Source organism: Umezawaea sp. (assembly GCF_057122925.1).
Genome location: NZ_DBNGPQ010000043.1, coordinates 55,991 through 113,661, shown reverse-complemented (window position 1 = coordinate 113,661; position 57,671 = coordinate 55,991). Strand labels below are relative to the sequence as shown.

At 73.3% G+C, this 57,671-nt stretch carries 43 protein-coding genes (2 of these 43 running past the window's edge); 12 read left to right on the top strand and 31 right to left on the bottom strand.

Features of this window, described 5'->3' with window-relative positions:
• The 4 genes from AC156L_RS08205 to AC156L_RS08190 form a co-directional block, all read right to left on the bottom strand.
• Positions 1-356, bottom strand: the start of a protein-coding gene (locus AC156L_RS08205; protein WP_330873932.1) for a hypothetical protein. 2,047 nt of this gene lie to the left of the window's left edge; 356 of the gene's 2,403 nt are visible here — the first part of the coding sequence; its start codon is at positions 354-356; its stop codon lies beyond the left edge, outside the window.
• A gap of 232 nt (positions 357-588) precedes the next feature.
• Positions 589-1,092, bottom strand: coding sequence for a methylated-DNA--[protein]-cysteine S-methyltransferase (locus AC156L_RS08200; RefSeq protein WP_330873931.1), 504 nt, complete (start codon positions 1,090-1,092; stop codon positions 589-591).
• Positions 1,089-1,682: a methylated-DNA--[protein]-cysteine S-methyltransferase gene (locus AC156L_RS08195; RefSeq protein ID WP_330873930.1), complete on the bottom strand. Its 594-nt coding sequence runs from the start codon at positions 1,680-1,682 to the stop codon at positions 1,089-1,091. The genes AC156L_RS08200 and AC156L_RS08195 overlap by 4 nt, the downstream gene beginning before the upstream one ends.
• Positions 1,679-2,161 (bottom strand): RNA polymerase sigma factor, encoded by a 483-nt coding sequence (locus AC156L_RS08190; RefSeq protein WP_330873929.1) that lies wholly within the window; start codon positions 2,159-2,161, stop codon positions 1,679-1,681. The genes AC156L_RS08195 and AC156L_RS08190 overlap by 4 nt, the downstream gene beginning before the upstream one ends.
• A 144-nt stretch (positions 2,162-2,305) precedes the next feature.
• Here AC156L_RS08190 and AC156L_RS08185 point away from each other — a divergent pair, with 144 nt between their 5' ends.
• Positions 2,306-3,616, top strand: coding sequence for an MFS transporter (locus AC156L_RS08185; protein ID WP_330873928.1), 1,311 nt, complete (start codon positions 2,306-2,308; stop codon positions 3,614-3,616).
• Here the strand turns inward: AC156L_RS08185 and AC156L_RS08180 are convergent.
• Positions 3,613-4,848 carry an SDR family NAD(P)-dependent oxidoreductase gene (locus tag AC156L_RS08180; protein WP_330873927.1) on the bottom strand — a complete coding sequence of 412 codons (1,236 nt, stop codon included), beginning with the start codon at positions 4,846-4,848 and terminating at the stop codon, positions 3,613-3,615. The two genes, AC156L_RS08185 and AC156L_RS08180, sit on opposite strands and share 4 nt — an antisense overlap.
• 195 nt (positions 4,849-5,043) lie before the next feature.
• Between AC156L_RS08180 and AC156L_RS08175 the strand changes: the two genes are divergently transcribed.
• Entirely contained in the window at positions 5,044-5,907 is an 864-nt protein-coding gene (locus AC156L_RS08175) for an SDR family NAD(P)-dependent oxidoreductase (RefSeq protein WP_330873926.1), read from the top strand.
• Between the two features lie 15 nt (positions 5,908-5,922).
• Here the strand turns inward: AC156L_RS08175 and AC156L_RS08170 are convergent, their stop codons facing one another.
• Positions 5,923-6,129 carry a hypothetical protein gene (locus AC156L_RS08170; RefSeq protein ID WP_330873967.1) on the bottom strand — a complete coding sequence of 69 codons (207 nt, stop codon included), beginning with the start codon at positions 6,127-6,129 and terminating at the stop codon, positions 5,923-5,925.
• 113 nt (positions 6,130-6,242) lie between these two features.
• On the opposite strand from AC156L_RS08170, the gene AC156L_RS08165 reads away from it, so the two are divergent.
• Positions 6,243-6,647: a DoxX family protein gene (locus AC156L_RS08165; RefSeq protein ID WP_330873925.1), complete on the top strand. Its 405-nt coding sequence runs from the start codon at positions 6,243-6,245 to the stop codon at positions 6,645-6,647.
• Between the two features lie 52 nt (positions 6,648-6,699).
• On the opposite strand, the gene AC156L_RS08160 is transcribed toward AC156L_RS08165, so the two are convergent.
• The 12 genes from AC156L_RS08160 to AC156L_RS08105 all read right to left on the bottom strand — a co-directional run bounded on the left by AC156L_RS08160 (position 6,700) and on the right by AC156L_RS08105 (position 21,776).
• Positions 6,700-7,242 (bottom strand): hypothetical protein, encoded by a 543-nt coding sequence (locus AC156L_RS08160; protein WP_330873924.1) that lies wholly within the window; start codon positions 7,240-7,242, stop codon positions 6,700-6,702.
• Positions 7,243-7,288: 46 nt separating this feature from the next.
• Positions 7,289-7,939: an NAD(P)H-dependent oxidoreductase gene (locus AC156L_RS08155; RefSeq protein ID WP_330873923.1), complete on the bottom strand. Its 651-nt coding sequence runs from the start codon at positions 7,937-7,939 to the stop codon at positions 7,289-7,291.
• Positions 7,940-8,140: 201 nt separating this feature from the next.
• Positions 8,141-9,115 (bottom strand): hypothetical protein, encoded by a 975-nt coding sequence (locus AC156L_RS08150; RefSeq protein ID WP_330873922.1) that lies wholly within the window; start codon positions 9,113-9,115, stop codon positions 8,141-8,143.
• 24 nt (positions 9,116-9,139) lie between these two features.
• Positions 9,140-10,669, bottom strand: a complete 1,530-nt coding sequence (locus AC156L_RS08145) for an OmpL47-type beta-barrel domain-containing protein (protein WP_330873921.1) — start codon at positions 10,667-10,669, stop codon at positions 9,140-9,142.
• Between the two features lie 67 nt (positions 10,670-10,736).
• The gene (locus tag AC156L_RS08140; RefSeq protein WP_414719786.1) at positions 10,737-14,705 is read right to left on the bottom strand and encodes a ThuA domain-containing protein; all 3,969 of its coding nucleotides are present in this window, start codon (positions 14,703-14,705) and stop codon (positions 10,737-10,739) included.
• 33 nt (positions 14,706-14,738) lie between these two features.
• Positions 14,739-15,818 (bottom strand): multicopper oxidase domain-containing protein, encoded by a 1,080-nt coding sequence (locus tag AC156L_RS08135; protein ID WP_330873920.1) that lies wholly within the window; start codon positions 15,816-15,818, stop codon positions 14,739-14,741.
• A gap of 332 nt (positions 15,819-16,150) precedes the next feature.
• Complete coding sequence (locus tag AC156L_RS08130) at positions 16,151-16,867, bottom strand: hypothetical protein (protein ID WP_330873919.1); 717 nt, start codon at positions 16,865-16,867, stop codon at positions 16,151-16,153.
• Between the two features lie 138 nt (positions 16,868-17,005).
• The gene (locus AC156L_RS08125; RefSeq protein WP_414719785.1) at positions 17,006-17,920 is read right to left on the bottom strand and encodes a phosphorothioated DNA-binding restriction endonuclease; all 915 of its coding nucleotides are present in this window, start codon (positions 17,918-17,920) and stop codon (positions 17,006-17,008) included.
• Between the two features lie 20 nt (positions 17,921-17,940).
• Positions 17,941-19,155 (bottom strand): acyl-CoA dehydrogenase family protein, encoded by a 1,215-nt coding sequence (locus AC156L_RS08120; RefSeq protein ID WP_330873917.1) that lies wholly within the window; start codon positions 19,153-19,155, stop codon positions 17,941-17,943.
• Positions 19,156-19,179: 24 nt separating this feature from the next.
• Positions 19,180-19,674 (bottom strand): flavin reductase family protein, encoded by a 495-nt coding sequence (locus tag AC156L_RS08115; RefSeq protein WP_330873916.1) that lies wholly within the window; start codon positions 19,672-19,674, stop codon positions 19,180-19,182.
• Between the two features lie 109 nt (positions 19,675-19,783).
• Positions 19,784-21,106, bottom strand: coding sequence for a PucR family transcriptional regulator (locus AC156L_RS08110; protein WP_330873915.1), 1,323 nt, complete (start codon positions 21,104-21,106; stop codon positions 19,784-19,786).
• Position 21,107: 1 nt separating this feature from the next.
• Positions 21,108-21,776 (bottom strand): FMN-dependent NADH-azoreductase, encoded by a 669-nt coding sequence (locus tag AC156L_RS08105; RefSeq protein ID WP_330873914.1) that lies wholly within the window; start codon positions 21,774-21,776, stop codon positions 21,108-21,110.
• Positions 21,777-21,865: 89 nt separating this feature from the next.
• On the opposite strand from AC156L_RS08105, the gene AC156L_RS08100 reads away from it, so the two are divergent.
• The gene (locus AC156L_RS08100) at positions 21,866-22,393 is read left to right on the top strand and encodes a MarR family winged helix-turn-helix transcriptional regulator (protein WP_330873913.1); all 528 of its coding nucleotides are present in this window, start codon (positions 21,866-21,868) and stop codon (positions 22,391-22,393) included.
• Here AC156L_RS08100 and AC156L_RS08095 read toward each other — a convergent pair.
• Positions 22,372-23,259, bottom strand: coding sequence for a helix-turn-helix domain-containing protein (locus tag AC156L_RS08095; RefSeq protein ID WP_330873912.1), 888 nt, complete (start codon positions 23,257-23,259; stop codon positions 22,372-22,374). The genes AC156L_RS08100 and AC156L_RS08095 overlap by 22 nt on opposite strands.
• A gap of 195 nt (positions 23,260-23,454) precedes the next feature.
• Between AC156L_RS08095 and AC156L_RS08090 the strand changes: the two genes are divergently transcribed.
• On the top strand, positions 23,455-24,150 hold the full coding sequence (locus AC156L_RS08090) for a type 1 glutamine amidotransferase domain-containing protein (protein ID WP_330873911.1): 696 nt from the start codon (positions 23,455-23,457) through the stop codon (positions 24,148-24,150).
• A gap of 49 nt (positions 24,151-24,199) precedes the next feature.
• On the opposite strand, the gene AC156L_RS08085 is transcribed toward AC156L_RS08090, so the two are convergent.
• From AC156L_RS08085 to AC156L_RS08065, 5 genes are all read right to left on the bottom strand, one after another.
• Entirely contained in the window at positions 24,200-25,219 is a 1,020-nt protein-coding gene (locus AC156L_RS08085) for a hypothetical protein (RefSeq protein WP_330873910.1), read from the bottom strand.
• A gap of 91 nt (positions 25,220-25,310) precedes the next feature.
• Positions 25,311-28,016 carry a LuxR C-terminal-related transcriptional regulator gene (locus AC156L_RS08080; RefSeq protein ID WP_330873909.1) on the bottom strand — a complete coding sequence of 902 codons (2,706 nt, stop codon included), beginning with the start codon at positions 28,014-28,016 and terminating at the stop codon, positions 25,311-25,313.
• Positions 28,000-30,738, bottom strand: coding sequence for an AAA family ATPase (locus AC156L_RS08075; protein ID WP_330873908.1), 2,739 nt, complete (start codon positions 30,736-30,738; stop codon positions 28,000-28,002). The genes AC156L_RS08080 and AC156L_RS08075 overlap by 17 nt, the downstream gene beginning before the upstream one ends.
• Positions 30,739-30,797: 59 nt before the next feature.
• Positions 30,798-33,296 (bottom strand): LuxR C-terminal-related transcriptional regulator, encoded by a 2,499-nt coding sequence (locus tag AC156L_RS08070; protein ID WP_330873907.1) that lies wholly within the window; start codon positions 33,294-33,296, stop codon positions 30,798-30,800.
• An 843-nt stretch (positions 33,297-34,139) separates the two neighbouring features.
• Positions 34,140-35,135: a clavaminate synthase family protein gene (locus AC156L_RS08065; protein WP_330873906.1), complete on the bottom strand. Its 996-nt coding sequence runs from the start codon at positions 35,133-35,135 to the stop codon at positions 34,140-34,142.
• A 371-nt stretch (positions 35,136-35,506) separates the two neighbouring features.
• Between AC156L_RS08065 and AC156L_RS08060 the strand changes: the two genes are divergently transcribed.
• From AC156L_RS08060 to AC156L_RS08030, 7 genes are all read left to right on the top strand, one after another.
• Positions 35,507-36,895 carry a condensation domain-containing protein gene (locus AC156L_RS08060; RefSeq protein WP_330873905.1) on the top strand — a complete coding sequence of 463 codons (1,389 nt, stop codon included), beginning with the start codon at positions 35,507-35,509 and terminating at the stop codon, positions 36,893-36,895.
• A gap of 24 nt (positions 36,896-36,919) precedes the next feature.
• On the top strand, positions 36,920-37,135 hold the full coding sequence (locus AC156L_RS08055; protein WP_330873904.1) for an MbtH family protein: 216 nt from the start codon (positions 36,920-36,922) through the stop codon (positions 37,133-37,135).
• Positions 37,132-42,003 carry an amino acid adenylation domain-containing protein gene (locus AC156L_RS08050; protein ID WP_330873903.1) on the top strand — a complete coding sequence of 1,624 codons (4,872 nt, stop codon included), beginning with the start codon at positions 37,132-37,134 and terminating at the stop codon, positions 42,001-42,003. Before AC156L_RS08055 ends, AC156L_RS08050 begins: the two co-directional genes overlap by 4 nt.
• On the top strand, positions 42,000-49,211 hold the full coding sequence (locus tag AC156L_RS08045) for an amino acid adenylation domain-containing protein (RefSeq protein WP_330873902.1): 7,212 nt from the start codon (positions 42,000-42,002) through the stop codon (positions 49,209-49,211). Before AC156L_RS08050 ends, AC156L_RS08045 begins: the two co-directional genes overlap by 4 nt.
• Positions 49,208-50,164 (top strand): ornithine carbamoyltransferase, encoded by a 957-nt coding sequence (locus AC156L_RS08040; protein WP_330873901.1) that lies wholly within the window; start codon positions 49,208-49,210, stop codon positions 50,162-50,164. The genes AC156L_RS08045 and AC156L_RS08040 overlap by 4 nt, the downstream gene beginning before the upstream one ends.
• Complete coding sequence (locus AC156L_RS08035; RefSeq protein ID WP_330873900.1) at positions 50,161-51,381, top strand: MFS transporter; 1,221 nt, start codon at positions 50,161-50,163, stop codon at positions 51,379-51,381. Before AC156L_RS08040 ends, AC156L_RS08035 begins: the two co-directional genes overlap by 4 nt.
• Before the next feature lie 186 nt (positions 51,382-51,567).
• On the top strand, positions 51,568-52,170 hold the full coding sequence (locus AC156L_RS08030; RefSeq protein ID WP_330873899.1) for an MMPL family transporter: 603 nt from the start codon (positions 51,568-51,570) through the stop codon (positions 52,168-52,170).
• A gap of 140 nt (positions 52,171-52,310) precedes the next feature.
• Here the strand turns inward: AC156L_RS08030 and AC156L_RS08025 are convergent, their stop codons facing one another.
• The 7 genes in view from AC156L_RS08025 to AC156L_RS07995 are tightly spaced (at most 57 nt apart) and all read right to left on the bottom strand, a layout consistent with a single transcriptional unit that may run on beyond the window.
• Positions 52,311-52,484 (bottom strand): hypothetical protein, encoded by a 174-nt coding sequence (locus AC156L_RS08025; protein WP_330873898.1) that lies wholly within the window; start codon positions 52,482-52,484, stop codon positions 52,311-52,313.
• A 57-nt stretch (positions 52,485-52,541) separates the two neighbouring features.
• Positions 52,542-53,768, bottom strand: coding sequence for an alpha/beta hydrolase family protein (locus AC156L_RS08020; protein ID WP_330873897.1), 1,227 nt, complete (start codon positions 53,766-53,768; stop codon positions 52,542-52,544).
• Positions 53,765-54,220, bottom strand: a complete 456-nt coding sequence (locus AC156L_RS08015) for a 3-hydroxyacyl-ACP dehydratase FabZ family protein (protein WP_330873896.1) — start codon at positions 54,218-54,220, stop codon at positions 53,765-53,767. The genes AC156L_RS08020 and AC156L_RS08015 overlap by 4 nt, the downstream gene beginning before the upstream one ends.
• Positions 54,217-54,588, bottom strand: a complete 372-nt coding sequence (locus AC156L_RS08010; protein WP_330873895.1) for an ApeI family dehydratase — start codon at positions 54,586-54,588, stop codon at positions 54,217-54,219. Before AC156L_RS08010 ends, AC156L_RS08015 begins: the two co-directional genes overlap by 4 nt.
• On the bottom strand, positions 54,585-55,643 hold the full coding sequence (gene sbnB / locus AC156L_RS08005) for a 2,3-diaminopropionate biosynthesis protein SbnB (RefSeq protein ID WP_330873894.1): 1,059 nt from the start codon (positions 55,641-55,643) through the stop codon (positions 54,585-54,587). The genes AC156L_RS08010 and sbnB overlap by 4 nt, the downstream gene beginning before the upstream one ends.
• Positions 55,640-56,674, bottom strand: a complete 1,035-nt coding sequence (locus AC156L_RS08000) for a beta-ketoacyl synthase N-terminal-like domain-containing protein (protein ID WP_330873893.1) — start codon at positions 56,672-56,674, stop codon at positions 55,640-55,642. Before AC156L_RS08000 ends, sbnB begins: the two co-directional genes overlap by 4 nt.
• Positions 56,671-57,671, bottom strand: the 3' portion of a protein-coding gene (locus tag AC156L_RS07995) for a beta-ketoacyl-[acyl-carrier-protein] synthase family protein (RefSeq protein ID WP_330873892.1). The gene runs 220 nt beyond the window's last position; the window shows 1,001 of its 1,221 coding nt (coding positions 221-1,221); the start codon falls outside the window, past its right edge; its stop codon occupies positions 56,671-56,673. Before AC156L_RS07995 ends, AC156L_RS08000 begins: the two co-directional genes overlap by 4 nt.

Here is a 57,671-nt window from a genome sequence, read left to right as displayed (position 1 = left end):
AACGACAGGAGCAGGGCGAACCAGCAGGCCGGGACGCCCACCATGGCGATCATGCAGCGCCACTCGGCCGGGGTCGGCTTCCAGACCGGTGGCCACCACCTCGGCTTGGAATTCCGGTGGACGTCGATGTCCTCCTCCAGCCCGGCGACCGACTCGAACGCCCGGCGCGCGCCCGCCATCACGGGGCGCTCCTTGGACACCGCTGCCACGACGTGCGACGGCTTCAACTTCAACCGCCCGATCTCGGTGACGAACTCGTGCTCCCCCACCAACCGCTTGAGGCAGGCCTCGACCTCCCCCAGCACCATGCCGTCCTGGCGCGCCACAAGAGCCTCCTCGGTCAGGTCGGAGGGCATGTTCGCGTGGAACGGATCGTGCGGTGCGCGAAGTCCGCGGGGTTCACCCGGATGGAGCCGACCGGCGCGGAGGCGCACCCGAGAGGCACTCGACCGCGACGGTGCGGTCGCGTGCCTTCGGCTCACACCTGCCGGAACCCGTCACGACACCATCCGGAGTGGGCGATCGGCCGGGCAGGGCCGGGTGGACGGCGAGCAGCACCGCGGCAGGCGGGTGCGACCCCCGCGAGGATCAGAACAGTCGACCTTCGGCCTCGGCGGGCGGCTCCTCCAGGGTCAGCAGGAACCGCTTGCGCTCCAGCCCACCCGCGTACCCGGTCAGGCTCCCGCTCGCCCCGACCACCCGGTGGCACGGCACGACGATGCTGATCGGGTTCCAGCCGTTGGCGTTCCCGACGGCCTGCGCGGAACCGGGTTCGCCGAGTTCCACGGCCAACTGGCCGTAGGTGCGGGTCTCGCCGTGCGGGATCGTGGTGAGCAGCGCCCACACGCGGCGCTCGAACGCGGAGCCGCGCGGCGCGAGGGGGAGGTCGAACTCCGTGCGCTCGCCGTCGAAGTACTCCCCCAGCTGCCGCACCACCTCGTCGAAGCCGTCGTCGGTGCGCGGCCCGAGGTCGGTCAGCCTCGGCGTGCGCCGGTGGCCGTCGAAGTAGAGCCCGACCAGGGCGTCGCCGTCCGCCACGAGCGTCAGGTCGCCGACCGGGGACGCGGTGGTGGTGTGCCGCACGCCGGTCACGCCGCCTCCAGGGTCAGCAGGGTCCGCTTGGCGTCCTCGCCGCCGCGGTAGTTGCCGGACGAGCCGTCCGAGCGCACCACCCGGTGGCACGGGAGGACCAGCGGCAGGGGGTTGGTCGCGCACGCGGTGCCGACGGCGCGCACGGCCTTCGGGCTGCCCGCCGCGGCGGCCACCTCGGCGTAGCTCTCGGTCCGCCCGTAGGGGATCTCGGCGAGGTGCGCGAGCACGGCCCGCCGGAAGCCCTTGGCCAGCCGGAGGTCGAGCGGGACGTCGAACGCGCGGCGCCCTCCGGTGAAGTACTCGTCGAGCTGGCGCGCGACCGGGTCCAGGCGCGCCGGGGCGGCGAGGACGCGCGGGCTGACCGCGTCGGCCAGCGACGCGAGCACGGCGTCCCGGTCCTCGCGCTCGAAGGCGACCCGGACCAGTCCCTCCTCGGTGGCGGCGAGCAGCAGCGCGCCGATCGGCGAGTCGACCGTGCGGTAGGCCACGTCCAGCAGCCCGTCCCGCTCGGCCGCCGCGACGAGGCGGGCCCGCAGGCGGGCGTCCGCGGCCTCGTCGACGACGGGCAGGGTCTCGAAGACGTCCGTCATGCCGGTGCTCCTTCCAGGTAGGTGGCGCGCAGGGCCTTCATCCCGTCGGCGGCGGCGCGGCGGGCGGCGTCGGTCGAGCCGCCCACGATCTCGGCGACCTCCTGGTACGGCAGGCCCACGAGGTGGTGGTAGACGACCGCCGCCCGCTGCTTGTCCGGCAGCTTCGCCAGCGCGTTCCACAGGTCGCCGTCCCAGTCCTCCGGCCTGCCCGACCGGACGGCCGCCTCCGGCGGCTCCTCGACCGGCACCGCGCGGCGGGCTCGCGCCCGTGTGACGTCGACCGCCTTGCGGTGCGCGATCGTGACGAGCCACGCCTCCACGTTCGCGTCCGCGGGCAGGGCCGGGTAGGCCTTCAGCGCGGACAGGAACGTCTCGGACCAGGCGTCCTCCGCGTCCACCGGCCCGACGACGGCGCGGCACACCCGCAGGACCACCGGTCCGTAGGTGTCCACGACCTGTTCGAACGGCCTCACGCTCACCTCTCGTAGACGCTCGGGCTTCCGGGAACGTGAGATCCGATCCCCGACGACTTGATATCGTCCATTGCGGGACACGCTGCCTCGTATCTGGCCTGGCACGGGCCCCCGACCCGAGGCACCACCACCCCGAGGAGACCGCCACCCATGTGCGCCGCGTGCGGAGTCCCCACCCACGTCGCCGAACCGCCCGCGGGGCCGCGCAAGTTCGCCGCCCTGCGCAACCGCGACTGCCGCCCGTACCTGTTCGGCGCGGGCCTGGCGATGATGGCCGACAACATCGAGCACGTCATCACGTACTGGGTGCTGTGGGAGAAGTTCCACTCCCCCGCGCTCAGCGGCTTCCAGGTGATCAGCCACTGGCTCCCGTTCCTGTTCTTCTCGGTCTACTTCGGCTCGCTGGCCGACCGCTTCGACTGCCGCCGGATCATCCAGGCCGCGCAGGTGCTGTTCATGGCCGTGTCGGTCGCGTGGGGCGTGCTGTTCCTCACCGACACGCTCCAGGTCTGGCACGCCTGCGTGCTGCTGGTCCTGCACGGCTGCGCGGGCGCCCTGTGGGGCCCTGGCGAGCAGCTCCTGCTGCACGACTTCGTCGAGCACGACGAGCTGCCCAGCGCCATCCGCCTCAACGCCACGTTCCGCAGCCTCGGCGTCCTGTTCGGACCGGTCGTCGGCTCGGCGCTGCTGCTGCTCCTCGGGCCCACCGCGGGCATCTTCGCCAACGTCGCCTTCTACCTGCCGCTCACGCTCTTCCTGTTCCGCACCAGGTTCACCGGCCACACCCGCAACGAGGGCGTGCCCCGGCCCCGGCTGGGCGTCGTCGACTCGATCCGCGTGTTCCGCGACGTCCGGTCGAACCGGACGCTGGTCAGCATGATCGTGCTGGCGGGGCTCGGCTCGTTCTTCGTGGGCGCCTCGCTCCAGTCGGCCATGCCGATCTTCGCCCACGACCTCGGCACGGGCGGCGCGGGCCTCACCTACGGCGTGCTGCTGTTCGCCAACGGGGTCGGCGGTGTCGTCGGCGGCATCCTGCTGGAGGCCACCGGCCGGATCACACCCAACGTCAAGGCGGCCGTCCTCAGCACCGGGGTCTACGGTCTGAGCAGCCTGTTCTTCGCCTTCACCACCAGCTACCCGGTGGCGCTGCTGATGCTGCTGGTCGGCGGCGTGGCGAACATGGCGTCGATGTCGATCGGCCAGACCGTAGTGCAGCTCCTCGCCCCGCCCGCCGACCGCGGCAGGGTGATCGGCCTGTACGGCATGTCGTCCGGCGGGCTGAGGGCGGGCAGCGGCTTCACCGTGGGCCTCCTCGGGGCCGCGGTCGGCGTGCACTGGTCGCTCGGCCTCAGCGCCCTCGCCCTCTGTCTGGGCACGGCGGCGGCGGGCTTCTACGCCCTGCGCGGCGGCGGCGACCGCGCACCGACCTCCGTCCAGGGCGACCCGGCCGCGGGCGGCTAACCCAGGTCCATCCGCCGCGCGATGGCGAACAGCAGGCCCGGCGCGACCCGGTTGAGCGCGGCCAGCAACCGGGCCTCGCGCGTCGCGGGCACGAAGAACCTGTTGCGGGACACCGCGCGCAGGACCGTGGCGGCGACCTGCTCCGGTGGCGCGGCCCGCTTCCCGGCGATCTGGACCGCCTCGTCGCGCCGCCGCGCCTCCTCGGTCTCGTCGGCGCCCGCGAACCGGGCCGACGCGGCGATGTTCGTGCGGACGAACCCCGGCACGATCGCGGTCACGCCGATGCCGTGCCCGGACAGCTCCGCGCACAGGCTGCGGGCCAGCGTGACGGCACCGGCCTTCGTGGTGGCGTAGGCGGATTGCCCGCGCGTGTGGAAGAAGCTCGCCATCGAGGACGTCACCAGCAGGTGGCCGCCGGACCCGCGCTCCACCAGGTGCGGCACGAACGCGCGGAACGTGTTGATCACGCCCCACAGGTTCACGCCCACCACCCGGCGCCACTCCTGCTCGGTGACGGCCAGGAAGCCGCCGATGACGGCTATGCCCGCGTTGGCCATCACGACGTCCGGCACGCCGTGCTCGGCCACCACCCGCGCCGCCACCTCGTCGACGGCCGCCGAGTCGGAGACGTCGACGCGGTAGGCCGCCGCGGTCACGCCGTGCGCCCGCGCCAGCTCGGCGGTCCCCTCGGCGGCGGCCAGGTCGAGGTCGGCCACCAGCACGTCGGCGCCGTCCGCGGCGTACGCCAGCGCGGTGGCCCGCCCGATGCCGCTGCCGGCTCCGGTGACCAGCACGAGCTTCGCGCCCACCGCGGCCCGCCGCAGCTCGGGGCTCACCGCGTCGCCGTTCACCTCGTCGACGAACTCCCCCACCATCCTGGCGAGGACGGCCGCGTGGCTGCGCGGGACGTCCGCCCCGGCGACGACCGACCGGCGCCACTGGCGGCCCGCGCCGTCGAACGGAGTCGGGAGCACCGCGCGGCGGCGGACGGGCCTGATCCACTGCACCGGCACGTCGGAGGCGGGCCGCCTGCCGGACACGACGGTCAGCGACACCACGTCGCGGGCGCGGGCGGCGACGGCCACCGACCTCCGGCCGTGCGCCACGAGGTGCACCGGACCCCCGGTCGTCGGCGGTTCGGTCACCACGGCCACGTCGTGGCGGTCGCGCAGGCGTTCGGCGACGCCCTCCCAGGAGGAGGGGTCGTCCACGAGCAGCACCAGGCGGCTCACCGGCGTGCCCCCGGAACGGGCGGTTCAGCGGAAATCACCCCGAAAGGCTATGGCCGGAACACCATTTCCCCCGGCCCCTATTCCGCAAGACAGGGGTTCGAAATAGGGGTCGTTTAGGGGTCCCCCTGCCGAGAGGCCCGCCTCTACGCTCCGGGCATTCCCAACTATTCACCACCCAACCGCACCGGAGGGCCGATGAACAACGTCCTGATCACGGGCGGAACCGACGGTATCGGCCGCGCCGTCGCATTGGACAGCCTCCGAAAAGGCCACTCGGTCCTCGTCATCGGCAACACCCCGGAAAAGGGGAACGACTTCCTCGCGCGGGCGGCGGACCTCGGTGCCGCCGACCGCGCGGCGTTCCTGCGCGCCGACCTCCGCCTCGTGGCCGAGAACGGCCGCGTGCTGGACGAGGTGCGGTCCCGGCTCGACCGGCTGGACCGGCTCGTGCTCTGCGCGCAGCACTACCGGACCAGGCCCGTGCGCACCGCCGAGGGCGTGGAGGAGAACTTCGCCCTGTCCTACCTGAGCCGCTTCGTGCTCAGCCACGGCCTGCTCGACCTGCTCCGCGCGAGCGACGACCCGGTCGTGATGAACGTGTGCGGCACGGGCACGCCCATCGGCTCGATCAACTGGGACGACCTGGCCTTCGAGCGGACCAGGGGTGGCTTCAAGGCGTTGATGCAGGCCAGCCGGGCGAGCGACCTGCTGGGCGTCGCGTTCGCGGAGCGCGCGGAGGGCGTGCGGTGCGTGCTCTACAACCCCGACTTCGTGCGGACGAACCTCCAGCGCGGGCTGCCGCAGCCGTGGAAGGCGCTGGCGGTCACGCTCGTCACCGTGCTCGGCACGTCGCTGGAGAAGGGCGTCGTGCCGCTGCTGCACCGGCTGGAGAACCCGCCGCCCGAGCCGCTCAGCGCGTTCCGCGCGCACAAGCGCGTCGACCTGGCCTCGCGCGCGTTCGCCCGGTGCTACGACCCGGCCGACGCGCGGCGGCTGCACCTGGCCACCACCGCGGTCCTGCGCGACCTCGGTCGGGCGGACCTGTCACCCGACCGCTGACCCACGCGGCCGGGCTCACGCGTGGCGCTTGTGGCCGCCGATCCCCTCGTCGTCCGCGCCGTGCCAGAGCGCGTGGTCGTACGGGTCGTCCGGGACGAACACCACGTCCTGCTCGACCGCCCGGCGCGGCGCGGGCGCGGTCCGGTCGCCGTTCTCCAGCACGTCGATCCTGGATTTGAGCAGATCGATCGCGCGCCACATCTCGGTGATTTCCCCGTCCACAACCCACCCTCTTCCCACCGCGAATCAATCGACGTGCCGAAACTAGCGTGACGCTCGTCTCAACCCCAACCCCTAAAGACCCCGGACACCCCCTAGTGAACAAAGGAAGAATCATGGATCGCGCTCGCAACCTGACAATGCTGATCAGCCGCGTGCTCGTCGGAGCGATATTCATCCTGCACGGCCTGATCAAGGCCACCAACCTGGAGGCGAGCATCGACGGGTTCGCCACCTACGGCGTCCCGCTGCCGACCGTGTCGGTGTGGTTCGCCCTCCTGGTGGAGATCATCGGCGGCGTCGCGTTCATCGTCGGCTACGCCACCCCGGTGGTCGGCGTGCTGTTCGCGCTGGTGACCGTCGGCGCGCTGGTGTTCGTGCACGCCGAGAACGGCTTCTTCGCGGGCAAGAACGGCATCGAGTACGTGCTCGTGCTCGCGGTGGTGAGCGTCGGGATCGGCTTCAACCCCGGCACCATCGGCGTGGGCCTGTCGAAGGCGCGCGACTCCGTCCGGTCGTGACGCGCGAACGGGTGGGGCACCGGTCCCCCGGCGCCCCACCCGTTCCCCGCGGTCAGAGGACGAGCGTCCTCGCGACCACCTGCGTGCTGTCCGTCAGGCAGTAGGTGTGCCCGCCGACCCAGTTCGACATCACCACGTACCCCGGCGTGAACGTCAGGAAGCCGGGGCGGTCGGTCGCCAGCGAGCCGACACCGCCGGTGAACGGGATCGGGTTGTCCGCGGGCACCGCCTCCACGTTCGTCAGCCCGGTCACCTCGACCGAGCCGGGTGCCGTGCCCCCGACGCCCACGGTGTGGGTGAGCCGCAGGCCGTTGGCCGGGACGTCGATGTGGGCAGGCCCCAGGTCGAGCAGGGTCATGCTGACGTCCAGGTCGACGACGTCGTGCCGCCGCACCAGCCTCGGCGCCACCACGGACACCTCGAAGCGCACGTCGAAGTTGCCGACGGTGGAGTTCGGGTCGTCACCGCAGGAGTACGGGACGACCGCGGTGCCCGCACCCGTGCTCGGCGCCGCCGACGCGACGGGGGCCGTCCCGACCACCGACGTGAGCGCGAGAGCCGCGAGCAGGTGGGCACCACCACGTGACCAGTTCATGGAACACCTTCCCCAGTGGACGATCCGCCGGGAGAACCGGGACCGGTCATCCGGCGGACGCCGCGGCACGCGCCGCGGCCGCTTCGGCGAACATGTCGGCGGCGTGCACCCGCAGCGACTCCGACACCACTCCCGCCGCTTTCGCCGACAGCACGTCGGCCAACATGTTCAGCTGGATCCGGAGGAGCTTCACCGCGACCGGGTCGGTGATGCGCACGGTCCCGTCCGGCTCGGTCACGAGCACGTCGTGCGCCGCGTTGACGACGACCTCGGGAGCCGGGATCACCGTGTTGCGCAGGTGGACGAACACCTGGGTCGCCTCGGCGAGGGCGCGGAACCCGAAGGCCCGCCCGGTCGTGGCGACCAGGACGACGACGCCCTTGCCGCACAGCGGCGGATCGGCGACCGGCCGCGACGCCCAGTCCAGCGCGTTCTTCACCACGCCCGGCAGCCCGTGCAGGTACTCCGGGGTGGCGAGCACGATCCCGTCGGCGGCGCGGACGGCGTCCCTCAGCCGCGCCACGGCGGGCGGCGCGGGCTCGACGTCGAGGTCCGCGTCGTACAGCGGCAGGTCGCCGAGCCCGTCGAAGACCTCGAACTCCAGCCCCTCCGGGGCCAGCGCGGGCAGTGCGCGCAGCAGCGCGCTGTTGTACGAGCCGTCGCGCAGGGAGCCGGAAATCGCGAGAACGCGGGACACCACGTGCACCTCTCCTCCTGTTCGGAGATCCAGACAACCGCATGCCCGGTGCGCGTGACACCCCTAAAACCGTTGCTGGGGAGGGGAACAGGGGTTGATGAGGGGTTGTCCGGCGCGGACGGCACCACTAAGATAACCGACCGCGGACGAGCCGGAGGCCCGTGCGGGTCACCGCACGGGCCTCCGGTGTCGAGCGGAACCTCACAGCCGGGCGGTGCCCTTCGCGGCGACGGAGGTCCCCACCTGGGCGAGCCGGTCCTCGGCGCGCTGGCGGGCGGTGCCCCTGGTCCGCTCGGTGGCGTCGGCCTTGCCCGCCGACGGGCCGGTCCGGTCGCCGACGATCCCGTTGCGGACCCTGTTGTTGTCCGCCACCTCGGCCACCGGGTTGTTCGCGGTCAGCGTGAGCGAACCGTTGACCACGTTGTCGTCCAGCGTCGTGCGGCCCCCGGTGGTGTTGGAGATAGCGACGTCCCTGGCGAAGTAGCCGCCCGACGCGCAGGAGTCGAGCCCGCCGTTCGGGCCGAGCTGCACGCCGCCGACGTTGCCCGCGAACGTGGCCCTGCCCTGGACCGCGCTGCCGCACACCACGCTGCCGGTGGCGTTGTTGAGCACGGACAGCGTTCCGTCCACGAAGGTCCCGTGCAGGTCGGTGAAGTACGCGCCGTTGGTGCTGACGCCGCCCGTGACCTCGCTGTCGGTCACGGAGACCTCGCCGACGCCCGCGGTGACCGCGCCGTCGACCTTGGACCCCTGCTCGGCGAACAGGAAGCCCTCGACGGTGGCCGAGCCCTTCGGCTGCACCACCACCCCGCCGGTGTCGGTGTTCTTCAGGAAGACGCCGAAGCCGCCCGCCGCCAGGGTGACGGCGCCGTCGATCCGGCTGTCGGTCGCGTCGAGGTAGCCGTTGGCCGCGACGGCGACCGCGCCGTTGACCGTGCCGCCGTTGACCACGAGGTTGCCGCCCGCCGCCACGCGCACGTCACCGGTGATGGTGGTGCCCCGCAGCGAGCACGACTGGCCCTCCGGCACGAACAGGTCGTTCGGGACCGTGACGGCCCCGCCGCTGCCCACGCAGTACGTCACCAGGTCCGCGCTCGCGCTCTGGGCCGTGCACACCACCGAGGCGGTGAGGATGGCGCTCAAGATCGCGAGCGTGGGTGCGGTCCGTGTAGCCATCTGAGTTCTCCCTGCTCTGCGAAGCTACTTGCCGATGTCGGATCGCGAGGCCGCGCGCACGATGACGCCCTGCTGCCTGCGGGTCAGTGCGCTGCTCGCCACGAGGCCGTCGGTGACCTGTTCGACGTGCCGGACGAACGCCCCGTGGTCCGGGTAGTCGCGGTGCTGGTCGACGAGGTCGCTGATGGTGCAGCCGTCGCCGGTGTCGACGTTCGGGACGCCGGTGTCGTCCTGCCCGATGACCACGGTCGGTCGTTCGTCGGAGTCGGGGCAGGCGTCGCCGCCCGCCGCGACGACCGTGAAGGACACCTCCCGCGTCGCGGCCGTGTTGCCCGCCTGGTCGGTGGCCCGGTACCGCACGGTGTGCGCGCCGACCGCGGTCACGGCGACCGGGGCCGAGTACCGCGTCCAGTCGCCGCCGTCGAGCGAGTGCTCGACGAGCGCCACCCCGGACTGGGCGTCCGTCGCGGTGATCGTCACCGTCGCCCTGCCGACGTAGTGACCGCTCGGGTTCGTGGTTCCCGCGAGCGACGCGGACGTCGTCGGGGGCGTGGTGTCGACCGGTGGTGCCGCGACGACGGTGAACCCGACCATCCCCTCCGGCGACACGTTCCCCGCCCGGTCGGTCGCCCGGAAGTGCACCATGTGCGACCCGACCGCCGACACCTCCACCGGCACCGTGTACACCACCCAGGAACCGGAATCCACCTGGTACTCCGTCAACTCCACACCAGACCCGACATCGGACGCCGCCACCGTCACCGTCGCCCTGCCCACGTACGCACCGCTCGCGTCCCTCGTCCCCGACACCTCCCCCGACACCACCGGCGGAGTCGTGTCCGACGGTGGTTCGACGACGCGGAACGACACCGACCCGATCTCGGAGGTGTTGCCCGCGCGGTCGGTCGCCCGGAACCGGACGGCGTGCTCGCCGACCGCGGTGACGCGCACCGGCTCGGTGTAGGGGGTGAAACCGGCGCCGTCGACCTCGTGCTCGACGAGCCCCACGCCGGACCCGGCGTCGGAGGCGTTCACGGTGACCGTCGCGGTGCCGAGGTAGTCGCCCGCGGCGTTCTTCGGACCGGTGACCTCCGCGCCCACCGTCGGCGGGGTCGTGTCGGCGCCGCCCTCGGTGACGGTGAACTCGCCGACCATCGACCCGTGGCCGGGGATCGCGCAGAAGTAGCGGTACTTGCCGGGGGTGAGCGTGATGGTGGCCTCGTGCTTGCCGTTCTGCGTGTCGAACGGGTTGGCCAGCACGTTCAGGTCGACGTCGTGGTTGTAGCCGGGGGTCGAGGTGTCGAAGGTGAGGGTGTGCGGCATGCCCGTGGTGTTGCCGGTGGCCTCGCTGTTCTCCCAGACGATCTTCGTCACGCCCGCCACGGCCGTGGTCGGTGCCGACCTGTACCGCGTGACGTCGTTGTCCGCGGTCCAGGTCAGCACCTGCTCCTGGGCCTGAACGGGTCCGGTGGTCACCGCAGAGGCCGGGACGACGGCGATCAGCGACGCCCCCACCAGGGCGGTCGCCACACCGGCGATCAAACGTCGAAACATGCTGCACCTTTCCCGAGTGCGGTGGCCGGCCGGTGCGCCGCGGGGCGCACCGACCGGCCGTGGACCACTACAGCGACCGCACTCGGATGTTGCGGAAATCGATCACATCGTTGGTGCCGTGGTTCTGGAGCCCGAGGAAGCCCTCGGTGAACTGCCGCAGATCCGTCGGCGGGTCGCCCGCGCGGGAGGACTGCTTGCCCGGCGTGTTGTCGAACTCGTTGATCACCACGCCGTTGCGGATCATCGTGTAGTGCTGGCCGACGACCTTGATCTCGTAGTCGTTCCAGACGGCCTTCGGGGTCGCGCCCGCCTGCGGCAGCTCCCGCGGGTCGAAGTTGTAGACCGACCCGGTCTTCTGCGGCTCACCGGTCTCACCGTCGTAGATCTGGATCTCGTGGCCGCAGAAGATCGCGACCCAGGCCGGCGAGGTCCTGGCCGACCCCGTGGTCCCGCAGCTACCCGGTGGACGCTGGTCGAGCGGGATGCGCGGATCGGGGAACCTCGTGAACACACCGCTGTTGGCGCGGGTGCCCTCCGGTGACACGTCGCGGAACTGCAACCGCACCGAGAAGTCGCCGAACTGCCTACCCGTGAAGTACAGCATCCCCAGTCCGCCCGAGGACCGCAGCGAGCCGTCGGGCTGGATCGAGAACGACCCGCTCGGCGCCTGCACCCAGGGCCGCAGCGACTGCGCCGTGCCGTCGAAGATCGGCTCGTACCCGGTGTTGCCCGGCCTGCCGACGTCCGAGCCCGCCGCGGCGCGGACCACGGCGCCGTTCTCCCGGCCCGTGATCACACCGTCGGCCTGCAACCGGTCGACGACCGCCGTGACGTGGCGGACGAAGGCGCCGTGGTCCGGCCACGCGCTCTCGTCGTCGATCAGGTCGTTGATCGTGCACCCGCCGCCCACGGTCTTGTTGGCGACACCGGAGTCCGAACCGCCCAACCACACCACGTCGCGGTCGTCGGGAACGGCGCAGCCGACGTTCACGGCCACCGGCACCACGCTGGTCTCCCCGTCCGCGTAGGTCACGGTGAGCTTGGCCTGGTAGTTCCCGACCCGTGCGTAGGTGTGGCGCGGGTCGGCCTCGGTCGACGACGTGCCGTCGCCGAAGTCCCAGCGGTGGGAGGCACCGCCGGACCGGGAGCCGGTGAAGCCGATGGTGAGCGGCTTGTTCTGCACCTCGACCGACGTCGCGGCGGGCGCGGGTGTCTTCGCCCCGCCCTGGTAGGTGATCCGGATCAGCTTCTGGTTCGGGTGCAGGGTGAAGAAGCCCCCGCCGTAGTCGAGCAGGTAGAGCGCGCCGTCCTTGCCGAACTTCGCGTCCATCCAGCTCTGCAACCTGTCGTTGCCGTTGCCGCTGGGGATGATCGAGCGCAGCGACTCGGCGAACACCGGCGGGGCCGCGGTCGGGACGCCCGCCGGGTCGACGGTCACGGCGATCCGGTTGGCGGCGTTGGCCTGGTCACCGATGAACCACTTGTCGTCCCAGTACTCCGGCCAGGCGACACCGCTGCCGGTGTCCACCAGCTCCCGGTGGTAGGTGGGACCCGACATGACCGCCTGGCCGCCACCGCGCAGGTACGGCTGCGTGTAGGTCGCGTCGGCCGCCTTGTACGTCGGGATGCCGCTGCCGTCGGGGCGTTCCGGGAACACCGGGCCGCCACCGTCCGGCGAGTACCAGATCATGTTGTCCTTGACCGGCGGCAGGTCGACCAGACCGGTGTTGCGCGGCGACTCGTTCTTCGGGGCGTCGCAGTCGTACCAGCCGGTCAGCTTCGTGGCGTCGGTGGTGCTCCGGTCGCGGTAGGGCTGCCTGTTGCCCATGCAGTAGGGCCAGCCGTGGTTGCCCGCCTCGGTGATGATCGTGGCGGTCTCGTACTTGGCGGGCCCCAGGTCCGCGCTCGGCGCGGACGCGTCCGGGCCGACCCAGGCGGCGGTCAGCCACTGGGTGGTCGGGTCGATCTGGAGGCGCGAGATGTTGCGCACGCCCATCACGTAGATCTCCGCGCGGGTCTTCTCCGTGCCCGGCGGGAACAGGTTGCCCTGCGGGATCGTGTACGTGCCGTCCGGCTCCGGGTGGATCCGGATGATCTTGCCGTTCAGGTCGTTGGTGTTCCCCGCCGTGCGACGGGCGTCCTGGAAGGACAGTCCCTGCCAGTCGGCCGTCCAGTTGTTGCCGGAGTAGCCCGAGGAGCCCTGGGAGGAGTTGCTGTCGCCGGACCCGACGTACAGGTTGCCCTTGGCGTCGAAGGCCATGCCGCCGCCCGCGTGGCAGCAGCTGTGCTGCTGGACCTCCCACTGGAGCAGGTCCTTGCGGGTGGCGAGGTCGATCGTCTGCGCGGTCCGGTCGTAGGTGAGCCGGGAAACGGTCCGCTTGCCGGTCCGCTTCTCGCGGTCGACGGTGTCCTGCGGCATCCAGTAGACGTAGAGCCAGCCGTTCTCGGCGAACTTCGGGTCGGGCACGATGCCGAGCAGGCCCTCCTCGTTCTTGACCAGTTCCGAACCGCTGCCCCGGTTGCCCATCACGGGCAGGGTCGCCAGCAGCGACACCGTCCTGGTCTCGGGCTTGAACTGGTGGATCGTGCCGCAGCCGAGGCCCACCTTCGGGTCGGCCCAGTCGACGACCGGACCGGTCGGGCAGGCGCCCTTGCCGACGTAGAAGATCGTGCCGTCCGGGGCGACGGTCAGGCCGTGCGGCTCACCGATCTGGTCGAGCTGCCCGGTCTGGTTGGCCGCGGTCAGCCGCTCGACCTTGTAGTTCGAGGCGATGGTGGCCTGGCAGTCGCCGCGCACCACGCCGGTCGTCCACTGGAGGGCTCCGGTCAGGTGCTCGCGGAACGCGTCCTCGCGGTAGCTGTCCTCGGTGTGGCCCATGCCGGTGTAGAAGGACCGCCCGCCCTCGTAGTCGCGGCACCAGGAGATCGGGTGGAACGGCCCGTTGGCCCCCTGGCCGGGGTCGTAGTGGCGTTCCTCGACCTGGGCGACGGTGTGCACCGTCCCGATCGGGTTCGGTTCCCAGTTGTACCAGCGGTCGGAGCGCGTGATGGTGAGCGGCAGGTCCTTGGTGGCCGGGTGCTGCCGGTCCAGGACGTTCACCACGGACTGGCGCACCTCCGGGATCGGCGGCGGACCGCCCCCCGCGAACAGCCGCAGGTCGGCGAGCTGCACCAGCGGCTCACCGGAGTTGGCCGTGATGTTGAGCCGGTAGTGCTGGAACGACCGCGGCTCCGCGATGGTGAACGTCTTGGCCTGCAAGCGTTCCGGGAACGTCTGGCCGGTCCGGCGGTCCAGGTCGGTCCAGGTCGTGCCGTCCGCGGAGCCCTGGAGCGTCCAGTCCTTCGGGTCGCGGCCCTGGGTGTCGTTGGCCGACGTGAGGGAGTAGCTCGCCACCTCGGCGGCGGCGCGCAGCCGGTAGGCCACCCAGCCCGTCGGGGTCCGGGTGAGCCACTTGGTGGCCGGGTTGCCGTCGGTCAGCTTCTCCTTGGTCTCGTTCGGCGCGTTCTCGCCGCTCGCCGTCACCGACTCCACGATCGGGTCGGGGCCGACGGGGCGGGTGCCGATCAGACCGGTGAACCAGCTCGACTGGTCCTGCGCCTTGGCCGCGTCGGCCACGCCGAGGAACCCGCCACCCGCCTTCATGTAGTCCCGCAGCACGGCTTCCTGGTCGGCGTCGAGGGCAGCGCCCTGCGCCGACAGGAACACCACACCGCGGTACCGGGCGAGGTTGTCGGCGGTGAACGCGGCGGGGTCGGACGACTGGTCCACCCCGATGCCGTTCGCCGCGCCGATCTCCCTGATCGTCTCGACCGCCCGGCCGACCGGGTCGAGCTGGTCTGCGGCGGCGCCGTGGAAGACCAGGACGGACACCGACGTCGCGGCGGCCACGGCGTCGGGCACCGGTGACGGCTCGGCACGGCCGGCGGACGCGGGGGTCAGCGATCCACCGATCAGGGCCACCACGGCGGTGATCGTCAGCAGTGCGTTCCTACCCGTTCTCCGGCGAGATCCGCGCGGAGAGGTCGTTGGCCCCATCCCTCACTCCTTTGCCGTGGCCGGGCCACGAGGTCATCCTGATGGCGGGTGTTGGTGCTGCCCCTGCGCGTCGGCCGGGACCTGCGTCGGCACCGGCTCGGGAGTCGCCGTGGCCGCGGTGCCGTGGGCGTGCCCGCGGAAGCGGTCGATCGCCTCCTGCGCGCCGGGCGGCATGCTGCCGTCGGCCGCGCGCACGAGGAAGATCCCGGACATCCCGGTCTCCGAGTGGGTCTGCACGTGGCAGTGGTACATCCACGCGCCGGGTCCGACGCCCTCGCCCGCGAGGACCTGGAACCCGAACGAGCCGCCGGGGTTGAGGTCCTTGTTGTCGATCACCTGGCTGGGGTCGGTCGGGCCCTCGAGCATCCCGGTGCGGTTGTCGGCCCACCGGTGCGCGTGCAGGTGGAAGGTGTGGAACTGGTTGCCGTGGCCGATCGCGATCCACTCCACCCGCTGGCCGAGGTTCGCCTCGAAGATCGGCGTGTTCGGCGCGACCTGGTTGTTGATGGACATCTCGTTGAACACGACGGTGAACTGCTCGTCCGGCAGGATGTCGCCGCGACGGCGCACCACCAGCGCGCCGTACAGGCCCCTGGCGATGCCCAGGGTGCCGTGGTCGGTGCCCATGGCGTGGTCGTGGTAATGCCAGTAGCCGGCACTGCCCGGCATCCACCGGCGCCCCGACGCGAGGAACATCTCGCGCGAGCGCCAAATGTAGGTCCGGGTTTCTCCCGGATTGTTGAATGAGGCGTTGAGCGGGCTTCCGTCGGAGTCGACGCTGTAGTCCACTCCATGGGGGTGGATCGACATTCGCCGGTCGGTGTTGTTGACGAGGGTGATTTCGAGCGTGTCGCCCTCGTAGATCTCCAGGATCGGTCCGGGGATTGTCGCCTTGCCCGGTTCGAGACCATAGCCGTACAGGTTGCCGGGCAGTGCTTCCGCGTACATGGTGATCTTCCGGACCGTGCCCGTCCGCGCGCTCGCGGAATCGCTGGGCGCCGCGGCGCCCAGCGTCAGGGCCACCGGTGTGGCCAGGGCCGCCGTGCCGGTGGCCAGCACCGCTCGGCGGGAGACCAGGGTGGTGAACCAACCGGGCCGGGAGCGTTCGTCCATCGTTCTCCATCCGGGTCGACTGGAATCGGTTCAGAACGGAACTCCACGTCCGCGAACCGGGACGACTGCATGAGGGCACGGTGAACCGCAATTGCCTGTATAAGCATTTCCGCTCTCGTGGAACCGTCCTCGGGACAGTTGTCCACGTTGTTCAGCCGCGCTTCCGCGCGGTGGGACTTTGTTCTTCTTCCGCCTCTACCATTGGCAACTTATGCATGTTTTCGACGAAAGTGAAGGGCCAAGTGGCCCAATGGACCGGACAGCCTTTGTCATAACGCTGAGCGTCCGGCCGCGGAGCGGGTTCACATTTCGGGTGGACGGCACCGCTCCGGTCACCGGGCGGTGAAGTCGATGCTCACCTTCGCGCCGGTGCCCCGGTCCTGGGCCGTCACCGTGTAGGTGCCGGGGTGGTGGATGCCGTCGTGGCCGGGGGCGTCGCCGAACCACTCGAAGTCGACCCGCGCGTAGCCCGAGGCGTCCGCCTGCGCGCCACCGCTGTACACCAGGTTGCAGGGACCGCTGGACAGCCTGGGGCAGACGCCGCCGGACGCGGCCGGGTCCGCGATCTCGACGTCGACGAACGTGTCGACGCCGCCGTCCGAGGTCTCGATCAGGATGGTCCTCGGGGTCCCCGCGGCGAACTCGCCGGGGCTCAGGGAGAGCTGGAAGTTCTTGACGGCGTCGGTGGTCGTGGTGGTCGCCGGTGGGGCTCCGGGATCGGCGGCGGGCTGCTGCCGGGCGGGAGGCCTTCCCTCGGTCGTGCCGTCCACGGGCGCCGGTCCCCCGGTCGAGGTCGGGCCGGGGTCGGAGCCGGACGGCTGCGGCGCGCCCGCGTCGGGGGTGCCCGCGCCGGACGTGCCCGCGGTGGCCGGGGGCGGCGCCACCGAGGACGTCCCCCGCGAGTCGAACAGGTCGGGGAGGTCCTTGCCGGTGAGGAAGCCGACCAGGCCCGTCACGTCGGCCAGGAAGCCCAGTGCCGCGAGCACCACGGCCACGACCGCCGTCCTGCGCACCGCCCTGGCCGCGGCGGACGGATCACCCTCACCCACGGCGGCTCCCCGATCTTCGACGGGCCAGGACCGGGAGCCGCACGCCGCGGCGTGCGGGTCCACCTCGCGCCGCGCGCTCCACCCGGCGACCCTATGTCATCCCCCACCGGAAGGAGCCGGGTTTCCGCTCGGCTCGCCTCAGGTGGTCAGCGCCGGGCCCTTGAACACCTGCTCGGAGTGCCAGTCGACGTGCACGGCCGCGGGCGGGGTGGTGCCGGGCCTCGGTCGCAGCGGCCGACCGTGCAGGTCGTAGACGACCTTCCCGGCAGGGGTTCGGCTGGTGTACCTGGCCGACACCGCGATCCGCAGGTCGTCGGCGAGACCGAGGACGCCGCGGTCGAACAGCTTGTGGTGCAGGGAGCACAGCGCCAGACCGTTGTCCGGCTCGTCGGGCCCGCCGAAGGTGAACCACCGCACGTGGGCGGCCTCCACACCGACCACCGCCGCACCGAGCTGCCCGTCGAAACCGCAGAAGGCGCACTGCCGGTCCCACGCCTCCAGGACGGCGGCGGGCCAGGACCCGCTGCGGTGGCGCCGGAGCGGTTCCCGGCCCGCCGCGCCGAGGACCACGTCGGGGTCCAGACCGACCGCGGCCAGCACGTCCGGCGCGACGGTCGGCGGGAACTCGGCCTCGACAAGGAGCCTCGCCGCCGAGGCGGCGAGGTCCGCGTTCCGCAGGGCTTCCTCCAGCAGCGGTTCCAACCGGCCGACGACCGCGCCCGCCGCGAGCGGACGCACCCGGTCCATCGGCACGTCCCGGTCCAGCGTCCAGATCCCGTCCGACCGCAGCCGGGTGAACGGGTACGCCGCGCTCTGCGCCGGCTGCGTGGAGGACGGCGGCCCGTAGTCCCGGATCAGGTCGGCCAGCTTCTCGACGGCGGTCGCCCAGGGCACCTCGCTCGTCCCCGTGGCCGACAGCCGCCCCAGGGCGAGCAGCACCAGCAGCGGCTTGTGCGGCGACCTCGTCCCACCGGCGCGGTGCGACCGCAGCGAGGACAGCCGAGCCAGCACCTCGTCCTGGGACACCACGCGCTCCGCCACGCCGTGAATCATGACCGATCGCCCGGCACGGCCTACACCAGCGCGGTCACCGTGCCCCTGATGCCGAACAGCGACTTGCCGTAGACCTCGGCCGCCACCTCGGGGTTGAGGACGGCGTGGCGGCTGCCGGTCTCGACGTCGCGCCAGACGCGCTGCAACGGGTTCGACTCGCCGAAGGTCGACGCGCCCTGGGCCGAGCAGACGAGGCGGACGGCCTCGCGGGCGTGGACGACGGCCATCCCGGCGTCCATCCGCATCCGGGCACGGGCGTCGTAGTCGGGGAACACCCCGGACCGCGCGGCCTCGTCGAGGTCGGCCGCCGCGCGGTAGGCGTGCAGCTGGGCGGAGTCGGCGAGGGACGCCGCGTTGCCCGCGGCGATCTGGACGGTGGGCGCCTGCGCCTGGGTGGCGTAGTCGGTCATGGTCAGCCCGCGCCGCGGTGCCCGGTCCGCCAGGACGTCGACGGCTGCCGCGGCCAGCCCGAGGTGGGGCCCGGTCAGCACGACCGCCGCGACCGGGACGAACGGCGCCCGGTAGAGCGCCTCGTCGGTGAAGGGGGTGGCGTAGCGGCCCTCGACGGCGTCGGGGACGGAGTGGAAGCGGTGCGCGGGCACGAAGACGTCCTCGCCGACGAGGGTGTTCGACGCGGTGCCGCGCAGACCGGTCACGAACCAGGTGTCCTCGACGGTCAGCTCCGACATCGGCGCGAGCACGATGCCGACGGCGTCCGCCGTGCCCTCGGCGTCCGGCCGGACGACCCCGAGCACCGCCCAGTCGGCGTGCGCGCACCCCGACGCGGGAGCCCAGCGCCCGCTGACCCGGTACCCGCCCTCGACCGCGTGCGCGGTGCCCGCGGGGGTCACGACACCGGCGACGCGGGCGTCGGGGGTCGTGCCCCAGACGTCGTCCTGCGCCAGCGCGGGGAAGAGGCCGACGAACCACGCGCTGGCGTTGAGCAGCGAGGTCACCCAGGCGGTGGAGCCGCAGGCCCGCCCCAGCTCGCGGGTGACCTCCAGCAGCGTGCGGAAGTCGGTTTGCCGACCGCCGTAGCGCGCGGGCCGCGTCAGCGACAGCAGACCCGCGGCGGCGAGGGCCCTGACGTTCTCCTCGGGCACACCGCGGTCGCGGTCGGTCGCCGCGGCGTTGTCCGCCAGCAGCGGGCGGAGCGCGGCGGCGCGCTCGACGAGGTCGACCCGCAGCGTGCGCGCGGCGTCGGTGGTGCTGGGGGCGTCCATGGTGATGCTCATCGTCGTCTCTCCGGGGGTGGGGGTTCAGCTGGCGGCGGCGAGGAGGGAGTGCGTGCCGAAGACGCGGCGCGCGTAGACCAGCGGGGCGACGGGGGTCGACTCGGCCTCCTCGACGCGCACGACGAGCAGGACGTGGTCGCCGCCGTCCACGTGGCGCTCCACCCGTCCGGCCGTCCAGCCCGCGGACTCCGGCAGGTGGGGCACTCCGGAGCGGAGCGTCCAGGCGACACCGTCGAACTTCAGCCCCGGCCCCCGGCGCCCGCGGGCGAACGTCGAGGCCAGCTCCTGCTGGTGGGCACCGAGGATGTTCACCCCCACCCGGTCGCCCGGCCGGAGGTGGACCAGCAGGCCCGATGCGCGGTCGAGGGCGAAGCTCACCAGCGGCGGGTCGAGCGAGAGGGAGGCGAAGCTCGACACGGTGCTGCCGTGCGGCCGTCCGTCGGCGGTGGTCGCCGTCACCACGGTGACCGGGGCGCACACCCCGCTCATCAGCTCGACGAAGGTCTCTCGGTCGATCATGGTTGTCTCCAGGTGCGATCGGGTTCGACACCACCGAGTAGACGCCCGCTCCCCCGGCAGGCGCTCGGTCCGCCGGCACGGGGTTCCGCCGCCCCGTTGGGCTTCCGGCTCAATCCCCGTCGCGGGGCAGCAGGACGGCGTCCCCGAGCTCCTCGGCGAGCGCGAGCGCGGTGTGGAGGCTGGAGCGGCGGTCGGTCAGGTCGCGCCCCAGCACCTCCTGGGCCCGCTTCACGCGGTAGGTGACGGTCCCCCTGGCCACGTGCAGGCGGCGGGCGACGTCGCCGAGGCCGCGTTCCGCGTCGAGGTAGTGGTAGAGCGTGGTCCGCAGCGCCTCCACCGGCGCCGTGCGGGCGGCCAGCCCACCGAGTTCGCGGCGCACGAACTCACCGGCCGCGACGAGGTCCGCGGTGGCGAGCGCGACCGCGGCGACGTCGGCGTAGGCCGTGGCCCGCCGCGGCTCCCGCCCGGCCCGGCGGCGCAGCAGCTCGACCTCCCGGCCCCGCTCGGCCTCGCGGTGGGAGCGGCGGAAGCCCGCGACGCCGTCGGCGGGCGTGCCGAAGGACGCGTGGACCTCGTGCCGGGCCAGCACGTCCACGACGGACTCCCACGAACCGGTCCGGCCCGCGCCGCCGCCCCACGCCCACAACCGCCCCGCCGCCACGGGCACGACCAGCGTCGTGGTGGCGCCCCTGGCCCGCAGCGCCTCGACCGCCGCGGCCCTCAGCCCGCCGTTGGACGCGTCGGACCACACCACGGCCGCCTCGTGGGTCCGCCGCAGGTCGTGGCCGAGGACGCGCGAGGCCTCCTCGGCGTCCACGGTGGACTCCCCGCCCACCAGTGAGCGCACGACGTCCGCCCGCGCGGCGGCGAGGCTGGTGGTCCACACCTCGTGCTCCGCGAAGTAGGTGCGGACCATCGTGTCGGAGAGGTCGTCGACGTAGGAGAACAGCTCGCGGGAGACCGCCGTGACCTCGTCGACCGCGACCTCCGGGTCGGCCAGTTCGGCGCAGGCCCGCAGGAACGCCTCGGCGGTCGCCGCGTGCCCGGCGCGGACGCCCCGCAGCACCTGGTCGAGCGGCACGGCCCGGTGGACCAGCTCGCGGATGCCGCCCAGGGTCGCCTCGTCGGCGGGCGGGGCCGACGCCCGGCCCTCCGCCAGGGTGAGCAGCGCCCGCAGGGTCGTCGCCTCGTTGCCCCGGCGGAGCACCTCGACCGCGTCCGGGCCGTCGCCGAGGGCGGGCACCTCGTCCACGATCCGGCGCACGACCGCGGCGCTCACCTCGACCGCCCACCGGGCGGGGCCCGCGCCGACCCGCGCGACGATCGCGCGCGGGCACGCCGCCCGGTCGAGGTCCACCTCGCCGCGCGGGCCCAGCCGGGCGATCCAGGCCCGCCGCACGTCAGCCCGCGACGAGGGCTCAGCCCGCGGCACGTCAGCCCGCGGCGAGGGCTTTGCCCGCGGCGAGGGCTTTGCCCGCGGCACGGGCGGCCTCGTGGGCGGTGGCCTTCAGCCGGGCGCCGAGGTCGGCGAACCGGTCCAGCTCCGGCTTGAGGCCGACGAGGGTGAACTCCCGTTCGACCACCGTGAGGTCGGCTCCCCAGGCGTCGGCGAGGATCCGGCGCAGGTACGGGGTGCTGTGGTCCCAGCCCTCCTTCGGGGTGCCCGCGGCGTAGCTGCCGCCCCTGGTGCTGAGCAGCACGACCGGCTTGCCCTCCAGGACGCGGTCGGCCGCCGTGCCCCCGGCGACCACCGCCCCGGCGATCACCAGGTCGATCCAGCTCTTCACGTGGGAGGACACGCCCCAGTTGTAGAGGGGGAACGCGAGCACGACGGCGTCGGCGGAGACCAGTTCGCCGTGCAACTCCCGTGCCAGGGCGTCGGCCGCCCTCTGCGTGGCGTCGCGCTGGTCGACGGGGGTGTTGTGCGCGGCGTCCACGGCCACGGCCCACGCGTCCGGGGGCAGCGGGTGGGTGCCCAGGTGACGGGTCACGACCTGCTCGTCCGGTCGTTCGGCGGCCCACTCGGCCACCACCAGGTCGGCCAGTTCCGCGCTGGCCGAGATCGGGCCGAGGATGCTCGCGTCGATGCGCAAGAGGGTCACGGGGATGCTCCTGACTGATTGAACGTTCAACTCGCGGCGCTGATGCTGCCACGTTCGAGTTGAATGTTCAATCCGCTAGGCTGCGCTCTGTGAGTGAGGACCCCCACTGGCTGACACCGACGCAGCTCTACGCCTGGATGCAGCTGACGGGCGCGATCACGCAGCTCCCCTCGGTGATCGACGCCCAGCTGCGCCGCGACTCCGGGCTGAACTTCTTCGAGTACTCGATCCTGGCCGGCCTGTCCGGCGCACCGCGGCGGGCGATGAAGATGGCCACGCTGGCGCAGATGGCCAACGGCTCCCAGTCCCGCCTGTCCCACGCCGTGAGCCGCCTGGAGAAGGGGGGCTGGGTCGAGCGGCGCACCTGCCCGGAGGGCTCCCGCTCGGTCGAGGCCGTCCTCACCGAGGAGGGCGTCCGGAAGATCACCGAAGCCGCCCCGTCCCACGTGCGGGAGGTGCGGCGCATGGTCGTCGACCCGCTCACCGACGAGGAGCTGGCCCAGCTGCGGAACGCCCTGCGCAAGATCATGCTGGTCGCCTCGCCGGAGGCGGTCCGCCTCCTCGACGACACGTTCGCCGAGACCACGGCGAGCGGTCAGTCCTCGGTGGACCGCTGATCGCCCGCGGGCCCCACCGGGACGCCGGGGCCGGTCCAGCTCGCGAGGAGTTCCAGCGCCCGCCGCGAGGGTGATCCCGGTTCGGTGGTGTAGACGAACAGGGTCGTGTCCGGATCACCCGGCGGGCTCAGGGACTCGTACTCCACGGTCAGCTCCCCTACGAGGGGGTGGCGCAGGCGCTTGGAACCGTGCGTGCGCTGGTGCACCCGGTGCTGCTCCCACCACTGGTCGAACTCCCGGCTGCGGTCGCGCAGCTCGGCGACGAGGGCGACCGTGGCGCGGTCGTAGGGGTCCCGGCCGATCTCGAACCGCAGGCTCTCGACGGCGGCGCGGGCCTGGTCCGGCCAGTCCACGAACAGCGACCGGGCCCGCTCGTCGAGGAACATCCAGTGCGCGTAGTTGCGCTCCCGGAGCGGGAGCCGGTCGAAGTCGGCGAACAGCGCACCGGCCATCCGGTTGGCGGCCAGCACGTCGGTGCGGCGCCCCAGGACGAGCGCGGGCTCGCCGTCGAGGGAGTCCAGCAGCTGGTAGAGCCCAGGACGCACCCGCTGGACGCTCGACGCCCGCCGGGGGGCCGACGCCGCCGGGAGCCCGATGAGGTCCTCCAGGTGCGTGCGCCCCGCCGCGTCGAGCCCGAGCGCGCGGCCGATCGCCTCGACCACCGCCGCGGAGGGCGTGATGCGCCTGCCCTGTTCGAGACGGGCGTAGTAGTCCGCGGACACCCCGGCCAGCAGCGCGACCTCCTCGCGCCGCAGGCCGGGCACGCGCCGCACCCGCCCGTCGGGCGGCAGGCCCGCCCGTGACGGGTCGACCTGGCCACGGGCCCGGCGCAGGAAGTCGGCGAGTTCGCGGTTGGTTCCGGCCACGCACCCGATTGTCCCCGATCCCGCCCGGTCGTGAGTGGCCCTCCGAGTCCTGGTCGGCTGCGTCCGAGGTCGCGCAGGGCCCGAGATGCGCGTCCACGGCCCGGTCCTCCGGTCCAGGCTTGAACTGGCCGGAACCGCGGCCCCGACCGCGGACGCCACCGACCTCCCCACCCGACCGCACGAAGGGACCCGCTCGTGAGCAAGATCCTCATCATCATGTCCGCCGCCGACACCTGGGAGCGCACCGACGGCTCGCGGTACCCGACCGGCTACTGGGCCGAGGAGGTGGCGGCACCGCACGAGAAGTTCGTCGAGGCCGGGTTCACCGTCGACTTCGCCTCCCCCGGCGGCGTGCTCCAGCCGCTCGACGCGCACAGCGCCGACCCCGCCGTCGCCGGACCGGACTGCGCCCACCACGTCGCGCACGCAGAACGGGCACTGCGCGAGTTCGGCCCTCTGCTCAAGCTCGACGAGGTCGACGTCGCCGACTACGTCGCGGTGGTCCTGCCCGGCGGCCACGGCCCCGTGGTCGACCTCCACCAGGACCCGGACCTCGGCAGGCTGCTCACCGCGGCGGACGCGTCGGGCACGCTGATCGGCGCCGTCTGCCACGGCCCGGCGGGCCTGCTGTCCGCCGTCGACCCCGAGGGCCGGTGGCTGTTCGCCGGACGGCGGATGGCGGCCTTCACCGACGAGGAGGAGCGGCTGTTCGGCACCGCGGACGGCGCACCGTGGCTGCTGGCGAGCAGGCTGCGCGAACGCGGGGCGCTGCACTCCGGCGGACCCGCCTACCAGGCGCACACCGTGTCGGACGGAACCCTGTTCACCGGCCAGAACCCCGCGTCCAGCGGGCCGCTGGCCGACGCCGTGATCGCCGCGCTCGCCGGGTAGCGCGGTCGGAGCGGATGTGCCGGGGACCGGCCCGGCGCACCCCGTCCGCTCAGGAACACCGGTAGTGCACGGGCAGGTGGTTCGGGTAGCTCCCCTCCCGACCCACCAGCGTGCGCTCGACATCGCTGATCGCCGCAAGCTGGAACGCCGCGGCCACCGACGGGAGCCGGTCCACCACGACGCCGTCGCGCCACAGCACCGTCCGCTGACCGCCGTCCACCAGCGCGTCACCTCCGACGACACCGCGACCGCCGATCGCCCTCGGGATCACGGCCTCGGTGGGGTAGGTGCGGACCAGCGCCCCCGCGCCGTTCCACTCGCTCACCGTGAAACCGTTGGGGTCCAGCAGGGTCCGTCCCACGACCCGGCCGTCGCGGATCGCCCACGGGTCGGCGTGGCCGTTCGCCGGGTGGGCCAGCGGGACCCACGTCCCGTCGGTGTTCCGGACGTACCCGCCCCCGGTCGTCGAACTGGTCGACGCGACGATCCGGAGCTGGTCGTCCACCGCGACCGGACGGGCGTCGGTCACGCCGGGGACGGGCAGTTCGCGGTAGGTCCCCGGCGCGGCGGCGGGCCACAGCACGACGACGCGCTGGTCTCCGGTGACCGCCTGCCCGACGACGTCCCCGCCGCTGGTGACCAGGCTCGCCCAGTAGCCGTCCCACGTGGACCTGCCGGGCAGCGGCGTGGCCGTCCCGAGCCGGTCGAAGGTGACGGCGACCCGCCGCGAGCCGACCACCTCGCTGCCGACCACCTCCCCGGCGGCGTTGACGTCGTCCATCACCGCCGTCTCGCTGGTGAGCCTCAGCACGAGCCGACCGTCGTCCCACACCGCCGCGCGGGTGTCGGTGTGGCGCCAGGTGCCCGCCACCCGGACCATCCGACTGGTGCTGCCCACCGCGACGCGCACGCCGTCGTAGCCGTGGACGGCCGAGGTGGTGGCCCCGGTCGGCACCTGCCACGCGGTGACCGAGCACGTCGCGGACTGGGCCTGTCCACCCGGCAGGAGCACCAGGCCGGACACCAGACCGGCGGTGGCCACCGCGCGCCACGTCCTACCCGTCCTCATGGGGAACCCCCTTCGCCGGAACCAGGATTCCCCGACCCTGCTCGGCCCGGCCGTCGTCCGGAAGCCGTTTCAGCCAGGAGTCGAACCGCGCTCACCCGGCGATGCCGATGACCTCGGCGAGGTCACCCCGCCCCCGGATGGCGAGCTTCCGGTAGGCGTTGGTGAGGTGCTTCTCCACGGACCTCAGGCTCACGCCGTACCGGGTGGCGATCTCCAGGTTCGTCCGCCCCTCGGCCGCGAGCCTCGCGACCCTCAACTCGGTCTTGGTCAACCCCGAGGCCGCCGCGGTGGGGTGCGGTCCCGGTGCGCCCGCCTGCCCGGCCGGGGTCGGGCCGACCAGCCCGGACGCCCCGCACGCCGCCGCGAGGCGGTGGCCGCGCGCCAGGTGCTCCTCGGCGCCCCGCCGGTCGGTCGCGCCGAGCAGCCCTCCCAACGACAGCGACGCCTTGGCCAGCTCCAGCGCGTTGCCCGAGTCCTCCAGCACGTCCACCGCCCGGCGGAGCGCCTCGACGCCGCGACCGCCGCCGACCAGCCGCCCGAACACCCGCAGCGCGCGGCCCCTCGCGGCCGGGGCGCCCCAGGCGTCCGCCCGCGCGCACGCCTCCTCGGCCAGGTCGACCGCCGCGTCGACGTCGCCCGCGCGCTCGTGCAGCACCACCGCCCAGAGCCGCCACGGGAACAGCGTGGGGTTGTGCCAGCCCGCGAGGTCCAGCTGCCTGCCGCAGTCGAGGAACAGCTCCAGCGCCGTCGCCGTGTCGCCGCCCGCCGCCACCACCGCCCCGCGCAGCATCCTCATCACCGCCGCCAGGCCGTTGTCGACGATGTTCTGCTCGTCGTAGCGGGCCAGCAGCCGCAGGCCCAGCTCCTCGTCACGGGCCTCCAGGGCCACCGCCCCCAGCACGCACAGGGACAGCGGGCCCGCCATGTTCCAGTCGAACGCGTCCGGCTCCAGCGCCGCCAGCGCCCGCGACCTGGCCTCCGCGATCCGACCGGAGTGCATCAGCACGAACGACCGCTCCACGCCGATGAAGTTCCGCTCGGTGGTCGCCCCCTGCTCCCGCGCGTGCTCCTCGGCCACGTCCAGCCACGACGACAGGCCGGTGAGCGAGTCGGCCGCCGCCAGGGTGGTGACCAGCTGCGGCATGGCGGTGTAGACGTGGGCGAGGGACGCGGGTTCGCGCGCCAGGATCGCGCCCGCCGCGGCGGCCACGTCCGACGCCCCGGCCCGCACCGCGATCGTGGTCGCGTGCAGCAGGACGGTGAGCAGTTCCCGTTCGGCCCCGGTCGCCACGCCCGGCGTGGGACCGAGCCCCCGCAGGCGCTCGACCGCCGCGTCGAGGCCGGTCTGCTCGCCGATGTCGGCGTGCCGCACCCTCGCCTCCATCCGGTGCGCGAGGTCGCGGTCGATGCCCACCAGCCCGTCCGGGCTCCCCAGTTCGTCGGCGAGGTCCCGGATCAGGTCCCGCACCGGCCGGGTGGCCGCGGCGAGCACGGACGGCGCCAGGCGGACCACGGCCGCCGCGCGCTCGCGGATCGACGTCAGCAGCGGGACGGCCTGGGAGATGTGCCGGACGGAGGCCGCGGTGTCGATGCCCCGCGTCGCCGTCGCCAGCTCCACCAGCAGCCGCCCCCGGTCCTCGCCGTCCACGGAGCTGTCCAGCAGCGCGCGTCTGAGGTAGCGGGCCGCCGTCTCGGGTGCGCGTCTGCGCAGGGCCGTGTCCGCGGCGGAGCGCAGGACCTCGATCGCGTGCGGCCCCTGCGGCGCGGTCACCAGCAGCAGCTGCGCCGCGACCTGCTCGGCCGGGAAACCGCGCACCCGCAGCAGTTCCGCCGCGCTCGCGTGGATCTTCTCGCGCTCCTCCACGGTCATCGTCCGCTGCACGGCCTCACGCACGACCCGGAGCATCGAGCCGGGGTGCCAGTCGGCGGCGAGCAGTCCCATCCGGCGCAGGGAGCGGAGCGCCTCGACGGCCCCGACGGGGTCCAGCCCCGCGAGCCGCGTGGCCAGTTCCTCGTCCGCGCCGTCGCCCAGCACCGCGATGGCCTTGGCGAGGGCGCGCACCGACTCCGGCTGCGCGCGCAGGGAGGAGGCCATCCAACCGCACAGCGACCTCGGCCGTGCCGAGCGGACCCTGTCCACGGCGTCCGCCAGCGGCCGGACCCCGCGGTTGGCCAGGTTCCGCAGCACCGTCCGCAGGATCGCCGGGTTGCCGCCGGTGCTCTCGTGGCAGGCCACGACGAACTCCTCGTCCGGGTCCGCGTCGAAGTGCTCGCGCACGAGCCGCCACGTCGCGGGCACCGACAGCGGAGGGGGCCGCAGCACGCTGGACGCCGCCGCGACCAGGTCCCGGACGAGCGGGACCTCCGCGCCGAGGTCGCCCTCCCGGATCGTGACGACGAGCAGCAGCCGCAGGCCGTACAGGCGTCTGGCGCAGCGGCCGAGCCACTTCAGGGACGCCTCGTCGGCCCACTGGAGGTCGTCGACCAGCAGCATCAGCGGCCGCTCCGCGGTGCTGACCCGGACCCACCGCTCCAGGCCCGCCGGGTCGTCGACGGGTGCCACCGCGCCGAGAAGCTGCCGCACCAGCCCGAGGTCGAAGTTCCTCTCCAGCACCGACGCGCTCGCCGAGAGCGCCCTGACCCCGAGCCCTGCGGCGATCTCGGGCAGGGCCGACAGCAGCGCCGACTTGCCGTTGCCGAGCGGGCCACCGACCACGAGCAGCGACCCGGCGCCCGACATGGCCCGCAGCAGGCCGTCGTTCACCTGACCGAACTCGGCTTCACGCTCCAACAGCATCGAGTCCACGTTCCTCCCCCACGAGTTCCAGCACCGGCCCCAGTTCGGCCCTCCCGGCGACGCCGACCTTGCGGTAGATGTTGGTCAGGTGCGCCTCGACCGTCCTCCTGGTCACGGACAGCCCCCGCGCGATGTCCGAATTGGACAGTCCTCGGGTGACCAGTCCGGCGACCCGCCGCTCCGACGGGGAGAGCACGGAGGTGATCCTCCCGCCCAGCTCGCGCACCCGACGGCCGAGCGGTCGCTCGCCGTGGACCGTCACCAGGTCGGTCACCTCGCGCAGCAGCGGCACGGCGTCCGCCGTCCTCCCGGTCTTGAGCTTGAGGTCGGCCAGCTCCGCGAGGGCGTGGGCGTACCTCATGCGCCACGGTGACCTCCGCAGCACCTGCACGGCCCGCGTGGTGAGCCGGACGGCGTCCACGTCGTCCCCGGCCATCCCCGCCCACAGCAGCGAGGCGCCGAGGACGCTCGGGGCGCCCCAGCGCTCGGCGAGCCGGACCTCCTCGTCCGCCAGCCTGATCGCCTCGTCGACCTCCCCGCACTCCCGGTGCGCGATGGCCGCCTGGGAGCGCCACGCCGCCACCGCCGGGTTCGTCCACTGCCGGGCCAGGAGCCTGCGCCCGCACTCGTGCAGGACCTCCAGCGCGACCCTGGGCTCGCCGGAGCGCAGGTGCACCATGCCCTTGACGAACAGCAGCGTGATCCACGCCGACCCCCGCTCGACCCCGCCCGGCCAGGCCACGTCGACCACCTTCCCGGCGCGGTCGAGCTGCCCGCCCTCCAGGAACGCCGTGGCCTGCACCGACACGATGTGCGGCTGCCGCATGGGGTGCCAGCTGCGCAGCGGCACGAGCGCGAGCGAGTCCTCCAGGTCGCCCACGGCCTGGTCCAGCAGCCCCTGGCGCAGGCGCAGCTCGGCCCGCACCACCAGAGCCCGCGCCATCACCGCGTGGGCGCGGCGGTTCCGCGCGGCGGTGACCACCTGGTCCAGCCCGGCCTCGGCCGCCTCCACGTCGTCGGTCAGCACCAGCGTCCGGCAGGCCTGGATCCGGGGCAGGATCAGCCGGTCCGGCCGGTCGTCGGCCAGCGCCGCCGACGCCAGCGCCCTCGCGCCCGCCCGGTCCTTCCCCTCGACCAGCACCTCCCACGCCGCCACTCCCGCGCGGTCCGGGTCCGGCGGGCGCTCCGGCAGTTCGGAGACCGCGGGCTGCCTCATCTCGGGCGCGTCGTGCGGGGCGTCCTCGGCCAGCCAGTACAGGGAGTTCAGCGCGGCGCGCTCGGACTCGGCGATGCCCGGCCGGTCGCACACCTCGATCACCGCGCGCTGGAGCGCGTCCACGTCCCCCCTGGCCAGCAGCAGGTCCGCGGCCTGGAGCCGGAGCCCCTCGGCCCTCGGACCGCGGGTGCCGACCAGGACGCCGCTGAGCCTGCGGTCGCTGGAGTCCGGCAGGTCGGCCGTCTCCGCCACGGCCAGCTCGATCTCCAGGCGGGCCCGGCGCAGGTCGCCCATCGGCTCGCGCAGCGCCCGCGCCAGCAGTTCGGCCGCGGCCCGGTGGTCACCGCGCGCCGCGCTCCGACCGGCCTCGCACCACAGCGCCCACACCGCCCAGTCGGCGCCGATCCGACGCGCGCCGAGCAGCATCCTGGCCAGGCCCTCGTCGGCGATCCCGGCCCGGTAGCCCAGTTCCGCGGCCCTGGCGTACAGCTCCTCCCGCTGCCGCACCGTCATGCCCGCGAGCACCCGCTCCACGCCGACCGCGTCGGCCAGCCGCGGCGCCCGCTCGTCGACCACCAGCCCCGCGCCCATCAGCCTGCCGACCGCCTGCGAGGGAGGTGTGCCGCGCAGTCCGGCCAGCGCGCAGACCAGGTCGAAGTCGATGTCCTGGCCGCCGACGGCGATGGCGCGCAGCAGCTCGACCACCTCACCGGGCAGCCCGTCGAGCAGGTGCGCGATCTGGTCGCCCCGGACGTCCTCGGCGCGCGAGCAGAGTTCGTCGACGTGGTCGGTCAGGGGCGACAGGCCCGCGCGGACGACGTCGTCGAGCGCCGCGTGCAGCACCGACGGGTTGCCCCCGGTGGCCAGCACCGCCCCGGCGACGAAGCAGTCCGGCACGGCCTCGCCCTGCCGCGCCTCGATGAGGGTCCGCACGCCCTCCGCGGACAGCGGGGCGAGGTCGAGCGGGCGCAGCGGCACGGTGCCCGCCGAGCGGGTGACCCGGTGCCAGGAGGGGTTCAGGGGCTCGCCCGTGGTGAGCACCACGGCCAGCGGCGCGCCCGCCATCCTGCGGACCAGCACCTGCAACCAGGCCTCGGACTGCTCGTCGATCCACTGCACGTCGTCGACCAGGAGCAGCAGCGGCCGGTCGGCGTTCCGGTCGAGGAAGCTCCCGCACAGCGCCGGGATCGACTCCGCGTCGGCGGGTCCGGGCGTCGAGGCGCCGGGGTCGAGCTGGGCGACCAGGCCGAAGGGGTGGTCGGCCTCCGACCACGAGCAGTGGCCCATCGCGACCCGGCAGCCGTTGTGCCGCGCGTACGCGCCCGCCCACCGGATCAGCGCGCTGCGGCCTAGACCGGTCCGGCCGCGCACGACGACCGCGGAAGGCCTGCCGGACAGCGCGTCCGCCACCGATCCGCACAGCACCGCGAGTTCGGCGTCCCGCTCGACCAGCAGGTGGTCCGCGCCCAACCGGGGGAGGTGGCGACCAGGTGGCTTGCTCTTCACGGCGTTCCCTTCGACGGTGCCGGGCGGACATCGTTGTCGAGACGGTCCGGGTGGGCGGTTCAGATGGGCAGGCGGTCGCCGGGATCGCTCCGCAGCGCCGCCTTCAGGTGCGGTCTGCCCGTCACCCCGAGCTTGCGGTAGGTGCTCGTCAGGTGGGTCTCCACCGTGCGGACCGAGACGACGAGCGACTCCGCTATGGCCCGGTTGGACATGCCGGTCGCGGCCATCGTGGCGACCTTCCGCTCGCTCTCCGTCAGCGCGTCCGCGCGGCCGACGACGAACGGCCCCATCCGGCCGCCCGCCGCGGCGAGGTGGTCGCGGGCCTGGACGGCGAGGCGCCAGTAGCCGCAGCCCGCCGCCGTGTCGACCGCCCGGCGCAGGTGCCTGCGCGCGCCCTTGACGTCGTCGACCGCCAGCCGCGCCCGGCCGAGCAGGAACTCGGACCTGGCCAGCAGCAGCCGGGCGGGTGAGGTCTCCAGCAGGTCGACCGCCTCCTCCAGGAGCGCCGTCCCCCTCCGTCCCGGCGTCACGACCCCGCGCGCCAGCAGGCTCTGCGCGACGCTCTGCGGTGTCCTCCAGTGCCGGGTCAGCTCCTCGCACCGCTCGACGACCTCAGCGGCCTGCCGCGGCCTGCCCAGCTCCACGAGCACGCAGGCCGCGTGCGACCACCACGGCACGAGCACCGGGTTGACGATGCCCGCCTCGTCGAGCAGGCGACCGCACGCCAGCAGGTCGGCCAGCGCCGCCTCCCGGTCGCCCCGCGCCACGGCGATCTCCGCCCTGGTCATCAGGAACCGGGGGTGGTCGCAGACCGGCTGGGGCAGGCTCGCCAGCGAGACGCCGTCCAGCGCCTCCCTGGCGCCCTCCGCGTCGTTCTGCTTGACCAGGATGGACGCCAGCGCGATCCGCGGTCTCGCCGCGTGGCCCTCCCACTTCTCCCGACCGGCCATCCGCACGGCGACCCGCGCGTCCACCGCCGCCTCGTTGAGCCTGCCCACCTCGGCCCACGCGGTCGACCGCATCGCCAGCGCCGCGTAGTGCAGCGACACCTCACCGCGCCGCCTGCCCGCCTCGACGACCACGTCCAGCGCGTCGAACGCGTCGGGGAACTCGTCCGCGAGGAGCAGCACCTCGGCCGAGGTGAGGAACGACAGCCCGTCGAGCTCCACCTGCCGGAGCCGCAGCGCCTGCCGCGCGTTCGCCACCGCCGAGTCGACGGAACCCCCGCTGCTCGCGGAGACCAGGCCGAGCACCCCGAGCAGGCGGCGTTCGGCCTTCGTGTCGCCCGCCGGTGCCCGCACGCGCAGGTCCTTGACCGCGGCGAAGGTGGACTTCTCCGCCATGCAGGTCATCAGGAGCGCGGTCTTGACCATCGAGAGCAGGTCCCGGTCGGCCGCGCCCGGCGACTCGCCGAGTTCGGCGTGCAGGGCCTCCAGCACCCCGTCGAGCACCTCGACGCCGTCACCCGCGCGCTGGACCGCGACGGAGGCCTGCGCGAACCGCGCGGCCACCCGCGCGCGGACGCGCACGTCCGACGCCATCCGCAGCGTCTCCCGCAGCAGGCGCACGGCCGCCGCGGGGTCGGTCTGGCAGAGCGCGTCGGCCAGCTCGACCCTGACCTCGACGTCGCAGGGGTCGACCGCCAGCACGGCCTGGAGGAAGCGCGCCGCGTCGCCGACGTCGGCGCGGTTCGCGGCGTCGCGCAGGGTGTCGACCATCCACCGCTCGTCCAGGCGGGGCAGCGCCACCAGCTGCTCCGCGACCCGCTCGGCCGGGTACCCGGCGTCGTTGAGCAGCCGGGCGGCGCGGGTCCTCAGGTCGGCCAGCTCCTCCGGCGACAACCCGTCGAGGGCGGAGTCGTCGCGGGGCAGGCCGGTCTTCGTGAGCAGCTTGTTCCGGCGCAGGTCCTCGACCGCGGACGCCACCTGCCGCGCGGGGAGCCCCGCCAGCGCGCCGACCAGCTCGGGCCCGACGGGACCGAGCACGGTGACGGCCCTGGCGACGGCCCGGCCCGCCGCGGACTGGTGGTCCAGTTCGGTGCCGGAGGGCAGCGGTTCCAGGTCGAGGGTGCGGCAACGCTCGTGCGCGACGAGGTCGGCCAGCAGCGCCTCCGCCCTGACGGGCTCGCCCGCGCGCTCGGTCAGCAGGAGCACCAGGGGCAGCCGCAGGGACAGCCGCAGCAGGAGTTCCACCCAGCGCAGCGAGCGCGAGTCGCACCGCTGCACCTCCTCCAGCACGATCACCAGCGGGCGGTCGTTCAGGAGGCTGATGGCGAGCTGGTGCAGCCAGTCCGGCTTGAGCGCCGACGACGGCAGGCCGAGTGGGTCGAAGAGGGTGCGCACCGCGTCGAACTGGGCACCGGACTGCTCGCACGTCGTGCGCAGCACCATGGCGTCGTCGCACCACGGCCCGGCCAGGACCTCGTCGAGCAGGCGGGCCTTCCCGATCCCGGCCGGACCGCGCAGCAGCACCGCCTGCGCCTGCCCCTCCCGAGCAGACACCATCCGATCGGCCACCACCTCGAGCTCCCAACCTCGGCCAACCGGGATGACGGACACGGCTTCCCTCCACTGAACACAAAGCGAACAAACCCGCTCTACCACCGGGTTCGGAGCGACAAAGCACACAATAGCGGTCAACGCTCATTCGCTGGACAATCATCCCGCTATCCGGCCCCGCGAACTAGCCACTTCTTGACGCTCCACAGGCAATCTGGAACAATCGTGGCGAATCGAGTCCGGATGCGGCACAGACTTACCGCCCAAAAGGCCAACGCCGGTTGCGCCCGTCGTCGTCGAAGTGAACTCCGCACGATGCGAGTTCCGAGTAAACACGGCTGCCGATTCCAAGTCAACCCGCTGAACAGCCAGTATGCCCTGATTCCAGGTGCCGTGAAATAACTGTGGCGGGCGCGGGCCACCCCACAAAGGCTTCACACTTTGCCGGAAAGCGCCTGTCACCAGTGCGGATCCCGAACGCGGACCACACCTCTCGACCGAATGCCGAATGGACGATCCGTCTCACTTGGAAGAGTCGGGTAACGTTCAAGAGCATCAGAGAACATGAAAAACATTCACCCGCTTTGTCAGGGTGATCCTAACCGATAGACGCCCACCTGTGGGGCGTATCGCGGGGTATCCACGCGGTTGTCGAGGATCTGCCGAATCCGGCGGGAACGCGTACGTGAAAGGGCTGATCAGCCCCCGCGACCCCTGTCCGCGCGACGCTGTCCGCACGACCCGGCCCGCGACGGCACGACCGTGCCGGTTCGGTGGCCAAGATTCGCCGGCACCGACAGGCGCGCCAGGTTCCCGGAACCGGTACCGCGCACAGCGAAGGGCCCGCGTGCTCGTCGAACCGGTCGACGAGCACGCGGGCCCGTGGCACTCCCGCGACGGCGATCAGGTCAGGACGTCGCCACCCCCGGCGCGGGCGGGCCGCGACCGCCGGGGATCGAGCTGGACGTAGGCGCGCTGCAACCAGCGGTCCTGCCCGTCGTAGCGCGGGTGGAACGAGGTCCGGCCGTGCAGGGCCAGCCGGTTGTCCACGACCGCGAGGTCGCCGGGCTGGAGGATGAACGTGCGCCGCACCTGGTCGAGCGCCTCGCGCAGCTGGTCGAGCGCGGTCGCCGCCACGACGTCCACCGGGTCCGTCGCCGCGAAGTCGACCCGGATGTTCGGGTCCTCCGGGTCGCCCTCCAGCACCGGGCGCGGTCCCGCCGAGGGGACGGTGTCGCCGAAGGACGGGGGCGGGCTCGTCACGAACCTGGGCTGGCCGAGCACCTCGCGGATCTGGTCGGGCAGCAGCTCGACCGCGCGCCGGACGCTCGCGGTGCGCAGCCCCGCGACGTTGTCGTGGTCGTTGCGCAGGCAGATCAGCGCGACGAAGTCCGGGCTGTGCTCGTGGAACGCGTTCTCGGTGTGCATCTTGAGGGTGACCGACCCCGCGTTGCCCTGGAAGTCCTCCTTCCCCGGCACGGGGACGACGTCCTGGACCAGCGCGCCGCCCTTCTCCTGGCGGAACGCGACCACGTCGCCGATCTGGGAGCAGGCCAGCACCAGCGCGCTCGCGGGCTCGGTCGGCCTGCGCTGCACGGAACCCGCGACGTTCGGGGTCGGCACCGCGTCCGGCCCCATGACCGGCAGGCCCCGCACGAGCAGGACGCCCTCCGCGCCGGGGTCCCGGCGGAACTGGCGCAGCGCCTCGCGCAGCCCCAGCGGCAGCTGGTTCGACAGCTCGCGCGCCTGGTCCACCCACTCCGCCGTGTCGATCGCGGCGTCCGGTTCGATGGTGAGGCTCGCCGCGAGCCTGCGGACCACCTGTCGATCGCTCTTGGTCAGCACGTGGGCGCTCACGTCGTCGAGCAGCGCGCTCCGGCCGTTCAGTTGACTCGTCATGGGTATCCACCCTGGACAGGGCTCCAGGCCGCCACATCGCCCATGTTGTCAGCGACGGTGGCGCGAACCGGCCGGCCCGCACCGGAGTAGCACGATGGGCGATGTGGACCCGGCGAGCTGCCGAGATCGTTGTCACCGCCCGGCCAGTCGGGCAGTCGGCGGTGGCGTCCGATGCCCCGCCCGGATCCCAAGGTGGTGGACCTCGTGAACAACAACAACCTCAACAACTCGAACAACAACAACCTGAACAACCTGAACAACAACGTGAACGCGAACAACAACAACAGCTGAAGTCGCTGAAGCACCGAACTCGTTGCGCGGGAGCCGTTGCGGCGCAACGAGTTCGGTCTTCCCACCCGGAGGTCGTCATCGTGGAATGCCCGTTGTCCGTCGGCCAGGAGGCGCTGTGGTTCATCCACCGCATGGCGCCCGAGAGCGCGGTCTACAACGTCGCGTGGCCGATGCGGGTCCACACGCCGGTGGACGTGTCCGTGCTCGCGAGGGCGACGGCGCTGGCCGCCGACCGCCACGACGTGCTGCGCTCGGTCTTCACCGAGGTGGAGGGTCTGCCGAGGCGGATCACCAGCGACAGCGGGATGTTCGCCCTCGACGTGCGCGACGTGCCCGGCGTCGACGACGAGGAGCTGCTGCGGCTCGTCCGCGAGGAGGTGGCGCGCCCGTTCCGGCTCCAGGCAGGCCCGCCGTGCAGGCTCGTGCTGCTGCGGGTGTCGGCCGACGACGCCGCGCTCGTGTTCGTGTCGCACCACATCGCGATGGACCTCCCGTCGGTCGTGCTGGTGCTCCAGACCGTCCTCGACGCCTACCAGGCGCTGCTGGCGGGCGGACTGCCCCGCTGGGAGCCGCTCGTCCACACCTACGCGGACTTCGTCGCGAAGGAGAGGGCGGTGCTCGACTCGCGGCGGGCCGAGGCGCTGGTGGGCCACTGGCGCGAGGTCTGCGCCGGGGCGCCGCCCGTGCTCGACCTGCCGACCGATCGGCCCCGCCCCGCGCACCAGCGGTTCCGGGGTGCCTCCTACGACCTCCAGCTCCCCGACGACGTGGTGGCCGGGCTCGTCCCCGCCGCGCGGGCGAACCGGGTGACCCCGGTCCGGCACCTGCTCGCGGTGTTCCAGACGCTGCTCTACCGCCACACGCAGCAGCAGGACTTCGTCCTCGGCTGCGCGGCCACGTCGAGCTTCGGCTTCGACCGCAAGGGCGTCGCGGGCTTCTACGTGAACTCGATCCCGCTGCGCGCGCGGTGCGGCCCCACGACGACCTTCCGCGAGGTCACCACCGAGGTGAACCGCCAGCTCAACACGGGCATGGCGCACGCGGACTACCCGTTCGCCCTGCTGCCGAAGGCGCTCGACCTCCCCCGCCTGCCCGGCACCAGCCCGCTGTTCCAGGTGCTGGTGAGCATGGTCTCGGTAGGACGGTCGCGCTCGCTGATGGAGATGGCCGCGGGCGGCCACGGGGCCGGGATGGACTACGCCGGGCTGCGGCTGTCCGCCATCGCCGTGGGGCAGCAGGAGGGCCAGTTCGACCTGACCCTGGAGGTCATCCGCACCCTCACCTCGGTGCGCTGCGACTTCAAGTACGACACCGATCTCTTCGACGGGGCCACGGTGCGGAGGCTGGCGGACCACTTCGTGCGGCTGCTGCGCGCCGCCGCGGCCGACCCGGACCACCGCGTGGTGGACGTCCCGCTGACCGACGACGCCGAACGCGCCCGTCTCCTGGCCTTCGCGACCGGCCGCTGACACTTCAGGAAAGACGAGAGGCTCATGACCGACCAACTCGACAACGGTCCGGCTTACCGGGTCGTGGTGAACGACGAGGAGCAGTACTCCCTCTGGCCCGCCGACCGCGACCTGCCCGCGGGCTGGTCGGCCGACGGGGAGCCCGCGAGCAAGCAGGAGTGCCTGGACCGCATCTCGCGGGAGTGGACGGACCTGCGGCCGCTGAGCCTGCGCACGCGACTCGAAGCGGGACGCCCGTGAGCCGCACGCTGCCGGACCTCTTCGCCGACCAGGTGGCCAGGACGCCCGACGCGGTCGCCGTCCTCGACGACCGGCAGGAGATCACCTACTCCGCCCTGGACCACCGGTCCGGGCTACTGGCCGCCGCGCTGCGCGCCCGCGGCAACGGCAACGGCTCCGTCGTCGGCGTCCGGATGCGCCGCGGCGTCGACCTCGTGGTGGCGCTGCTGGGCATCTGGAAGGCGGGTGCCGCCTACGTCCCGCTCGACCCCGAGCACCCGGAGGAGCGGTCGGCCGCCATCCTCGCCAACACCGGCTGCGAGTGCGTGCTGACCTCGCGGTCGCTCCCGGCACTGCTGGACGAGGCGGACGGGGTGGTGGCGAGCGCGGCCACGATGGGCGACCCGGCCTACGTCATCCACACCTCGGGGTCGACGGGCACGCCCAAGGGGGTCGTGATCTCGCACGCGGGCATCGCGAACCGGGTCGGCTGGACGGTCGAGACCCACGGGCTGTCGGCCGACGACCGGGTCCTCCAGAAGACCAGCCTGAGCTTCGACGCCGCGGCGTGGGAGGTGTTCGCCCCGCTGGTGAGCGGTGGCGCGGTCGTGCTGGCGCCCGTCGGCGCCGAACGCGACCCGGCCACGATGCTCGCGGCGGTCGTGCGGCACCGGGTGACCGTGCTCCAGGTCGTGCCCTCGGTGCTGCGGCTGCTCGTCGCCGAGCCGGGTCTGCGCGACTGCACGTCGTTGCGGCTGCTGTTCTCGGCGGGCGAGGCGCTGCACGCCGAGCTGCTCCAGCAGCTGTGGGCCCAGCTCCCGGTCGAGACGTGGAACACCTACGGGCCGACCGAGTGCTCGATCGACGCGACCGCGTACCGGTGCGACCCCGAGCAGACCACCGGGCCGGTGCCCATCGGCAGGCCCATCACCGGCGCCCACGTGCTGGTGCTGGACGAGAACGGGGAGTTCGCGCCCATCGGCGTGCCCGGCGAGCTGCACCTCGGCGGCGCGGGGGTCGCGCTCGGCTACCTCGGCAGGACCGCGATGACGGCGGAGAGGTTCGTGCCAGACCCGATCGGGCCGCCGGGTTCCCGGCTGTACCGCACGGGTGACCGCGCGCGGTGGCGGTCCGACGGCGTGCTGGAGTACCTCGGCAGGCTCGACGACCAGCTCAAGATCAGCGGGGTGCGGATCGAGCCCGCCGAGATCGAGATCGCGGTCCAGGCGCACCCCGGTGTGCGGGCCTGCGTCGTGCTCGGGGTGCCGGACAACCAGGGCAGCAAGCGGCTGGTCGCCTACGTCGTCGCGGACGACGACGAGGTGGGCCCGAGCGCGCTGCGGGCGTTCCTGCGCAAGCGGCTCCCGGAGTACCTGGTCCCCACGGTGTTCGTGCTGGTCGCGGACCTGCCCCTCACGGTGAGCGGCAAGGTGGACCGCACCGCGCTGCGGGCGCTCGACATCACCGGGTCCGTCGGCGGCCCCGCCTACGCGCGACCGGGTTCGGCGGCGGAGCGGATGGTGGCCGACATCTGGTCCGAGCTGCTCGGCGTCGACCGGATCGGCCTCGACGACGACTTCTTCCAGCTCGGCGGGCACTCGCTGCTGATCACCCGGCTGGCCGAGCGGCTCAGGGCGCTCTCGGGCCGCCGCGTCGAGGTGGCCACGCTGTTCGCCTCGACGACCGTGCGGTCGCAGGCGCGGCTGCTGTCCGAACAGGACGGTGCGGGCACGGCCCCGGTCGCGCTCCCCCGCGGCCCGCGCGTGCCGCTGTCGTTCGGGCAGCAGCGCCTGTGGTTCCTGGAGAAGCTGCGCGCGGGCGACCCGGAGTACACCGTCCCGCTCTTCCTGACCGTGTCCGCCGAGACCGACGAGGCGACCGTGCGGAGGGCGTTGAACGCACTGGCGGTCCGGCACGAGGTGCTGCGGACCCGGTACGTGCTGGAGGACGGCGAGCCGTACCAGGTGATCGACCCGCCCGCGCCGGTCGAGCTGCGGACCCGCACCGGCGACCCGGTCACCCTGTTCCGCGACGAACTGGCGCTGGGCTTCGACCTGGAGCGCGGGCCGGTGTGGCGGGCGCTGCTCGTCCGGCACGCCGACGGCGGCGGCACGCTCCTGGTGACGGCCCACCACATCGCCTGCGACGGCCGGTCGATGGTCGTGCTGTCGGACGAGTTCACGCGGCTGTGCGCGGGCGAGGAACTGCCCGCGCCGACGCTCCAGTACGCGGACCACGCGATCTGGCAGCGGCAGGCGCTGACCGACGACGTGTTCGCCGCCCAGTCGGAGTACTGGCGGACGGCGCTGGAGGGGCTGCGACCGCTGGACCTCCCCGTGGACCGACCCCGTGCGGCGGAACGGGACTCGCGGGGTGCCGCGCTGGAGTTCGCCGTGCCGGTGGACACGGCGAAGGCCCTCTTCGAGCGGGGCAGGGAGCAGGGCGCGACCCCGTTCATGGCCCTGCTGACCGTCTTCCACGTGCTGCTGGCCCGCTACAGCCGCGGGTGGGACGTCGCCGTCGGCACGCCGATCGAGGGGCGGACCCGCGCGGAGGTCGAGGAGGTGGTGGGCTTCTTCCTCAACTCGCTCGTGCTGCGCGCCGGTGTGCGCCCCGAGCAGACGTTCACCGAGGCGCTGGCGGCGGTCCGGGCGACCTGCCTGGCCGCGTTCGCGCACTCCGACATCCCGTTCGAGCGGCTCGTCGAGCAGGCCCGGACCGACCGCGACCTGTCCAGGACCCCGCTGTACCAGGTGATCTTCGACCTGCACGACGAGGCGCTGTCGTCGACGAACTCCGAGTCGGTCGACGACGAGACGATGCGGGCGCTCTGGAACACCGCGAAGACCGACCTCACGCTGATCGTGCGCAAGCGCGCCGACGGCACGGTGCAGGGCGTCTTCGAGTACGCGACCGCGCTGTTCGACGAGGACACGGTCCGGCGGATGGCGGCGAACTTCGTCCACCTGGCCCAAGCCCTCACCGACTCCCCCGACCGCCCGGTGTCCGAGGTGGACGTCGTGACGCGGGAGGAGCGCGACCTGCTGGTGCGGGACTGGAACGACACGCTCCTGCCCACCGAGGGCCTGCCCGTGCACCGGGTGTTCGCCACGCGGGCCGCCCGGCGGCCGGACGCCGTCGCGCTGGTGGCGAGCGGCCGGACGACGACGTACGGCGAGCTGGACGAGCGGGCGAACCGGATCGCGAACCTGCTGCGCTCCCGCGGGGTCGGCGTCGAGTCGGTGGTCGGCGTCCTGCTGGACCGCGGGGTCGACCTGGTGGCCTGCCTGCTCGGCGCGTGGAAGGCCGGTGCGGCGTTCGTGCCGCTCGACCCGTCGTTCCCCGCCGAGCGGGTGGCGCTGGTGCTGGCCGACTCCGGGGCCGAGGTCGTCCTGACGGACTCGCGGCTCGCCGAGCTGGCGGAGGGCTTCGCGGGCGGGCGGCTGCTCCTCGACCACGACCACGCGGAGGTCGCCGCGGCCCCCGCCACGCCGCCGTGGGTCCCCGACGACCTCGACCGGCTCGCGTACGTCATCTACACCTCGGGGTCGACCGGTCGGCCGAAGGGCGTCGCGGTGCCCCACCGCGGGCTGGCGAACTACCTGCGGTGGACGGCCGACGCCTACGCCTCGCACGGGACCGGCGGTGCGCCGCTGTTCTCGTCGATCGCCTTCGACCTGGGGATGCCGAACCTCTGGACGCCGCTGATGACCGGTCAGCCGGTGCACCTGCTCCCGCAGGACCTCGACCTGACCAAGCTGGGGGCGACGCTGGCCGACGCCGGTCCGTTCAGCTTCGTCAAGCTGGCGCCCGCGCAGCTGGAACTGGTGACGCACCAGCTGGAGGCGCGCGCTCCCGCTCCCCTGGCGGACCTGGTCGTGGTGGCCGGTGACCGCGTGCCCGCGACGATGGTCGACCGCTGGCGCGAGGTGACCGGCAGGCCGGACGCCCGGTTCGCCGCCGAGTACGGCCCGACCGAGATCACCGTGGGCAACTCGGTGTTCCACGCGGGCGAGCCGTGGGCCGGCGAGTTCCTGTCCATCGGGCGGCCGATCCCCAACACGACGATGTACGTGCTGGACGAGCACCTGGAGCCCGTGCCGATCGGCGCCGTCGGGGAGGTCTTCGTCGGTGGTGTCGGCGTGGCCCGCGGGTACGCGGGGAACCCGGCGCTGACCGCGGAGAAGTTCGTCCCCGACCCGTACGGGCGGCCCGGCTCGCGGCTCTACCGCACCGGTGACCTCGGGCGCGTGACGGGGACCGGCGCCGTGGAGTTCCGCGGTCGCGCCGACGACCAGGTGAAGATCCGCGGCTACCGCGTCGAGCTCGGCGAGGTCGAGGCGGCGCTGCTGGCGCTGCCCGGCGTCCGGGAGGCCGTGGTGGTGCTGGACGACCAGCGGCTGGTCGCCTACTACGTGGGGACCGACGTGTCCGGGCTGCGGGAGTCGCTCGGCGAGACCATGCCGCGGCACCAGGTCCCGGACGTGTTCGTGCCGCTGGAAGCGCTCCCGCTCAACGCCAACGGCAAGGTCGACCACCGCGCGCTGCCCGCACCGGGCCCGCGGGCGGGCGACGCGGGCGGGCACGACGCCCCCCGGACCGTGCTGGAGCGGGCCATCGCGGACATCTGGGCCGAGGTGCTGCCCGGCGAGGTGGGGGTGCACGGCAACTTCTTCGAACTCGGCGGGCACTCGATCTCCGCGACCAGGGTCGTGTCGATGATCCAGGAGAGGTTCGGGGTCGAGGTCGGCATCCGGGTGCTGTTCGACCAGCCGACGGTCGCCGGTCTGGCGAGTGCCGTCGAGAACGAGATCAGGGCTGACGTGGACCGGCTCAGCGCGGCCGACGTGGTGGCCGAGACGAAGCGGACCGAGGGATGGCAGGCATGAGCGCAGGACAGGAGACCGAGGCGTACCGCGAGGAGCTGATCCGCAGGCGGATGGCGGGAGGGGTCATCGGCAACCGGGTCTCGATCGGCAGGGCCGACCGGGACAAGCCGCTCCCCCTGTCCTTCGGGCAGCGCCAGCTGTGGTTCCTCAACCAGCTCGACCCGGACAGCCCGGAGTACCTGGTACCGCTGGTGCTGCGCCTGCGCGGCCCGCTGGACGAGGGGGCGCTGCGCGGCGCGTGGGCCGAGCTGGTCGCCAGGCACGAGATCCTGCGCACCCGCTACGAGGTGGTCGGGGGCGAGCCGAGCCAGGTGGTGCTGCCGCCGGAGCCTCCGGAGTGGACGGTCGTCGACTTCCGCGACCTGCCCGCCGAGGACCGCGAGGCCGCCGCGATGGCGGCGGCCGAGCGGGAGGCACTGGTCCCGTTCGCCCTGGAGCGCGACCTCCCGCTGCGGCTGAGCCTGCTGCGGATCAGCACGACCGAGCACCTGCTGGTCGCGGTGTTCCACCACATCGCCTCGGACGCGAGGTCGCAGGAGCTGGTGCTGGCCGAGCTGGGCGCGCTGTACTCGGCGTTCCACGCGGGTCAGCCGTCGCCGCTGCCGCCCGTCCCGGTGCAGTACGCGGACTACGCCGCGTGGCAGCAGGAGTGGCAGTCCGACCGGGCCCTGGAGCACCACCTGTGGTGGTGGCGCACCGCGCTGGCCGACCTGCCCCGGCTCGACCTGCCGACCGACCGGCCCCGACCCCCGGTGCGCCGCTGGCACGGCGCCTCGGTGCCGTTCAGCCTCCGACCGGAGACGGTCCGGGTGCTCGACGTGCTGGCGAAGGACCACAACGCCACGCGGTTCATGGTGCTGCTGACGGCCTTCCAGTGCCTGCTGGCCCGCTACACCGGCCAGGACGACGTCGCCGTGGGCACCGTCGCGTCCGGCCGCACCCACCCCGACCTGACCGGGCTGTGCGGCTACGTGATCAACAACCTGGTGCTGCGGATGCGGATCGAGGGGTCCCCGTCGTTCCAGGACATGCTGGTGCGCAACCGGGTCAACGTCCTGGAGGCGTTCGACCACCAGGCGGTGCCGTTCGCCCGCCTGGTCGACGAGATCCAGCCCGAGCGCGACATGTCGGTCACCCCGCTGTTCCAGGTCGCGTTCACGATGCACGACGCGCCCGCCGGCGGCTCCGAGGTGGCGGGGCTGGCCGTCGAGCACGTCGACCTCTCCTGGCGGGTGGCCAAGTTCGACCTCGCGATGCAGGTCGCCGAACTCCCGGACGGCGGGCTCGGCGGCCAGGTCGAGTACTCCACCGACCTGTTCGAGGAGGCCACGGTGCGGCGGCTGGCCGGGCACTTCGCCCGGCTGCTGGACAGCATCGCGGCGAACCCCGACACCGACGTGCGCTCGCTGGACTTCCTGCTGGACGAAGAGCTCCGGGTGCTCCTGGACGACTCGGCGGTCTCGGTCGTGCGGGACGACCGCGGTCTGCGCGAGGTGTTCGAGGAGCAGGTCTCCCGGACGCCGGACGCGGTCGCCGTGGTGTGCGGCGGCGCGGAGCTGACCTACGCGGAGCTGAACGGACGGGCCAACCGGCTCGCCCACCACCTGCGCGAGCTGGGCGTGGGCGCCGAGTCGCTCGTCGGGGTCTGCCTGGAGCGCGGCGACGACCTCGTGCCCACCCTGGTCGGCGTCACGAAGTCCGGAGCGGGCTACCTGCCGCTGGACCCGGCCTACCCGGCCGACCGGCTGCGGTTCATGGTCTCCGACGCCGAGACCCCCGTCGTCGTCACCACCTCCCGGCACCTGGACCTGGTGCGGTCCGTCCACACCGGAGCCGTGGTCGTGCTGGACGACGACGCCGCGGCCATCGCCGCGCGGCCCGCCACCGACCCCGACCGCACCGGCGGGCCGGAGGACCTGGCCTACGTGATCTACACGTCCGGGTCGACCGGGCGGCCCAAGGGCGTGTGCGTGACCAACCGCAACGTCCTGCGGCTGTTCAGCTCCTCGCGGCGGCACTACGGCTTCGGCGGCGACGACGTCTGGTCGATGTTCCACTCCTACGCGTTCGACGTGTCGGTGTGGGAGATGTGGGGCGCGCTGCTGCACGGCGGGCGGCTCGTCGTCGTGCCGTTCGACGTGTCGCGGTCGCCGGACGACTTCCTCGACCTGCTGGTGGCCAACCGGGTGACCGTCCTGTCGCAGACGCCGTCGGCGTTCCGCTCGCTCGTCACCGCGGCAGAGCTGGACGACCCCCGCCTCGCGCACCTCGCGCTGCGGGCCGTGGTGTTCGCGGGCGAGAAGCTCGAACTGCCCGACCTGGCGCCGTGGGTCGACCGGTTCGGGCTCGCCGAACCGGCCCTGGTCAACATGTACGGCATCACCGAGACGACCGTGCACTCGACGTTCCACCGGCTCGTGGAGGACGACTTCGCACCGGGTGCGGGCAACCCGATCGGCTACCCGCTCGACGACACCCGCATCCACCTGCTCGACCGGTACGGCAAGCTGGTCCCCATCGGGCTGCCGGGTGAGATGCACGTCGGCGGACCGGGGGTCACCCGCGGCTACCTCAACCGGCCGGAGCTGACCGAGCAGCGGTTCGTGACCGGCCTCGTCGGCGACGAGCGGCTCTACCGCAGCGGTGACTCCGCCCGCCGCCTGCCCGACGGCAGCCTCCAGTTCCTCGGCCGGATCGACCAGCAGGTCAAGCTGCGCGGCTTCCGGATCGAGCTGGGCGAGATCGTCGCCGCGCTGTCGGAGCACCCCTCGGTGCGGGACGCGGTCGTCGTGCTGCGGGAGGACGAGCCGGGCGACAAGCGGCTGGTGGCCTACCTCGTGCCGTCCGGACCGGCCGTGCTCGACCCCGGCGAGCTGCGGGCGCTGCTGGGCCGCGTCCTGCCCGACTACATGGTGCCCTCGGCGTTCGTGTCGCTGGAGCGGTTCCCCCTGACCACCAACGGGAAGCTCGACCAGCGCGCGCTGCCCTCACCGGACGAGAGCGCCATCCGCGCGGACGTCGAGGTGGTCGCGCCGCGCACCGTGACCGAGACGAGGGTCGCGGCCGTGTGGCGCGAGGTGCTCGGGATCGACACGCTCGGCGTGCACGACGGGTTCTTCGACCTCGGCGGCGACTCGATCCGCGCGGTGTCGCTGGTCGGCACGCTGAGGGTGCACGGGTTCGACGTGGCGGTGCGGGACGTCTTCGAGCACCGGACGGTCGCCCGGCTGGCGGAGTTCCTCGACCGGTCCGCGAACCCCGCGCCCGCCACGACGGTGGTCCGGCCGTTCGAGCTGGTGCCAGCGGTCGACCGGGCGCTCATCCCGTCCGACGTGCTCGACGCGTACCCGCTGTCGAAGGTGCAGGCCGGGATGCTGGTCGAGATGCTCGTCGGCGGCTCGGACAACATCTACCACAACGTCTGCTCGTTCAAGATCACGGACGAGCACCCGTTCTCCGAGCAGGCGCTGCGGGCCGCGGCGGCGAGCCTGGTGCGTCGGCACGAGGTCCTGCGGACGTCGCTGGACGCGGTCGGGTACTCGGTGCCGATGCAGCTCGTGCACGCCACCGCCGAGATGCCGATCGGCACGCGCGACCTGCGCGGGCTGGACGCGGCCGAGCAGACCGCCGTGCTGCACGAGTTCACCGCGCGGGAGCGCGCCACGCTGTTCGACCTCGCGGAACCGCCGCTGCTGCGGTACTTCGTGCACGTGGTCGACGACGGCTGGTGGATCTCCATCACCGAGTGCCACGTCATCCTGGAGGGCTGGAGCTACCACTCGCTGCTGATGGAGCTGCTCACGGCCTACCACCAGGTCCGCGACGGCAGGCCCGTCGAGGCCCCGCCGATGCCGGACGTGCGGTACGCCGACTTCGTCGCCGCCGAGCTGGAGTCGTTGGCGTCCGAGGAGTCCAGGGCGTACTGGCGCGACGTCGTCGCGCGGCACCCCCGGTACGAGCTGCCGTCGGCGTGGCGCGGTGACGACGGCCCGCGCGAGCCCTACCGGCTGGAACTGCCGTGCGCGGACATCATGACCGACCTGCGGGCGGTGGCGAAGAAGGCCGACGTCTCGCTCAAGAGCGTGCTGCACTCCGCCTACCTCAAGGTGATGAGCACGCTCACCGACGAGCCCACGATGTTCACCGGTCTGGTGTGCGACGCCCGGCCGGAGGTGCTCGGCGCCGAACGGGTGCACGGCATGTACCTGAACACCGTGCCCTTCCCGTTCGACCGGTCGGCCGGGACCTGGCGCGAGCTGGTCCAGCAGACCTTCGCCGGGCACGTCGAGCTGTGGCCCCACCGCCGCTTCCCGCTGCCCGAGATCCACCGCGAGGTCGGCGCGACCGAGCGGCTGGTCGAGACGTTCTTCATCTACCTGGACTTCCACGTCGTGGACACCGGCCACGTCGACCCGGAGTCGGTCATCGACGACAGCCCCAACGAGTTCGCCCTCACCGTCGCCGCGATGGGCGACGTGGTGCTGCTGCACACCGACACGCACGTGCTGGCCAGGGAGAACGGCGAGCGGCTGCTGGCGATGTACCGGGCCGTGCTGGAGGCGATGGTGTTCGACCTCGACGGGGACGCGCGCGCCACGTTCCTGCCCGAGGCCGAGCGCCGCACGCAGCTCACCGACTGGAACCGCACGGAACGGCCGCTCGGCGACGAGGGCCTGGTCGAGCGGTTCCGCGAGTTCGTGCGCCGGACCCCGGACGCCGTCGCCGTCGTCGAGGACGGCGGGCGGCTGACCTACGCGGAGCTGGCCCGCAGGGCGGGCGCGGTGTCGCGGGACCTGGCCGGTGACGAGGAGGGCACGCTGGTCGCGGTCCTCGGCGACCCCGGCGCGGGGTTCATCGCGGCCGTGCTCGGCGTGATGGGCGCGGGCCGCGCGTACCTCCCGCTCGACCCGGCGGTCCCGGTGCACCGCACCGCGACGCTGCTGGCCGACAGCGGTGTGCGCACGCTGCTGGTGGGGCCGGGGCACGAGGAGCACGCCGTGGCGGCGACCGAGGGGCTCCCGGTGCGGCTGCGGGTGCTCGACGACGCCGAGCACCCGGTCGACGCGTGGGTGCCCAGGACGCCCCCGGAGGGTGGTCTCGGCCTGGCGTACGTGATCTACACGTCCGGGTCGACCGGTCAGCCCAAGGGCGCGATGGTGCACCGGCGCGGCATGGTGAACCACCTGCTCGCCAAGGTGGAGGACCTCGGTCTGACCGCGGGCGACGCGGTCGTGCAGAACGCGCCGCTGACCTTCGACGTGTCGGTGTGGCAGATGCTGGCGCCGCTGGTCGTGGGCGGTCGGGTCCGCGTGGTGGGCAAGGCGCACGCCGCCGACCCCGCCGAGCTGTTCGCACGGGTGGAGCGCGAGCGGGTCTCGGTCCTGGAGGTCGTGCCGTCGCTGCTGCGGGCCGCGCTCGACGGCTGGGACGCGGGCATCGCCGCGCCGGACCTGTCCGGGCTGCGGTGGCTGCTGGTGACCGGCGAGGCACTGCCGCCGGAGCTGTGCGTCCGCTGGTTCGCCCGGTTCCCCGGCGTCGACGTGGTCAACGCCTACGGGCCGACGGAGTGCTCGGACGACGTCACGCACGCCTTCCTCACCAGCGGCACGCCCTTCGACCGGCCGCAGGTGCCGATCGGCAGGGCCGTCCGCAACACCCGGCTGTACGTGCTGGACGTCCACCGGCAGCCCGTTCCGGTCGGCATCCCCGGCGAACTCCACGTCGGCGGCGCCGGGGTGGGCCACGGGTACCTCAACGACCCGGAGCGGACGGCGCGCGCGTTCGTCGTCGACCCGTTCTCGGCCACCCCCGGCCAGCTGCTGTACCGCACCGGCGACCGGGTCCGCTACCGCCCGGACGGCCAGCTGGAGTTCATCGGGCGGCGGGACGACCAGGTGAAGATCCGCGGCCAGCGGATCGAGCTGGGCGAGGTCGAGGCCGCGCTGCTGGGCGCTCCCGGTGTCCGCGACGCCGCGGCCAAGGTCGCCTCGGGCAGGCTCGTCGGGTACGTCGTCGGCACCGCCGACACCGGTGCCGTCCGCGAGCACGTCGGCGGGCTCCTGCCCGACCACCTCGTGCCCGCCGCGCTGGTCGCGCTGGACGCGCTGCCGTTGACGGCCAACGGGAAGGTGGACCGCGGCGCGCTGCCCGCCCCGGACCGCGCCGCGCTCGCGGCCACGGCCCCCGTCGCGCCGCGCACCGGGACCGAGGTCCGCCTGGCGGAGGTCTGGGGCGCCGTGCTCGGCGTCGACGACCTCGGCGTGGAGGACGACTTCTTCGCGCTCGGCGGCGATTCGATCCGCACGCTGAACCTGGTCTCGGCCCTGCACGCGGGCGGTTTCACCGTCTCGGTGCGGGACGTCTTCGAGCACCGCACGATCGCCGGGCTCGCCGGGCTGCTCGCGGGCGGACCGGGTGCCGCGGACGAGAGGGCGCTCGCGTGGCTCACGCCCAGGGGCACCCGGCCCCCGCTGTACTGCGCGCACCCCCAGGGCGGCAGCGGGCACTGGTTCGTGCCGCTGGCCGACCACGTGGGCGAGGGCGGGTCGCTGGCGGTGTTCGAGGCGCCCGCGTCGACCGGTGAACGGCCCGCCGACCTGCGCGAGCTGAGCGCCCGGTACGTGCGCGAGGTGCCCGACCAGCGGCCGTTCTTCCTGCTGGGCTGGTCCTCCGGGGCCACGCTCGCCTGGGAGATGGCCGTGCAGCTCGCGGAGGACGGGCGGCCTGCCGCGGCGGTGGTGCTGATCGACCCGATCGGCGACCCGGCGACGGCGGTCAACCCGGTGGAGAAGGACTGGCTGACCGAACGGCTCATCGAGCTGTTCGACCGGGGTGTCCCGACCGAGGACGAGGAGTTCACGGCGCTGCTCGCCATCGCCGGGCTGTCCCTCGCCGACTCCGACGTGGCCACCGTGCGGCGCCAGCTCGACCGGACGCGGACGCTGACCGCGGCGATGTACACCTACCGCTACCCGAGCACCACCACACCGGTGCACCTGGTGATCACCGACGAGTGCGCGGACGAGAAGCACGGCGTCCTGCGGGAGCAGCCCTACGAGAGCTACCTGGCCCGCTGGGGGGAACTCGCCACCGGTGGCCTGCGCGTGCACCGCGTGACGGGCGACCACGACGGCATCCTCCAGCCCGCCAGGGCCGCCGAGCTGGCCGAGCTGATCGGCACCGTGATGGACGAGGAGGGGGCCCGATGACCGCGGTGAGGACGGCGCGAGCACGCGACCTGCTGTCCATCGGCGACCTGACCGACGCGGACCTGGAGCACATCCTCCACCGGGGGCTCCACTACGCGCGGAACCCGAAGCCGACCGCACGGCCGCTGGACGGCGACGTCGTCGGGGTCTTCTTCGAGAAGACCTCGACCCGCACGCGCACCGCGTTCTCCAGCGGCGCGCTGCGGCTGGGCGCCCGCGTCATCACGTACGGGCCGGGCGACCTCCAGACGAACACCGGCGAGAGCCTGGCCGACACCGGTCAGGTGCTCGCGGGGATGCTGGACGTCCTGGTCGCCCGCACGGTGCTGACCGCCGACCGGCTGGCGGAACTCGCCGCCGGACCGGACCTGTCGGTGGTCAACGCGATGAACGTCGAGGAGCACCCGACGCAGGCCCTCACCGACCTCACCACGCTGCTGCGGCACTTCGGCCGCGTCGAGGGGCTGCGCGTCCTCTACGTCGGCGAGGGCAACAACACCGCGTCCGCCCTCGCCCTCGCCCTGACCCGGTTCCCCGGTGTGGAGCTGGAACTGCGCACCCCGCCCGGTTACGGGCTCGCGGAACCGTTCGCGGCGGCCGCGGCGGAGCAGGCGCGGCGGCACGACTGCTCGGTGGTCGAACGGCACGACATGCGGCACCTGCCGCGCGGTGTCGACGTCATCTACACCTCCCGGTGGCAGACGACCGGCACCGTGAAGCCGGACGCGGACTGGCGGCGGACCTTCGCGCCGTTCCAGGTGCACGCCGGGCTCTGGGAGGGCAGTCCGGGAGCGGTGTTCATGCACGACCTGCCCGCCCACCGGGGCGAGGAGGTGACCGCTGACGTGCTCGACGGGCCCACCAGCATCGCGTTCACGCAGGCGACCACGAAGATGCACAGCGCGATGGCGGTGCTCGACTGGTGCCGGCGCGGGGACGGTTCCGGCACGTGACCACGGGAACCGACCGGCAGGCCGTGAGCCTGCGCGGCAACAGGGACTTCCTGCTGCTGTGGAGCGGCGCGGGGATCTCGTTCCTGGGGTCCCGCGTCAGCGCCTTCGCCTACCCGCTGATCGTGTTGTGGGCCACCGGATCCGCGCCCGCCGCGGGTCTGGTGGCCTTCGCCGCCCAGCTGCCCTACCTGGTGGTCCAGCTGCCCGCGGGCATCGTCGTCGACCGGTTCGACCGGCGCGGGCTGATGATCGCGTGCGACCTGGGCCGCGTGCTCGCGGTAGGGAGCATCCCGATCGCGATGCTCTTCGGCGGGCTCGGGATGTGGCACCTGGCCGTCGTGGCGTTCGTCGAGGGCTGCCTCACGGTGGTCTACCGGATCGCCGAGCGGGCCGCGCTTCGCAGCGTCGTGGAGGACGACCAGCTCACCCTGGCGAGCGCGCGCAACGAGGCCCGCGAACGGGCGGCGGGGATGCTCGGCCAGCCCGTCGCCGGGTTCCTGGCCCCCGTGGCGCAGTGGGCGCCGTTCCTGTTCACCTCCGTCGCCCACGTGTTCTCGCTCGCCACGCTGCTGCTCATCAGGAAGAAGCTCCAGGCGCGGCGGGCTCCGGGGCGGCAGCGGGTGTTCGCGGAGCTGGCCGAGGGGATCGTGTGGGTGTGGCGGCAGAGGTTCGCCAGGGCCGCCGCGGGGCTGATCGCGGTGAGCAACCTGCTCTTCCAGGTGCTGTTCCTGGCGCTGCTCGTCATCGTCCGGGACGACGGCCGCTCCGAGGCGGTGGCCTCGATCATCGTCACCGTCGCGGGCGTCGGCGGTGTGGTCGGCGCGCTGAGCGCCACGTGGTGGATCCGCCGGATCGCCCTGTCCCACCTGGTGATCGGCGCGAACCTGTCGTGGGCGCTGCTCGTCCCGTTCATCGCGTTCGCCGGGAACCCCGTCGTGCTGGGGTTCCTCTACAGCGCGACGGCGTACGTCGGTGCCGTGTGGACGGTCGCCGTCGGCGGCCACCTGGTCCGGATCGTGCCGGAGGAACTGCTCGGCAGGGTGACCAGCGTGGCCTCCCTGCTGTCCTACGGTCCGCTCGCGTTCGGCTCGCTGCTGGGCGGCTTCGCCCTGGAGTCGTTCGGGGTCACGTGGACGGTGGTGGCGGTCAGCGGCGTGATGCTCACGCTGACCGGGCTCGCGGCGGCCAGTCCCAGCGTCCGCTCGACCGTCGGGTGAGGTCGGACCCAGCAGCGCGAGAACGGCCGGGAGGGTGCACCCCTCCCGGCCGTTCCGCTTGTCCGCCGCACCGGAACAGGCGTAGGGACAGCCCTACCGGGATGCGGGTGCGTTCCCCACTGACCCGAGGGGGGCGCGGGACCACCATGGGACCAGGCAAACGCACCCGTCGAACGGAAGGTCGGGATGAACACCGCACTCCTCGACACACCAGGCTGTCTGGCGATCGTCCTGTGCGCGTTCGGGGCCGTGATCACGGCCGGGACGCCCTCGCACGCCGGGTTGACCGCGGTCAGATCGGCGGTGGGGCTGTCGGCGGTGCTGTCGCTGGTGGTGCCGTCCGCGACCGCGGGGGCCCTGGTGATGCTGGGGATCGGCACGGCGGTCGGGATCGACAACTCCGTGTTCCGCCTGCGGCGGGAGAGCGAGAAGCAGGCCAAGCTGGCCCGCAGGCCCGGCGCCCACGCCGTCGACACCACCAGGACCACGACCGGCCAGTCCGTCCTCGTGTGCTGCGCCGCGGGCGTCGTGTCGATGGCGGTCCTGCACATCGCGATCAGCCAGGCGTTCACGTCCATCGCGGGCCGCTCGACGGCCGTGGTGGTGGCGGTGGCGGTGGCCGGGGCGCTGCCCACCATGCCCGCGCTGCTGAACGGACTCCGCACCTGGTTCGCACCAGCCGACACCCGCCGACCGCGCACCCGAGCCCTGCCGCACCAACCGCAGACCAGCCTGCTGCTGTCCGCCGTGGTGCTCCTGGCCCTCACGTTCGCCGCGATCGGCGGCTGACCCCCGTGCCGACCACCGACCGCTCAACGGCCACGACCCGTGGTGCGTCGACCGCTGAGGTCGGCCGGGTTGTCCAGGCGCGGATCTCCGGTGTCCTGCTCGCCGACAGGTCGTCCACGATCACGGGGATCGGGGCGCCATCAGGTCTGGCGGCCCGGATCGACGTCAGCGCGGCGAGGCAGGGTGAAGGGCCCGCCCGGCTCCGTGGGCCGGGCGGTGGCCGTCGGGCGGGCCTGCCCCCGCTCGTCGAAGGCGTGGATGACGTCGCGCACGGTGTCCTCGTGCGCGGCGAGCAGCCGGGCGGTCGAGGCCACCGGTGTTCCCCGTCCCCGACGGCGACGAACCGCCGTCGGGGACGGGATCACCACGGGTCAGGGCTTGAGCAGACCCCAGTACGCCGCCCACGGCACGAACACCGCGCCGACGGCGGTCAGCACCCGAACACGCACACCCGTCCGCGTCCCCCTGGAGCGGAGCACGGCCAGCACCGTCGCCGCGGGCACACCGGCCGACAGCAGTTGCAGCACCAGCCAGGGCACGGACCGGCCGCCGACGACCGGACCCACCGAGGGGTTCTCGGTGGTGGTCAGCCGGAAGAAGTAGCCGACCCAGCCGAGCACGGCGGCGAGGCCGAACCTCGACCCCCAGCGGACGGGCCCGCGAACGCCGCCGACGGCGAACGCGACCACGAACACCACCAGCGCGCCGATCTGGACCGGGCCGGACTCCCACCAGGCGACGCGGGCGAGCGGCCTGCTCCGCGCGTCCTGGTGCGCGGGCGCGTCGGTCGTGGCGCCGGTGGGGCCGTAGACGACCCACGAGGTGACCAGGTCGAGGTAGCCGGGGGCGAACTCGGGCAGCCGGTCGTAGCCGTCGGTGGTGCGGCGCGCGGCGTGGTCGGCGCCCGGCAGGGTCCGGAGGGCGCACCGCTCGTTGCCGCCGCGCTCGAAGGCCCGTCGGAAGATCTCCAGGCTCTCCCCCGGCGGGGTGAGGCGGTCCAGCTCGCCCCAGATCGCCAGCACCGGCTGCCGCACCCGCTCCAGCACGGGCACCGTGTCGTAGTGCGCCTCGGGGAACAGCCCACCCGCGACGAGCTGGCGCATACCGGTGTCGGCGACCGCGTCGACCATCGACCCGGTGACGCCCTGCCGCCGCAGGTGCGCGGCGGTGGCCCAGGCCTGCTGCCTGCTCGGCGTGAGGCCGTTCGCGCCGAGCGTCACCACGAACGCCACGTCCGCCGACCGGGTCGCGGCCAGCGGCGCCACCCAGCCGCCCTCGGAGAACCCCCACAGGCCGACCCTGTCCGGGTCGACCTCGGGTTGGGCGCGCAGCGCGCGCACGGCGGCGAGCGCGTCGTCGGCCAGCAGCGAGTAGTCGCGGCCGGTGGACGAGTAGCCCGTCGTCCGCTTGTCGTAGGCGAGCACGGCGATGCCCGCCGCCGCGAACGCCTCGGCCTCGTCGCGGAGCCCCGAGGCCCGCCCCGGACCGGAGCCGTGCACCAGCACGAGACCGGGCAGGCCGGACGGTCCGGTCGGGAGGTGGAGCGTGCCCCGCATGATCAGCTCGCCGCTGGCGAACGTCAGGTCACGGATGATCACTGAACGGCTCCTTCAGGCCGGAAGGCGAGCAGCGCCCTGGACACCGACAGCACCGGCGTGCCGTCGACCAGGCTCTCCCCCTCCACGGCCACGGTGTGGACCAGGTCCTTGACCAGGCGGACGTCGTGCCTGAGCACGTCGCCGGGCAGGACCCGGTGGTGGAACTCGACGTCGGTCAGCTTCCCGGCCAGCATCACCTCGCCCGGCGCGGCGACCCGACCGAGCCCCAGGCGGATCAGCAGCCCGGCCGCCTGCATCCAGGACTCGACCAGCAGCCCCTCCGGGTAGGCGTGGTCGTCCTCGTCGGACAGTCCGGCGTACCAGGGTTCGTTGCAGGTGACCGCTTTCACCGCCGTCAGCCGGGCGCCCTCGACCACCTCGGTCACCCGGTCGACGAGCAGCACGGGGTAGCGGTGCGGCAGCAGCGCGCGGACGCCCGTCACCTCGATCACCGCGACTCCCCCGCGAGGAAGCGGAGCCGCACCACGGCGGCGGCCCCCCGGTCGGTGCTGACGTGCCCGGTGCACCACCGCGCCGCGCCGTCACCGCGCCAGTCCAGCGCGATGCGGACGGTGTCGCCGGGGAAGACCGGGGCGAGCCAGCGCACCGACTCCAGCGCGGCGAGCCGCAGGGGCCCGGCGTCCTCGGGGGCGGTGAGGTGGGCGCCGCGGCGCACGCACTCGACGACGCCCACTCCGGGGAAGATCGGGAGGTGCGGGTAGTGGCCGCGCAGCACGGGCTCGTCGGCGGAGATCTCGACCGTGGCGGTCGACGGTCCCGAGGCGTTCGCGACGACCTCGCTGATGACGAAACCGGTCACCGCGGCGTTCCGTAGCGGTGCAGCTCGGAGAAGAAGTCCGGCACGACGTGGAGTTCGCCCGCCGCGGCGATCTCGTCGTGGACGTGCTTGCCCACGGCGAGGTCCAGCACGCCGAGGCCGAACGGGGAGAACACCACCGGGTGATCGGTCGGCACCTCCACCGCGCCGGTCAGGACGTCGTGGAGGGTGCCGTGCAGGAAGTCGCGGTTGCCCACCACCTGCTCGGCCAGGTGCGGGGACGTGTTCGCCTTCAGGCAGTGCTCCACGTCGTCCACGACGTTCACCGAGGACAGGACCACCTCGGGGGACAGGTCGCGCAGCGACACGTTCAGCACGAGCGGGTTGTGCCGGAACCACGCCGGGTCGTGCACGTGCGGCTCGCTCGCGACGGTCGCGAACACCACCAGGTCGGACTCGCGGACCACCTCCTCCGCGCCGCCGCGCACCCGCGCCCGGCCACCGGTGCCCCGCACGTAGGACGCGAAGCCCTCGGCGTGCTCGCTGGACAGGTCGTGCACGGCGACCTCGTCGAAGTCCCACCCGGTCGCGGTGAGGTAGGTGTGGACGTACCGGGCGACGAGACCGGTGCCGATGAAGCCGACCCGTGACGGCCGAACCCGGCCCCGGCTCAGCCGGTCCGCCGCGAGCGCGGCCGACGCCGCCGTGCGGACGGCGCTGATGATGGAGCTCTCCAGGCAGGCGAACGGGTACCCGGTGTCGGGTGAGTTGAGCACCAGCACGGCGGAGGCCCTCGGCAGTCCGCTCGCCACGTTCTCCGGGAAGCTGGAGATCCACTTCAGGCCGTCGACGTTCACGTCGCCGCCGATGGACGCGGGGAGCGCGATGATCCGCGCGGTCGGCCGGTCCGGGAACCGCAGGAAGTACGACGGCGGGTTCACCGTCCGCCCGGCGCCGTGCGCCAGGTACGCGGCCTCGACCAGCTCGACGACGCGCTTCTCCTGCCCGTGCAGGACCTTGCCCACCTGCGCGCCGGAGATCACCGAAAAGGACAGGTCGTGCGACATGCTCGTCTCCATGCTGTCGGAACTGGTCATCGGTCGAAGATGCGGAACACGCCGCAGCCGACGTGGCCGTCGCCGTCGACCGAGGTGACGACGGCGACGTCTCCCCCGGCCCCGCAGGCGATGGCGGTGCTCAGCTGGAACGCGGCCGACGCCCCGTCGGTGTCGCCGATCAGGCCCGCGGGTTCCAGCACCCGCGCTCCCGCGCCGAGCACCGCCTCCACGGCGGCGAGTTCGGCGGACGACGACCCGGACACCGCCGCCGCCCACACGTCCCCCTCGGCCACTCCCGCCCGGTGCAGCGCCCGCCGGACGCGGGTGGCCAGCGCTCCCGCGGCGGCCTCCGGACGGGGCGCGTAGCCGAACTCCAGCGCCAGCACCTCGGCCACGGGCCGCCTCCCGTGCGCGAGCGCCGACTCCTCGGACTCGGTCAGGAACACGCAGCACCCCTCGCCGAGCGGGTCGCGCGCGCCGAGGCCGTGCCAGGCGAGCCACGAGCGCCGGGGGTTGAGGTCCTCCACGGCACCGGCGAGCACCACCGGCGACCGGCCCCCGCGGTGCAGGCGCCTGGCGTAGTTCAGCACCGAGAGGCCGGTCGTCCTGCCGGTGGTCACCGTCGAGTTGGACCCCTTGAGGCCGAACCTGATCGCGCACTGCGCGGCCGAGTAGTTCATCACGCTGCTGGGGAACGCCTTGGTGTTCACCTGGTACGGATACGGGTTCGTCAGCGACTCGCGCATGATGCCCATCGCCCGGTCCGAGCTGATCAGGCCGCCGCCGAGCACCAGCGCCCGTTCGGCGGGCTCGAACTCGGCCAGGTCGTGCTCGCGCAGCAGCAGGGCGACCGCGCCGACGGCCAGGCCCGCCGCCCGCCCGAGGTTGGCCAGGTTCTTCGTCTCGCCCAGGATCGCGCCGACGTCGAACCCGTCGACCGCGCCCTGCACGGCGAACGGGACATCATCCTCCACAGTGGACAGTCTGGGTTCACGCGCCAGCACGCCGTCGGCGAACGCACCGGTCCCCAGGCCGAACGGGGAGATCACGGACATCGCGGAGATGATCACCGGACCACCTCGTCCCGGTACCGCCGCAGGACGACGGCGGCGTTGGAGCCGCCGAAGCCGAGGGCGTTCACCAGCACCGTTCGCGGTTCGCCCTCCCTGGCCGCGTTGGGCACGCAGTCCACCGGGCACTCCGGGTCGGGGGTGCGGTGGTTGGCGGTGGGCGGCAGGAAGCCGTGCTCCATCGCCAGCAGCGCGGCGACGCACGAGTGGGCGCTCGCGGCGCCCATGGTGTGCCCGATCATCGACTTGATGGCCGACACCGGCGGAACCGCGCCGCTCCCGAACACCTCGGCGAGCGCCGCGGACTCCATCGAGTCGTTGGTCGGCGTCCCGGTGCCGTGCGCGAAGACCAGGTCGACCTCGCCCGGCGCGACCCGTGCGTTGACCAGCGCCCCGCTCATGCACGCGGCGACCGACTCCCCCACCGGCCTGGTGGGGTGGAAGGCGTCGCAGTTGAGGTTGTGGTCGAGCACCTCGGCGTGGATGACCGCTCCCCTGGCCAGCGCCGTGTCCAGCGGTTCCAGCACCAGCACGGCGGCGCCCTCGCCGAACACGACGCCCGTGCGGTCCACGTCGAACGGCCTGCACACGTCGCGGGACAGCGCGCCCATCCGGTAGAACGTGGCGAACGTCCGGCGGCAGAAGGCGTCCGCGCCGCCGCACAGCGCGTAGTCGGCGTCCCCGGACCGGATCGCGTCCAGCCCGTAGCCGATGGCGTAGGTGCCCGCGGCGCAGACGTCGGGCAGCGTGATCAGCTCGACGTCCTCCAGTCCCAGCTCGTCGGCGACGGCCACCGGCATCCGGCTGAACCGGGCTCGTCCGGCCAGCAGCGGGTCGAGGTCGGCCAGGCCCTTCGCCACCTCCACGGCCGCCAGGTCGTCCAGGTCGCGGGCGTCGCCGTCGGTGGTGCCGATCGCGATCACGCCCGAGGCGCCGCGCAGCCGCTCCAGGTCGAGGCCCGCGTCCCGCACGGCCATCCCGGCCGCCGCGGCGGCCA

Coding starts and splice junctions, on each gene's coding strand:
- AC156L_RS08195 (WP_330873930.1), bottom strand. CDS start 1,682: ATGACGGACGTCTTCGAGACCCTGCCCGTCGTCGACGAGGCCGCGGAC.
- AC156L_RS08185 (WP_330873928.1), top strand. CDS start 2,306: ATGTGCGCCGCGTGCGGAGTCCCCACCCACGTCGCCGAACCGCCCGCG.
- AC156L_RS08175 (WP_330873926.1), top strand. CDS start 5,044: ATGAACAACGTCCTGATCACGGGCGGAACCGACGGTATCGGCCGCGCC.
- AC156L_RS08165 (WP_330873925.1), top strand. CDS start 6,243: ATGGATCGCGCTCGCAACCTGACAATGCTGATCAGCCGCGTGCTCGTC.
- AC156L_RS08160 (WP_330873924.1), bottom strand. CDS start 7,242: ATGAACTGGTCACGTGGTGGTGCCCACCTGCTCGCGGCTCTCGCGCTC.
- AC156L_RS08150 (WP_330873922.1), bottom strand. CDS start 9,115: ATGGCTACACGGACCGCACCCACGCTCGCGATCTTGAGCGCCATCCTC.
- AC156L_RS08145 (WP_330873921.1), bottom strand. CDS start 10,669: ATGTTTCGACGTTTGATCGCCGGTGTGGCGACCGCCCTGGTGGGGGCG.
- AC156L_RS08140 (WP_414719786.1), bottom strand. CDS start 14,705: ATGGGGCCAACGACCTCTCCGCGCGGATCTCGCCGGAGAACGGGTAGG.
- AC156L_RS08135 (WP_330873920.1), bottom strand. CDS start 15,818: ATGGACGAACGCTCCCGGCCCGGTTGGTTCACCACCCTGGTCTCCCGC.
- AC156L_RS08125 (WP_414719785.1), bottom strand. CDS start 17,920: ATGATTCACGGCGTGGCGGAGCGCGTGGTGTCCCAGGACGAGGTGCTG.
- AC156L_RS08120 (WP_330873917.1), bottom strand. CDS start 19,155: ATGAGCATCACCATGGACGCCCCCAGCACCACCGACGCCGCGCGCACG.
- AC156L_RS08115 (WP_330873916.1), bottom strand. CDS start 19,674: ATGATCGACCGAGAGACCTTCGTCGAGCTGATGAGCGGGGTGTGCGCC.
- AC156L_RS08085 (WP_330873910.1), bottom strand. CDS start 25,219: ATGAGGACGGGTAGGACGTGGCGCGCGGTGGCCACCGCCGGTCTGGTG.
- AC156L_RS08080 (WP_330873909.1), bottom strand. CDS start 28,016: ATGCTGTTGGAGCGTGAAGCCGAGTTCGGTCAGGTGAACGACGGCCTG.
- AC156L_RS08065 (WP_330873906.1), bottom strand. CDS start 35,135: ATGACGAGTCAACTGAACGGCCGGAGCGCGCTGCTCGACGACGTGAGC.
- AC156L_RS08055 (WP_330873904.1), top strand. CDS start 36,920: ATGACCGACCAACTCGACAACGGTCCGGCTTACCGGGTCGTGGTGAAC.
- AC156L_RS08045 (WP_330873902.1), top strand. CDS start 42,000: ATGAGCGCAGGACAGGAGACCGAGGCGTACCGCGAGGAGCTGATCCGC.
- AC156L_RS08040 (WP_330873901.1), top strand. CDS start 49,208: ATGACCGCGGTGAGGACGGCGCGAGCACGCGACCTGCTGTCCATCGGC.
- AC156L_RS08030 (WP_330873899.1), top strand. CDS start 51,568: ATGAACACCGCACTCCTCGACACACCAGGCTGTCTGGCGATCGTCCTG.
- sbnB (WP_330873894.1), bottom strand. CDS start 55,643: ATGACCAGTTCCGACAGCATGGAGACGAGCATGTCGCACGACCTGTCC.